A 57,671-nucleotide genomic window follows, 5' to 3' on the forward strand; every position below is an offset into this window, starting at 1 on the left:
AGCCTTCCCCTTCGCATCATATTAAGCACGCTCCTCAAACTGAGCGGAACATCCGAGAGCAGCTCCAGATAATCCGGGATGTCATCCACCCATTTGCGCGCGAGCCGACGCGGGTCCAGCTTCTCGATCACCAGCTTCCGGCCAAACGGCTCGGCGACGTCAAACACGCTGAAATCCGGGTCAAGCGCCGTCACTACGCCTTCCAGGGTGAGGAACGTTTTTCCCAGCAAGGTAAGCTCGGACGGAATTCGAATCCCATGGCGGAAAGCAAGCGCGAACAGCTCATTGACCGACTCCCCGATCTTTACCTGACTAAGGGGAACCTTGTAATATTTGTCCCTCATTTCGTCCACGTCAGCCCGGAGCGCCTTCCTGTCCGTAGCATCGGGGATAAAGCCCATCCCGTTAATTGCCCGGATAATCGTACTCGTGCTTTGATTGCGCAGGCCGATTACAAAGGTGGCGAAATGCTGCTTCATGTCCGGCGTAAGCCTTCCGACCATCCCGAAATCTAGAAAAGCCAGGTTCCCGTCAGGCAAAACCAGCACATTCCCCGGATGCGGATCCCCATGGAAAAAGCCGTCCACCAGCACCTGGTGAAAGATCGCTTTGGAATACCGCTCCGCTAGCTTTTTATGGTCATAGCCACCCTGCTCGAGTTGCTCGCGGTCCGACAGTTTAATCCCTTCCACGTAATCCATCGTCAGAACAAGCTTGCTCGTATACTCCCAATACACCGCCGGAATGATGATGCCGTCAAACCTGCTGCTCTGGGCGGCGAACCGCTCCGCATTGCGTGCTTCCAGCCCGTAATCAAGCTCGGCGCGAAGCGCTCTGGCAATTTCGTCGATCATGTCGCGAAGCCGGTAGCTGCGCGCCCATTCGAGACGATGCTCCGCAACCCGCGCCAGCTCCGACAAGATATCGAGATCGGTCTCGATGACCTTTTGTATAGAAGGCCGCTGTACTTTTACCGCTACCACCGTGCCGTCTATCAGCTTGGCCCGGTATACCTGCCCGATTGACGCGGAAGCCAGCGGCTCTTCGCTAAACTCTGCAAATAATTGCTCAAGCGGCGAACCCAGCTCGTCTTCAATAATATGTACGGCTTCCAAATACGAAAAAGGCTGAACATGATCCTGCAGCTGCTCCAGCTCCGCAATAATGCCGGCAGGAATCAGGTCAGGCCGTATGCTTGCCATTTGACCCAGCTTGACGAAGGTTGGACCAAGCTCCTCCAGAAACATGCGAAGCCGCTCTCCGACTCCCCGTTTGCGAATGCCCTGCCTTTCACCGCCACGCAGCGCCAGTCCCGTATCCGGCAGTCCCAAATCCTTCGCGATATACCCAAAGCCGTTGCGGACAAAAGCGACAGCGATCTCCCGATAACGCTGCAAATGACGGAATTTCGATCTTACGCTCATACATCCGCCTCAGATCAGTCCACAGGGGTTTCTTTATGCTCAAGCGCCGCCACACGCTGCTCCAGCTGCTCGTATTGCTCTCTGGTTACGTATTTCTCGCCAATGATGGATTGTACGCGTTCGCGAATCATTTCTTCAATTTTATTGCGTGTTTCTTCGCCTTTCTTGAGCAGCTCATCGACATAGACGGACGATTCCGCTTTGGTAATTTCGCCTTTTCGCACCCATTCCTCCGCCAGCTTCTCTACTTGCTCCTTGCTTGTCACCGCAAATCCAAGTCCAAACGATACGGCTCTTCCGAACAAATCCTTCATCTGTATCACATCTCCTACAGTATGGAATACATCCAGTTTATGCAACTTGACCGGATTACAGTCATTGCGCTTGTTTCAACCGACATTAAGGTAAAAAAAGGGTGAATTTACGGATAATTCTTGGCTGTATATCGCATATTAACGGTAATAAATGGTCGTCTAATTCGACTGTTTTTTAGGAGGCACTATCCATGGCTAACCGCAAATCATTATTAGTTCCGAATGCCCGCGCCGCGCTTGAACAGCTTAAGTTCGAAATCGCGCAAGAGCTTGGCATAGAGCTTCCCGCTGACGGCTACTACGGCCATATGACGACTCGCGATATGGGCTCTATCGGCGGGACGATTACCAAGCGCCTGATTCAGATGGCGGAGCAGCAAATCTCCCGCCGGTATTAGGCAAGCCGCACTATGCTTACACGACAGGGGCTAACCCAACAGCATTCGCTGTTTCAATGGGCTTAGCCCTGTTTTTTTATGATTTCCTTTGTGCGTGAACTTCCCTTTAGAGCTAAAAATCGGTAAAATGAGAAATGGCTTGTCTTATTGGACTGAACCTATAATTATGATTTTAATGAAGAAAGGATTTTACCATATGATCATTAAACCGAAATCCCGCGGCTTTATCTGCACAACCGCCCATCCGGTTGGATGCGCGGAGCAAGTGAACCGCCAAGTGGAATACGTACAGTCCCAACCGAAATTGAAAGGTCCGCGCAATGTGCTTGTTATCGGCGCATCTACGGGATACGGCCTTGCTTCCCGCATCGTTGCGGCGTTTGGCGCTGGCGCGAATACCGTTGGCGTATTTACGAGCAAAGGCGCGGAAGGCAACCGTACGGCGAAGCCGGGCTGGTACAACTCCGCTGCCTTCGAGAGGGCTGCTGCGGAATCCGGCCTGAAATCGTTCAGCCTCACCGGCGATGCATTCTCCGACGAGACCAAAGCTAGAACGATCGATCTGATCCGCACGGAGCTTGGCTCGGTTGATCTCGTCGTCTACAGCGTTGCCGCACCTCGCCGCGTTCATCCGAAGACAGGCGAAGTGTTCAACTCGGTGATCAAGCCGATTGGTCAATCCTATTCGAACAAAACCGTTAACTTCCATAACGGCGTTGTGTCCGAAGCTACGATTGAGCCGGCTACGGAAGAAGAAATCAGCCAGACGATTACCGTCATGGGCGGCGAAGACTGGCAAATGTGGATCGACGAGCTCCAAGCAGCCGGCGTGCTTGCAGAAGGCGCTACTACGATTGCTTACTCGTACATCGGTCCGGAAATTACGCATGCGGTTTACCGTGACGGCACAATCGGCCGCGCGAAAAACGATCTGGAGGCTACGGCGCATAACCTCACCGAGCAATTGTCCTCCACTGGCGGACGCGCTTATGTTGCGGTTGCCAAAGCGCTGGTTACGCAGTCCAGCTCCGCGATTCCTGTCGTGCCGCTGTACATCTCGGCGCTCTTCAAAGTAATGAAGGAAAAAGGCATTCATGAGGGCTGCATCGAGCAAATGTACCGCATGTTCGCTACCCGCCTGTATGTAGACGGCCCTACGCCGGTTGACGAAAAAGGCCTCATCCGCATGGATGACTGGGAAATGCGCGAAGACGTCCAAGCTGCGGTAGACAAGCTGTGGAGCGAAATTACCACGGAAAATGTTTACGAGCTGTCCGATCTTGAAGGCTATCGCCGCGAGTTCTTCCAGCTGTTCGGCTTCGAAACCGACGGTATCGACTACGAAGCAGACACGAATCCGGAAGTTGATATTCCAAACCTCCGCTAAGACGATAAGAGAAAACCGTAGCAGGCCAGCCTGCTACGGTTTTTTTGTTGGGTAGACTGTACTTCATTCATCCATCGCCACCGACACATATCTGCCCCTTCCCACTTCCCGCATCTTAACGATGCCGCGTATCGTTAAGCTACCGCCTGTAGCCCATTTTGGGCCAGTTTCACGCGTTCTCCCGCTTCTTAACAAATGCGTGTGCTGCATCGTTAAGCTCACCAGCATCACCCTTTTCGCCCGCCTTAACGATGCCGCGTATCGTTAAGCTTTCCGCCTGCAGCCCATTTTGGGCCGGTTTCACGCATATTCCCGCTCCCTAACGATGTGCCGCATCGTTAAGCTCACCCTCCTCGCCCTCTTCGCCCGCCTTAACGATGCCGCGTATCGTTAAGCTCACGCGTGTAGCCCATTTTGGGCCTGTTTCACCCATTCTCCCGCTCCTTAACGATGTGCCGAATCTTTAAGCTCACCTGCCCAGCCCTCTTCGCCCGCCTTAACGATACCGCGTATCGTTAAGCTAATCTCTACAAACGAAAAAGAGCAGCCCGAAGGCTGCTCCACCGCTACCGCTTATTCCTTGCTGCCGCTTAATCCGAGCTGGGCAATCAGCTCATAGGACTTCAACCGCTCCTGATGATCGTAGATCGCGCAGTTGATGATCACTTCATCCGCATCCGTCTGCTCGATGAACGCATTCAGCTTTGCTTCAACCGTCTGCGGACTGCCTTTGATCGCCGTACGAAGCTGGTTGCGCACGGCCGTCAGCTCATACGGATTCGCGAAGCCTTCGAGATCGGCCGGCGGCTGAATCTTTCTTGGCACGCCGCCTCGGATCAGATTGAGGAACTGCTGTTCCAGCGTTGTGCCAAGCCATTCCGCGTGCTCGTCCGTATCGGCTGCGATGGCGTTTACGCCAACCATCGCATACGGCTTATCCAGATAAGCCGACGGCTTGAAGCTGCTGCGGTAAATATCAAGCGCCGGCAGCGTAAAGTCCGGCGAGAAATGGCTCGCGAAGCCAAATGGCAAGCCCAGCTCACCAGCCAGCCTCGCGCTGAAATCGCTGGAGCCAAGCAGCCAGATCGGCACATTCAGGCCTTCGCCCGGCACCGCGCGTACCGCTTTCTCCGATTCCGGTCCGCGGAAGAAGCCGCGAAGCTCTTCCAGCATCGCCGGGAAATTCTCCCCGCCGTACAAATCGCGGCGCAGCGCCATCATCGTCTGGCGGTCGCTGCCCGGCGCTCGGCCAAGGCCAAGATCAATACGGCCGGGATACAACGATTCAAGCGTGCCGAATTGCTCCGCGATCACAAGCGGCGCATGGTTAGGCAGCATGATGCCGCCGGAGCCGACGCGAATGGTCGATGTACCGCCCGCAATATGGCCGATTACTAATGAAGTAGCCGAGCTTGCGATTCCCGGCATGCTATGATGCTCGGCTACCCAATAGCGGGTATAGCCCCATTTTTCCGCATGCTGGGCCAGGTCGAGACTGTTGCGCAGGGCGTCCGAGGCCGTCGAGCCTTCCACAATCGGCGCAAGATCTAATATAGACAGCTTGACGTTGCCAAGCTTTTTCGTTGTTGTCATGTCCAACTCTCCTTCTCATGAGACATCATGTCCATTATAACGAAGTTCTATCGCAACTGCTATACATTAGTAAGTGACCACTGTATCCATTCTGCCAGCTGCTTGCGCAAATAACCGTGAATTTCCGCCAATGACTGTCTGAATCTGCTTTACGAACCTCACATCTCGAGCTATAATAAAGACATAACGATTTTTGAAATAGAGTTTCACAGAATGAAACAACAAAATCGTCAACATCATTCAAGGAGGAATACCCGAACATGGCAAATCAAGACCACTATTCTGTACGGTCGAGCCTGGAAGTCGGCGGCAAATCCTATGCTTACTACAGCCTTCAAGGTCTGGAAAAACAAGGACTTGGCGACATTTCCAAACTTCCATTTTCGATTAAAGTATTGCTCGAAGGCGCTGTTCGTCAATTCGACGGCCGTGCTATCACAAAAGAGCATGTCAAACAACTCGCTGATTGGGCGGCTAACCGCGACGACAAAGAAATTCCTTTCATCCCTTCCCGTATCGTACTGCAGGACTTGACCGGCGTACCGGTTGTCGTTGACCTTGCGGCAATGCGCGAAACGGTTAAAAAAGCAGGCGGCGACCCTAAAAAAATCAACCCGCTTGTACCTGTCGATCTCGTAATCGACCACTCCGTAATGGTTGACGCATTTGGTTCCCCGGATGCGCTTGAAATCAACCAACGCATCGAGTTCGAACGGAATGCAGAGCGCTACCGTTTCTTCCGTTGGGCACAAACGGCATTCGATAACTTCCGTGCGGTTCCGCCGGATACGGGTATCGTTCACCAAGTCAACCTCGAGTACCTGGCATCCGTTGCAGCTACAAAAACCGTTGACGGCGAAACATTCGTATTCCCGGATTCCCTCGTAGGTACGGACTCCCATACAACTATGATCAACGGTCTTGGTATCGTTGGCTGGGGCGTTGGCGGTATCGAGGCTGAAGCTGGCATGCTTGGCCAACCTCTGTACTTCGTAACTCCGGAAGTTATCGGCTTCAAGCTGACTGGCAGCCTGGCAGAAGGCGCTACGGCGACTGACCTTGCCCTGACTATCACTCAAATGCTTCGTAAAAAAGGCGTTGTCGGCAAATTCGTCGAGTTCTTCGGTTCCGGCTTGTCCAACATCAGCCTTCCTGACCGTGCAACGGTTGCCAACATGGCTCCTGAGTACGGCGCAACAATCGGTTTCTTCCCGGTTGACGCGACTACACTCGACTTCCTGCGCCAAACGGGCCGCACGGAAGAGCAAATCGAGCTGGTTGAGGCTTACTACAAAGCGCAAGACATGTTCCGTACGGATGCTACTCCGGACCCTGTCTTCACGGAAGTGGTTGAACTCGACCTGTCGACGGTTGTTCCTTCCCTTGCCGGTCCTAAACGTCCGCAAGACCGTATCGAGCTGACTTCGATGAAGGACGCTTGGAACGAAATCGTTCGCAAGCCAGTCGACAAAGGCGGTTATGGCCTGACTGACGAGAAAACAGAAGAAGTCGTTACCGTTAACCACTCTAACGGCAAAGTAAGCGAAATGAAAGCTGGCGCAGTCGTTCTGGCCGCTATCACAAGCTGTACGAACACTTCCAACCCTAGCGTAATGGTAGGCGCAGGCCTTGTGGCGAAGAAAGCTGTCGCTCGCGGTCTCGTTAAGCCTGAATACGTGAAGAGCTCGCTGACTCCAGGTTCCCTGGTTGTTACCGACTACCTCGTAAAAGCTGGCCTGCTCGAGTCCCTCGAAGCACTTGGCTTCCACGTTGCTGGTTACGGCTGCGCAACATGTATCGGTAACTCCGGTCCATTGCCTGAAGACGTAAGCCAAGCAATCGCTGACAACGACATGACTGTTGCTGCCGTATTGTCCGGTAACCGTAACTTTGAAGGCCGCATCCACGCGCAAATCAAAGCGAACTACCTGGCATCGCCGCCGCTTGTTGTTGCTTACGCGCTGGCTGGTACAGTTAACATCGACTTTGCTAGCGAACCAATCGGCTTCGATCCGCAAGGCGAGCCTGTCTTCCTGAAAGACATCTGGCCAACGAACCAGGAAATCGCTGACGCGATGAGCGCTTCGCTGTCCCCGGAAATGTTCCGTGCGAAATACGAGAATGTATACACGCAAAACGAACGTTGGAACGCTATTCCGGTACCGGAAGGCGAATTGTACGAGTGGGATCCAAAATCCACTTACATCGCTAACCCGCCGTTCTTCGACAGCCTTGCTGACGGCATCCGCGACGTTGAAGACATCAAAGCAGCGAAAACTTTGCTTGCTCTCGGCGACTCGGTTACAACTGACCATATCTCGCCTGCAGGCAGTATCCGTCCAGATGCTCCAGGCGGTAAATATCTGATCGCTAACGGTGTTGAGAAGAAAGACTTCAACTCCTACGGCTCCCGCCGCGGTCATCACGAAGTTATGGTTCGCGGTACATTCGCGAACATCCGTATCCGTAACCACATGGCTCCTGGCACAGAAGGCGGCTTCTCGACTTACCAGCCTACCGGCGAAGTGACTTCCGTATACGATGCTTCGATGAAATACCAAGCGGACAAAACAAACCTGGTTGTACTCGGCGGTAAAGAGTACGGTACAGGCAGCTCCCGTGACTGGGCAGCTAAAGGTACGTTCCTCCTCGGCGTTAAAGCCGTTATTACGGAGAGCTTCGAGCGTATCCACCGTTCCAACCTGGTTGGCATGGGCGTTCTTCCGCTCCAGTTCCAAGCTGGCCAAGGCTGGCAGGCACTTGGTCTGACTGGCTTCGAAACCTTCGATATCGTTGGTCTGTCGAACGATGTTCAACCAGGAGACCTGGTTTCGGTTATCGCTACGAAAGAAGACGGTTCCCAAATCGAATTCAAAGTTATCGTACGCCTCGACTCCCTTGTGGACGTTGACTACTACCGTAACGGCGGTATCCTGCAAACGGTTCTGCGTCAAATGATTAAGAACTAATTTATTCGTTATAACAAAAAGGTGAGCCCTCGGGCTCACCTTTTTAATTTATCCCCTATTCCTTTGTGCCGGACTGATCGTGAGGCACGATAACTGTCACGGACTTCTCCGTTACGTTGCCCGCTTTGTCCGTTGCCATGTACTTGATCGTATACGTACGTCCATCCTTATTGCCGGACTTCTCCGCTCTCAGCTTAAAGTCTTGATCAAGCATACCGAATTCAGCCCCTTGAATATCCGCATTCGCTCCTTCCGCAAGCTTCTCATTGCTTGTAATGGAGCTTAATACGACCGAATCGACGCCTGACGCAAGGTCCGTGCTTTTCACAACGGCTTTTACGTCAACCAGCTTATGATTAGCCGGCCATAACTCGGTTTTATCCAGTACTACATTCAGCTCGGGCGCTGTCTTATCGATCTGAATCTTAACCGTATGCGGAGCTTCCGCATTCCCCTTATCATCTTTGCTCCAATAAATAAGGGTATGAACACCGTCCTCCGTTATTTGAACGGCAGTCCCTTTCTGCTCAGCTCCACCGTCCAACGTATAGTAGGTAGCGTTAACGCCGGAAATGCTATCGTTAGCCGTTAAGTTTACCGTCACATTATGATTAACCCAACCTGCCGGCGCATTATCGGTTGTAGCCGGAGCCGTGTTGTCGACGAGGTAAATGTTTGGAGCATCCGGCTTCTTCATTCCGTTGCCCAGGTAAAAGCTTGTATGCGGCGGCTGGTTATAGCCGGTGTTCTGCCAAGCTATGCCTAACCGGTATACCGGATCATGCATCAGCGTGCGGATCTTCTGATCCGTTACGTCCGTCGTTGTATAAATGCGAAGCGCACTGCTGTCTTCCGTTCTGACAACCACCTCTTCCCTCCAGTCACCAAGCAGATCGGCTTGCAGAGACGGGTTGCCTTTTGTTCCGTTATTGGAATACGTACCGGTAAACGTCTCTAACCGGACAAGCGAGCTATTCTCGTAGTCCCATTTGTCGATCTTCGGCACGCCATTGCCTGTTGCAGCGTTCCAATCATGATCAAGCAGCTCGCGGCTTAAATCGCCGTCCCACCAGATCGCAAAGTTGGAGGTAGGAATTTGGGTGGAAATTTTGGTGCCTTCCGCGTTAAACATAAAGCCGCTTGAGTTACTTTCCGTTGCGGCCGACTTCGTGGCGTCAATGGCCCAGGACTCTTCTCCCTCGTATCTTGGATCCACGTCCGCGGACAAGCCGCGGCCGGTATCCGCGCCAATCTGGGGCTGTCCGTATAACGGCTTCCCTGTCCGCGCGTCAATCATCGTTGCCGAATACGGAGCGCCTGTCTCCTCCTGCACCGTCCACAGCTCTAGACCGAGATGGGAAGGAATCAGATCGCCGAGATGCATGGCGTCGCCATGGCCCAGCTTCGTATTCCACAACAAAGTGCCGTCATCGTTAATAGCCGTATTGCCGGTTACGATCTCGTCCTTGCCGTCCGCATCGATATCGGCCACGCTCAGCTGATGGTTGCCTTGTCCGTAACCCGGATTCGGAGAGTCAAATTTCCACAGCTTGCTTAGTTCCCCGTCTCTCCAGTCGTACGCCACCAGTACCATCCGCGTGTAATAGCCGCGCTGCAGGATCAAGCTTGGATGCACACCGTCCAGATAAGCAATCGCTGCTCCAAAACGGTCAATCCGATTGCCGTACGTATCTCCCCAATCACCGATATTGCCTCTTGGCGGATCATAATCCTCCGTATCCAGTGCCTTGCCCGTTGCTCCTTCAAAGATCGTAAAAAACTCCGGCCCGTCAAGGACGTATCCGCTTGAATTTCGGTAATCAGCCGCTGCATCGCCAATTACGTTCCCCGTACCGTCAACCGTTCCGTCCGCGGTACGCGCGGCTACCTCTGCCTTGCCGTCTCCATCCAGGTCATACACCATCGGATGCAAATAATGGGCACCTGATCGGATATTTGGACCCATGTCGATTCTCCATAGTCGCGTACCGTCCATTTTGTACGCGTCCAGATACGTATTGCCGGTAATACCCGCTTGGGAGTTGTCCTTCGAGTTGCTTGGATCCCACTTCAATACGATTTCGTATTTGCCGTCTCCGTCCAGATCGCCTACGGATGCGTCATTCGCTCGATACGTGTAAGCTTCGCCAGCGCTAGTCACGCCATCGGCAGGCTTATCCAGCGGTACGTTCAAATAATTCGTATTCCAAGACCGTACCGACTCGGACGGCGCTTGTTCCGCACCGTTCACAACCGCCCGGATCGCATAAGACGAATCCGCCGTTCCAGACTCATCCACATAGTTTGTGCTGGATTGAACCGGAGCAGAGTTGATTTTAACCCCGTCGCGGTATACGTTAAAGCCGATATTATCCGGTTCCGTGCCAAGGAATCTCCATGAGAGGAAGACATGTCCATCCTGCTCTACGGCTACAAGTCCGCGATCCAAGTCTTCCATCTGCCGGGCCGGCAGCAGCTGCGGCTTGGCCTTCACGGTTACGGGAGCTGAATCTGTCAGCTCTTCTCCCTCATACGCGTAAACACCCTTGACGTTAAACGTATACTCCGTACCATTATCAAGGCCGTCAACAGTTGCGATATACGTTCCTTTTGGCACCGCAGCGACCAGTGTCTCCGTACCGTCTTCATTAACGATGTAGATATTGGCCTCTTTGTAATCCGGATCAATTGGAGCCTTCCAGCCTATTAGCACCTTGCCGTCATGGCCTTCCGCGGCCACATCCGTTACAACGGGAGCCTTGTCCAATTTTTTGACATTAATCGTGTAAGTACGGGCTACATCCGTATATTGCTTGGAAGCAACCGTAATGCTTACTGGCGAGGATGCACCGTTAATCGGCACGTCAATCGAGGAACCGCTTTCAACGGTTGAGCTGCCAACATTCAGTTGAACGCCTTCCGCATAGCTCGCCGTTGGCGTCACGGTCAGGACGCTTGCGGAATAAGGCACATCGATTGTGTAGTTGTTATTTGTCGGGTCAAAAGCAAAGGGAGGAGCATAATCGCCGGCTTTAAGCTGAACATTGGTCAAAGCCAGATCAAGCGCCGTGACTTTCATATTCGCCAGGTTGTACCGGCCTCCGCCCGCATTGGTGAAGAAGCCGAAGCTACTGATCCGTTCTCTGGCGCTGTAGAAATTTTCATTGGTGTTAACCGTATTGCCCGTATTTAAATCCTTGATCGATAAGGTATATTTTTTCTGCGGAATATTGTAAACGAAGGTAAACCTGTACCAATGCGTCGTGTCATACGTGACGAGGGTTGGTCCGTTCTGCATTTTGATCACGCCGCCATCCATCACCATACGGGTAACGGCTGCGTTTGTGGCGTTTACTTTCCCTTCCATCACCCAGAAGGTTCCGCCTTTGCTTGTAGGCATATTAAGGTCAAACTGCAGAATCATACCTCCTGTCTGAGGCGTAAAACGTTGACCGAAATAAGAGGAGCCGGTCAGATCATGGCTGATTGCAACGTATTGCTGATGGGTATCCGAATTGTTAACGACCTCAACAACCGGTGCCGTTCCTTCCTTCGTCCAATTGTTACCGCTTCCAATTATCAGCGCGCCAACAGGATAAGCAGAGAAATCTTCATCAACTACTGCCGTGTCTGCGGCAAGTACAGGAGTAACATGAAGCGGTATGAGCAGTGTAGAGAGTAAGCAGATAAGAAGAAGCTTTGCCAAAGGATGTCTGCGGCGTTTGGCCTGCATCATTTTCAACCTCCAATTCATAGTAACAATCATAGGTAAAGATGGGGAATCCGTCTGCTCCTCCTTTCTTATCCTCTCGACTAGTACCCGTTACCTGAATTTCACGGTATGCTTATCTTGTTGAAATTGAAATCCGAACCATGCCCATTGTAAGGGAACAACTAGGAAATCTCTATGCAATTATCAGGGATAAAGGTATAAAAATCAGTGTATTCTTCATTAAAAAAAAAAAAAAAAAACCGACATTAGAGCCTGTCCGCTCTAACGTCGGTTTTTCCGCTTTATTCGTGCGCGGCCTGAGGATGCTTCTTCTTCCATGCGTTCGTCCAAAGTCCCGCGCCGAGCACCGCAACAACCGCTATGGCGATCACGAGCCACTTGACGACCTGATTTTCTTCGAACCAAGCCTTCCACGCCGGCTCATGCGTAATCATCTTGGATGCCGTATAAGCCAGTACGGCCGAGCCAGCGTAAATGATCCATGGGAATTTGCTGAGCAGCTTGATAAACAAGGTGCTTCCCCATACCACGATCGGAATACTGATAATCAGACCTATAATGACTAACAGCGTATGTCCCTGAGCGGCGCCCGCAACGGCAATGACGTTATCGAGCCCCATTGCCGCATCCGCTATAATAATCGTCCATACGGAACCCCAAAGCGTACTCCCCGCCTTAATGTTCTCATGATCTTCTTCCTGTACAAGCAGCTTGTACGCGATCCAGAGAAGAATAACGCCGCCGGCTACAAGCAGCCAAGGGATATTAAGCAGATACACAACCAGCACGGTTGCAACGATCCGCAGCAGAATCGCCCCGCAGGTACCGTACAGGATAGCTTTCTTCTGCGTCTCCTTCGGAAGCCGCTTCGCCGCCATTCCGATCACGATCGCATTATCGCCAGCCAATATAAGATCAATAAATACAATGGACAGTAGTGTGGTCAGAAATTCAAACGGCGTCAAGTCCAATTCCCCTTCTTTCTTGCTTGATAAACCATAACATCCATCATTATAGTTTATTTTTTGCGAGGGATGTAATATTTATTGATAAAATAAAATTAATGTTAGTCATGCAAAGCCGTATGGCGTTTGTACAAATCCTCAAGCACCATGCAAGCCATCGCTTCCACTACCGGCACAACGCGCGGGCAGATGCACGGATCGTGACGTCCAAGCGTTTGAATGGTATGCTCGTTGCCTTCTTCGTCAACCGTTTGCTGCGGGAGCGAGATCGACGACGTTGGTTTAACCGCGATACGGAAAACAATATCCTGCCCCGTGCTGATACCGCCAACAATCCCGCCGGCATTATTGGTCAGGAAGCCGTTTGCGTCCATTTCATCGTTATGCTCGCTGCCGAACATCGTTGTTGCCGCAAATCCCGCGCCAAACTCGATGCCTTTAACCGCACCGATGGACAGCATCGCTTTCGCAAGCTCCGCGTCCAGCTTATCGAATGCCGGCTCGCCGATCCCCGGCTTCACGCCGCGGATAATGCATTCCACCACGCCGCCGCAGCTGTTGCCTTTAGCAGCCAGATCCTCCACGAGCGTTACCATTCTTTCCGCGGCGTTCAGATCGGCTGCGCGCATCGGATTTTTCTCGATAACGGATTCGTCAAACGTCTCGCATTTGATGCCGCCAGCTTCTTTCGTGTACGCAACGATGGATACGCCGCGGCGTTCCAGAAGCTTGCGCGCGATAGCGCCTGCAGCCACGCGGCCCGCCGTTTCGCGGCCCGATGCCCGGCCGCTTCCGCGGTGATCGCGGTGACCGTATTTTTGCACGTAAGTGAAATCGGCATGACCCGGACGGAACAGCTTGCGGTTCGCCTCGTAGTCCTTGGACTTCATGTCGGTATTGTTCAGCATAACGGCCAGCGGAGCGCCCGTTGTTTTGCCTTCGAACACGCCCGACAGGATGCGGATAATATCGTATTCTTTGCGCGGTGTCGTAACCGAGGACTGACCCGGCTTGCGTCGGTCCATCTGGACTTGAATATCCGCTTCCGTTAGCTCTACTCCCGGAGTAACGCCGTCAATAATAACGCCTACCGCCTCGCCGTGCGATTCGCCAAACGTGGTCATTTTGAAATGAGTGCCAAAGCTGCTTCCTGACATATGAAAAACCAACCTTTCTCTTTTGACTATATGGATTAATTTTATTATAATTTCAAATGTGCAATAAATGAAATCACAATTCAATAGCCTTGCAATAGAGAGGGTTTATGCCAAACAAATTAAATAACTTAGAAAGCTACCGGATTTTTTTGTACACGGCAAGGACGGGCAACTTTACGAAAGCAGCCGAAATTCTGCATGTCACCCAGCCATCGGTCAGCTATGCGATCAAGCAGCTGGAGGATTCCTTTGGCGTCAAATTATTCGACCGCGGCTCGAAAGGCGTCAAGCTTACCATTGAAGGCAAAGCGCTGCTGGACTATATCGAGCAATCCTTCCATCTTATCGAGCGCGGGGAACGCAAGCTGCTGGAGCTTGCCAACTTGCATGGAGGCGACCTTCGCATCGGAGCAAGCGGTCCGATTATCAAGCATATTCTGCTTCCTTATATAGATAAGTTTCATGCCGAGCATCCGAATGTGCGCATTCGTCTCCAACAAAGCAAGACTAACGAGATTTCCAAGCAGTTAAAGGAAGAGAATATCGATCTTGGCTTTGTCCATCTTCCGTTTGACGATCAAGAATTGGCTATTCAGCCGCTGATGTCCATTCAGGACTGTTTCCTTGTCGGCGAGGCTTATAAGGAACTGGCAGTCGATGCCGTCTCGGTCCGCGAGCTGCTTAAGCTTCCTTTATTATTGCCTACGGCAGGCAGCAGTACACGACTCTTTGTCGAGCAATGGCTGGCCGGACATGGCATCTATAAGGAACCGGACATTGAGCTGACCAGTACGGAGATGATTATCGAGTTCGCGCAGAGGGGTTACGGCACCGCGTTTCTTACCCGCCGGTTTGCCCAGCAGGAGCTGAATAACGGAACGCTGTTCGAGGTGAAATTGACGGAGGCTTTGCCTTCCCGCGCGATTGGCGTGGTTACCCGAAAAGACGCCACTTTGCCCGCCTGCTCGTCCATTTTCCTCAAAGAGGTAATGGACCAATAAATAGGCATGAAAGTTCAACAGAATGCCTTGGAATCGTTGTTGACTAAGTGATTTAAGAGTTTTAACATATAATGATAATCTTATATAATGGAGCGTTAGACATGAGCGAAAACAAACCTTACCGTATCCTTTTGTACTATAAATATGTTCACATCGACAACCCTGCCGAGCTTACCGCGGAGCATCTTCAATTCTGCAAGGATCTTGGCATTAAAGGCCGTATTCTGATCTCCGAGCAAGGCATCAACGGCACTTGCTCCGGCACGATTGAACAGACGGATGCCTACATCGAGCATATGCGCCAGAACCCGCTGTTTGCCGATATGGTGTATAAGATTGACGAGTCCGAGGGTCATGTATTCAAGAAGATCTTCGTTCGTCACAAGAAAGAGCTCGTTACCCTTCGTTACGACAAGAAGCTTGATCCAAACGTCCGCACGGGCAAGCATTTGTCGCCGAAGGAATTCCACGAGCAGCTGCAGCAAGATGACGTTATTATTATCGACGGCCGCAACGATTATGAATACGATATCGGACACTTCCGCGGCGCGATTCGCCCAACGGTAGAATCCTTCCGCGAGTTCCCCGAATGGATCCGCAAGAATCTGCCGGAAGACGCGAAGAACAAAAAGATTCTCACGTATTGCACGGGCGGAATCCGCTGCGAGACGCTGACCGGCGTTCTTCTCGAGGAAGGCTTCTCGGATGTTAATCAGCTGGAAGGCGGTATCATCACTTACGGCAAGGACGAAGAGGTAAAAGGTCATCTGTGGGATGGCAAATGTTACGTATTCGATGAGCGTATCTCCGTGCCAATCAACCGGACGGAAGAGGATATTATCGTCGGCAAATGCTATCACTGCGGCAAACCGGAAGATCGCTACATCAACTGCGCGGACGACCTCTGCCATCGCAAGCATATTTGCTGCCCCGAGTGTGAAGCGGAGCATGAGAGCTACTGCGCGCCTGAATGCAAAGTGAACGACGAAGCACGCAAATTGAAAGTTATTTCTGGTCGGTGATTAATTATGGGACTTGGGTTAGTTGTTGTTGAGGTATGTACCCGCAACGAAATGGCACTGCTGCCTCTTGAGGAGCTTGAGGAGAAATTTCCTGAAGCGGCGGTCATGCGCACGGATTGCCTCAATATGTGCAATCTATGCCGCGCAAGGCCTTATGCAATGGTGAATGAGAACCGGATTTACGCGGGCACCAAGGAAGAATGCCTCAAGCAGGTGGAAGAAGCCGTGCAAGAGGAAATCAAACAGTTTTTTGGAGAGTAAGCCAATGACCGAAAATACCGAAAATAAACCTTACCGCATACTGCTTTATTATAAATACGTGCATATCGAGAATCCCGAGCAGGTAACGGCCGAGCATCTCCGCTTCTGCAAAGAGCTTGGCATAAAGGGCCGCATTCTCATCTCCGATCAAGGCATTAACGGCACTTGCTCCGGCACGATCGAGCAGACCGATGCCTATGTGGCGTATATGAATGAACATCCATTATTTAAGGATATCACTTATAAGATCGACGAGTCCGAAGGACATGTGTTCAAAAAGCTTTTCGTCCGCCACAAGAACGAGCTTGTCACTTTGCGCTACAAGAAAAAGATGGATCCGAATGTCCTGACGGGCAAACGGCTGTCTCCGAAGGAATTTTACGAGCAGCTTCAGCAGGAAGATGTCATTATCATTGACGGCCGGAACGATTACGAATACGATATCGGCCACTTCCGCGGCGCAATCCGCCCAACGGTAGAATCGTTCCGCGAGTTTCCGGAATGGATTCGCAAGAACCTTCCGGAGGACGCGAAAAATAAGCCCATTCTGACCTACTGCACCGGCGGTATTCGCTGCGAGACGCTAACCGGCGTTCTAATGGAGGAGGGCTTTACGGACGTAGCCCAGCTGGAGGGCGGTATCGTCACTTACGGCAAGGATGAAGAAGTTAAAGGCCGATTATGGGACGGCAAATGCTACGTCTTTGATGACCGGATTTCCGTGCCGATCAATCGGACGGAAGAAGATGTCGTCATCGGCAAATGCCATCATTGCGGCAAACCGGAAGACCGCTACGTCAATTGCGCGAATGTGACCTGCGACAAGCGTCATATCTGCTGCGAGGAATGCGAAGCGGAGCATAATCGTCACTGCTCGGAAGAGTGCAAACCGCATTAATAAATGAGCGCCGCAGGATGATTCCTGCGGCGCTTCTTTCGTCTAATGCCTGATTAGATCCTCGCTGATTCCCCGGAATCAAACTTGCCTGCAATCCGCGGACCTTAACGATGCGAGGCATCGTTAAGCGCTCTGAAACTTAGATTTTCCAAGTCCTTAACGATACGCCGTATCGTTAAGCCATCATGTTACGTTACTAGCTCTTTCACCATATAAACCAGCAGCTCATCATCCACAAAGACGTCCGTGCCGGGTTTAACCTCGACATTATTGTAGGTCAGCCCGTTGCCATCCATGACGTATCCCCGTTTACCGTACAGTCGTTGGGCATTCCCGTAATCCTTATATAATCCGACGCCAAGCCCAATATACTTGAACGATTCCGATGTTTTGCGCTCCAGCTCGTCCAGCAGTTTGCTGGCGATCCCCTTTTTCCTGTACTCTTGAAATACGTTTAAATCATTTACTTCCGGTATATGCCGTTCGGCAAAATACGGGTATTTGGAATCGTAGATCAGATGACAGCAGCCCGCCAGCTCCTCACCGCAAAAGGCCATCAACGTTATTCTTTTCCCACCACGGTTCTCTTCCAAGCATCTGATATAATAATCGCCTTGCCGATACCATGGAAAATGTACGGCAAATTCCTTATTCAACATCTCGGCCTCGTCCAGGCTGGATAGCTGTCTCAGTGTAATCCTGTTAGTCATTTCAATACACCTCCGTGTAGAAATAAGACATATGGAGTATTTTACCATGAAGGTAAAAAGGCACAATAAATTCTTTTTTCAATTCGCTTGACTTAAACCAAGGTTTAAGTCGTATGATATTCCCGTCGACAACAAATTGGAGGACTCCAGATGAACTATTATTCCATTGGTGAAGCTGCTGCCAAATTAGATATACCGGAATCAACGATTCGTTACTATGAGAAAAAAGGACTTCTCCCGCTAATTGAGCGTGATCATGCGGGCAGAAGGTTATTTTCGGAAGATCAAATGACATTGCTTGGAACGGTCATGTGCTTAAAAAATACGAACATGCCCATCGATGAGATCAAGCAATATATCGATTGGGTCATTGAAGGCGCAAGCACGGTGACTCTTCGTCTTGACATGCTGAACAAGCATAAGCAGACGGTGCTGGCGCAAATGGCTTTAATGACGGAATCCCTTGAGGGAATCGAAGTGAAAATACAACGATATATCAAACAAACCCAGGAGGCGCTAATATGAAACTTACGGGAAATACGATACTCATCACAGGCGGAAGCACGGGGATTGGTCTAGCATTCGCGGAACGATTTATGAAAGCCGGAAATACGGTTATTGTTACAGGACGGCGCGAGCAAGTGCTTCAAGCCGCTCAAGACAAGCTGCCCGGCCTTATAACCAAAGCCAGCGATTTGAGCAATGAAGCCGAGCGGATCGCCCTGTATGATTGGGTGACTGCGAATTATCCGGCGACCAACGTGTTGGTTAACAATGCGGGGATTCAGCAGCGTTTCAACGTTCTAAAAGCGGATGTAAAGAACGACTGGGCGTATTTCAATAAAGAATTGACAACAAACATTGAAGCTCCCTTCCATCTTGCGATGCTGTTTGCTCCTTTTTTCGCGGAAAAAGAGGACGCGGCTATTATCAATGTGACATCCGGCCTGGCCTTTACGCCATTCGCCATTGCACCGATCTATTCGGCTACGAAGGCTGCTCTTCATTCCTTTACAATCAGCTTGAGACATCAGCTCTCGGCAACTTCCGTAGAAGTCATCGAGGTTGCCCCTCCGGCCGTTAATACCGATCTGGGCGGCGCGGGTCTCCATTTCCACGGCGAACCTCTCGATGCCTTCGCCGACGGTATCTTCCAAGGACTTGAGGAAGGCAAATCCGAGATCGGCTACGGCACCTCGGTAGACCGTCTCCGTATGTCACGCGACGATATCGATAAATACGCAGAGAATATGTATCACGCCACCAAAAACATGATCGAATAACCAACCAATCCTGCTACCCCTCAAAATCTAATTAACAAAACAAAGGAGCTGCCGCAACGGCCAGCTCCTTCTTTTTTATTCTTTTTTATTTTGAGCTACGACGGAGCTTTTGAATGATTCTGGAGAAGCTAAAAGCTTTCTGAAAGAAAGCTGCTTCGAAAGCATAGGCTTGAGTTCGCCTTTGCTCGGGGATTCCTACCTCAGAACATTACAACCAAGGAATCCCCGAGCAACAGCGATCGGAAGAACATTCAAAAGCGTAGTCGTACAGTCTCACAATTTCCTGTACTGGTTAGGCGACTGCCCCTCAAACTTCTTAAACACCTTGCTGAAATATTTATCGTCGTCATAACCGACCATCTCGGCGATCTGGGCGATCTTCAGATTCGGATTTTGCAGCAGCAGCTTCGCTTTCTCGACACGAATGCGGCCCAGGTAATCAAAAACATTCTCCCCCATCTCCTGCTTGAAGCGGCGGGAAATATATTCTCTGCTCAGATAGAATCTTTCGGAAATATCCTGAAGCGTAACCTCGCGATTATAATTCTGCTCCATGTATCTGGCAATGTCCCGCATAATGCTATGCTCTTTATTACCGCCGGCACCCGTAAGCGCAGCAAATGCAGTAAGCCCGTTAATCAACTCGCTGCGGCATAATTCCAAGGATAGTCTCCCATGCTCGTCCAGGAGTAAGAACAGCGGCAGACCAGGCTGCGGCGGTTCGGAACTTGCCGGCAATTCCTGCTTCGCGGCAAGCACCTGCCGCCATCGGCTCAGCATGGACTCGTATTCAAATCTCCACAGCTCGATCTGCTCCTGACTTATGGCTGGCAAAGCCTTGGCAGCCTCGAGGAAGCTCTCGACTGCGGTTTCAATATCCTTCTCCTTACCGCTCCATACCGCAAGCTTGAACCGCTCATCATAAGCCGAGATACTTAAAGAATTAACTCCTGCCTTGAAGCTTGGATCACTCTTATGAATGTAGCTGCTCTCCGCCAGCAAATTACGCTGTTTAAGCGCTGTACGCGCAGCTTGGTAAGATAAAGACAACCCGCTGGGAAAAGGCTGTGCCTGCCCCACTCCATAATGAAACCGCCCGTGAATCGACTTTACGATCCCTTCCGTTATGAGAGTCAGTAAAGCTTCCCATTCTGCCAGCCGGTCCCAGAGCAAAATGATAATCTCATGGTCGCTGTTCCAATACCGGAAGGCGAAGCCGCCATTTTTTTGCTTTAATATCTCGTTGCACACATTAATCAGGCAGAAAGTAAGCAGATCCCGGTTGCCGTCAAACTTCCGGGAGATCTGTGGTTCAAGCATTCCCGTGCTAAGAATAATGACTTGGCATTGCTCAACGTCTTCCAGCCCGAACTCATCTTTGAGCACGGCAGGTACATTCACTTGCCCGCCAGCCCCGGCTTCGCTGATCATCGTCGAGAACAGCTTATCCCGGTACACCGGCTTAATTTGGTTGATTTCGATGCTGCGCTGCTGATCAAGCCTGCGGGCCTGATCCTCCTGCTCCCAGCTCTGCTTCGCTTTCTGTAGAGCCTCCATCAGCTGCTCCGGGTCAATCGGCTTCAGCAAATAATCCTGACCGCCGTATTTCATCGAGCTGCGCACCAGATGGAAATCGTCGTAGCCGCTGATGACGATCGTTTTGCTTTTTCGCCCCTGCTCTTTCATCCAGGCCAGCAGCTCTACCCCATCCCGGTTCGGCATTCGCATATCGGTAATGACAATTTCCGGCTGGATATTCCCCAGCACTTCAATGGCGGAATCGCCGTTATCGGCTTCGTAAATTTCATTGATTCCGAGCTGCTCCCAATCAATCAGCAGCTTAACCGCTTCGCGCACATGCTGTTCATCGTCTACAATGAGTATTTTCATGCTCGTTCCTCCAGCTCTTGCACAGGTATTCGCAGGGTCACGGTAAATCCGCCCGCAGGCGAAGAGTCAATGCTCATTTCCGCTTCCTCGTTGTAATATAGCTTCAGCCTCATCCAGACGTTGCTGATGCCGATGCTCTTCTGCTCCTCGAGCAGCGCTCCGGTGGAACGGAATAACAGCTGTCGCAGCTCCCGCAGCTTATCCGGATCCATCCCGCTTCCGTTATCCTCAATCCGGATCGTCAGCCAGCTTCCGTCGTCGGTAACTTCCGAGAACAACCGAAGAACGCCGCTGCGCCCCGAGTTCTCATAGCCATGTTTGAAATAGTTCTCGACAAGCGGCTGCAGCAGCATTTTGGGCACCTGTACCGACAGAGAGGCCGGATCAATCTCGTAATGCACCGTCAGCTGTTCGTTGAATCTTTGCTGCTGCAGCTCAAGATACGCCTTCGCATGATTCAGCTCCATCGAGAAAGGCACAATGGACTCGCTCGTGTTCATGTTGTATCTCATCATTTTCGCAATCGAAGTGATAAGCGTGTATACCTTTGGCGCCCCGGCATGAAGAGCCAGCGTCCCGATCGACTGCAGGGCATTGTACAGAAAATGCGGATTGATCTGCGCCTGCATCGCTCTCAGCTGATTCGTCTTATTGGCAATTTCCAGCCGGTATTCGCTGTTGATCAAGTCCCGTATCGTCTGAATCATCGTATTGAATCGCCTTGCCAATATGCCGATCTCGTCCTTCCGGTCAACCGGCACCACAACGTTGAAATTCCCGGACTGCACTTGGTTGATATGCCCGATAAGCCGCTTGATCGGCTTCGTGAACTGGTAGCTGACAAGGAAGCTTGCGATAACCGCGAGCACCATAAAGATCGCGATAACCGACGTATTTATCGTCCGGATCGCCGTTGCGCTCTCGTACAAATACGAGTACGGAAGCTGCTTCACCACGACCCAGTCCATGTAATTGGTACTGAGTGTATCATAAATGACGATGCCGGAAAAAGACTGATCTTTCCATTTGATCACGCCGTTATCCTGCTTGGAAGCAAGAACCTGATTCGTCCATTTCAGCTGGTCCTGGTCTTCCTGCCCGTTCACCGAGCACACGAAATTGCGGCTCCGGTCGATAATATACAGCTGCTCTTCGGAAGACATCGTCAGTTGCCGGCAGATCTGGTTCAGCTCATCCGATTGAACGTCCATCGACAAATAACCGATCACTTCGTCGCTAGGAGTCCGGATAATCGGGCGCCGCAAAGTGAAAACGCTTTCCTCTTTGACGGCATGACTCCAATCCAAATTATAATGCGCGCTTGTATGCGTAGCCTCCACAAACGGCTTCGGATTCGAGCCATGCTCCGTTGGCCATTCCAGCGGTTGATTAATCCCTCTTCGGAAAAACCCGCGAGCCATCAGATACGTCAGCTTGCCATCCCCGATCTGCAGCTGGATTTGATGAATCCCGTTTGTAGACTGATAAATATTCAGCATATGGGCGTAAATCTGCAAATTATTTTTCTCGTCGAACATCGGTACGTTTACGTTTGGCGACTGCCCACGTTCGATCAAGGCATACAGCGAATTGGACTTGTTAATGTTCAAGTACACGTCAAGCGAGCTCTCGTTGATCTTGTCCATATAGCCCAGAATGTTGTTTTTGCCAAGCGCCAGCAGGTTCTGATTCTCGTGAATCGACTGCTGCGTCACCTTATCCTTGATGTAATAATTCGAGATAATCATCGATACCGTAATCGGAATAATCGTGACGGCGAGCAAGAGCGCCATCAGCTTCCGGTTAATACTCGTTGCGAACGCAAACATGACGTCCTACCTCCAGGTCAATATATTACACCTAACCCATCATATCTATCGGTGGTTCAAATTTCAATAACTGTTTATAGTCTAGCTATGCACCGATACTTAAAGCCGCATTACGAAGGGGGACTCCAATTGAACTTACGAAAAAGATCAAACGAATGGATACAGCAGCTTGTATTTGTCGGACCGGGCATGATCGTCTTCACGATTATCGTGCTTATTCCGTTCCTGCTTGGCTTCTACTTTTCCTTCACGGAGTGGAATGGCCTGGATCTAGACAAAGCGAAATGGATCGGCATGGATAATCTCCACCGCATCTTTACGAACGACGACAAATTTTGGGCATCCTTTAAATTTACGCTGAAGTTTACGGTCGTGACCGTAGTCGTGACCAATATTCTGGCTCTTATCCTGGGGCTTCTGTTAACCCGGCCCATGCGGGGACGCAATACGCTCCGTACGATTTTCTTCCTGCCTAACATGATTGGCGGTATTCTTCTCGGTTACATCTGGCAGTTTATTTTCACCAAAGGCTTCAAAACCATCGGCGAAATGACGGGCTGGCACTTCTTCGAGCTTCCATGGCTCGGCACGCCGGAGACCGGCTTCTGGGGACTCGTTATCGTCTTCGTCTGGCAGACAACCGGCTACATGATGGTTATTTACATCGCGGCGATCGTTGGGGTACCGAAGGACTTGATGGAAGCCGCAACGATTGACGGAGCGACCTACTTCCAAACCGTCCGCAAGGTGATCATGCCGCTTGTTATGCCGGCCATTACGGTCTGCTTGTTCCTGACGACATCCGGCGCGTTCAAAATGTTCGACCTGAACCTTTCGCTTACCAAAGGCGGTCCGGGTACTTCCACCCAATCGCTTGCTTATAACATTTATGCCGAGGCGCTGGTCAACAACCGTTACGGGCTAGGCACCGCCAAAGCCATGCTGTTCTTCTTTGCAGTCTCCATTATTGCCGTCACGCAAGTGTGGCTGACCAAACGGAAGGAGGTAGAAGCGTAAATGACAGCTTCCCGTTCCCGGCTTTGGGCCGTTGCAGCTGCAGCTACCCTGCTCGCTCTGCTTTTCATTGCTCCTTTTTACTTCGTCCTTGTCAATTCGGTAAAAGCGCTTGGCGAGATTATGGTGGACGCCGCCTCGTTCCCGGACAAGTACCTGTTCTCGAATTACTCGAAGGTATGGGATATTATTAAATTCCCGAAAGCTTTGCTGAACTCGGTCCTGATCACCGGCATCAGCGTGACTGGCATCGTAATCATCAGCGCCATGACGGGCTACCGGCTTGTCCGCAAGCCAACCGTCTTTAACAAAATCCTGTTCACGGCATTTATCTCGGCCATGATCATTCCGTTCCAGTCGGTTATGCTTCAGCTGGTACGCGTAACAAGCTTCCTGGAGCTTAGGGCCAACATGTTCGGCATTGTCGTCTGTTATCTCGGCTTTGGCTTATCGCTTTCGGTCTTCCTGTTCCACGGCTTTATCAAAAGCGTCCCGCTTGAGATCGAAGAAGCGGCGGTAGTGGACGGCTGCTCGCCGTATGGCGTGTTCTGGAAAATCGTGTTCCCGCTGCTTCGCCCGATTATCGTAACGGTTATTATCCTTAACGGCTTGTGGATCTGGAACGACTACCTGCTGCCGGTGCTGATCATCGGTTCGAACAAGGATCTCACGACAATCCCGCTTGCGATTACCCGCTTCTTCGGGCAATATACGAAGCAATGGGATCTGGCTCTTGCCGGTCTTACTATGGGGATTATGCCGATCATCGTCATGTTCCTGATGCTGCAAAAGCATATTATCGAGGGAATCTCTTCGGGATCGCTCAAAGGGTGAAATCAATATTTTGCACTTTTCACGACAAAAACGTCTGTGTTTCTTGGCTTTCAGCTTCCATATAATCAAACTTGTAAAGAGAACCGCTAAAGCTTGACAAACCATGGGGAGGTTAACGAAATGAAAAAGCTTTCTATTCTTCTCGCTGCAGCAATCCTGACATTGACCGCTGCCGGCTGCGGTAACAACAGCAACAATGGCAATAACTCGGGCTCAGAAGCAAGCAACAAGCCTTCTGAATCCGCCAATGCGACATCGGAGGCTTCTACGGCTCCTAAGAAAGACGTTAAAATCAAAGTATTCCAATTCAAAGTGGAAATTGCCGACGCGCTTAACCGCATGGCGGAAGAATATGAGAAAGAGACCGGCGTTAAAGTCGAAGTCGAAACGCATGGCGGCGGCGAAGACTACAATGCCCTGCTGAAGGCTGAAATCGCTTCCGGCTCCGAACCGGAGATCTTTAACTCCGAAGGTTATGCAGCGCTTGAAGCTTACTATGACCGTGCGACGGACTTGTCCGGCGAGCCTTGGGCGAAAGACGTCATCCCTGCTGCTGCAGGACCTGCTCAAGTAGACGGCAAGCTGCTCGGCATGCCGATGAACATCGAGGGCTACGGCATTTTCTATAACAAGGACTTGTTCGAAAAAGCCGGCATCACTACCCTTCCTAAGACATTGACTGAGCTTGAGGACGCAGCGAAAAAACTGCAAGCAGCAGGCATTACGCCGTTCTCGACAACAAACGAATGGTGGTCGATCGGTCATCACACCATCAACGTTGGTCTTGCCGAACAGCCGGATCCAATCGCCTTCATCAACGGAACAAAAGACGGCAGCGCAAACTTCAAAGACAATGATGTATTCAAGAAATGGATTAACTACGTTGACGTTGTGTTCAAATACAGCCAGAAAGACAAGCTGACAACCGACTATGCGACGCAGGTTGCGAACTTCGCATCCGGCAAAGCAGCAATGATTCAACAAGGTAACTGGATCCAAGGCGACGTGGACAAAGTAGCGAAGCTGAACGTTGGCCTGCTCCCTATTCCGATTGACGACAGCGGCAATGCTCATATCTACACGGGTCCCGCAAACTTCTGGATCGTAAACAGCAAATCCAAAAACGCCGAAGAAGCGAAAAAATTCCTGGACTGGATGGTTACTTCGGACACAGGCAAATCGTACCTGACAAAAGAATTCAAATTCATCCCCGCCCTCACTTCCATCAAGCCTACAGCGGATGAAATCGGTCAAATGGGCGTTGCCGTATCCGAGCAAGCAGCAACTGCCGGCGGCTGGCATTGGGGCCGTTACCCTGACGGCGTGCCGCAAGGCTGGGGCGCTGCCATGCAGGAGTACCAAGGCGGATCGATTGATAAAGACCAGCTCTTCGACAAGCTGGAAAAAGCGATTCAAGATATCGTAGCGAAGTAGGCGAAGAACAGGTGGTCTTGAGAAGTCCCAAGCGGACTTTTCGAGGCCGCTTTCTTTTTTGGGCCTACCGGAATTTTGAATTTGTTTGGGGAAAGGCTATAATGGGACTATCTGTATATCGAACGTAAGGAGACTAGCGGATGCAAAATGTAAAAATCTTTTCCGGTTCCTCGAACCGCCCGCTCGCGGAAGAGCTATGCCGAAAACTTGACGTTCCTCTTGGAGACATTGAAATCTCCAGACTGGCAAGCGGAGAAATCAGTCTGCGTTACATAGAGTCGATTCGCTCGGCCCATGTTTATATCATTCAATCCTTGTCTCATCCGGTGAATGAGCATCTTGTTGAACTTATGATTATGATTGATGCGGCCAAACGGGCCTCCGCAAAAACAATCAATATCATCATGCCTTATTACGGTTATGCCCGTCAGGAACGGAAATCCGCTCCGCGCGAGCCGATTTCCGCCAAGCTGGTTGCCGATGTCCTGACGACCGTTGGCGCCGACCGTCTCATTACGGTTGACCTGCATGCCGATCCGATTCAGGGCTTTTTCGAAATTCCGGTCGATCATATTACCGCCCTTGATTTGATCACCGATTATTTGAAGAGCAAAAACATTAAAAACCCTGTCGTTGTCTCGCCGGATGCCGGACGCGCAACGACCGCGGAGAAGCTTGCCAACTACATGGACTGTCCGTTCGCGATTATGATCAAGAACCGCCCTGCCCACAATACGTCGAAAATTACGCATATTATCGGCGAAGTCGAAGGCATGACGCCGATTATTATCGAGGATTTGATCGATACGGGCGGCACCATTATCAAGGTTGTGGAAGCCTTGAACAAACGCGGTGCCAACGATGCTTATATCTGCGCCACTCACGGCCTGTTCTCGGAGAACGCGCTCGAGAAGCTGACGCATCCTTTCATTAAAGAGGTCGTGATTACGGACACGATAGCGATTGACCCGAACCATTCGGAGAAGTTTGTTGTTCTGCCAATGGCGGATCTGCTGGCGAATGCTTTGCGTATCATTAATAATGGCGGATCGATAAACCGGTTGTTTAAGACGAAGCAGATGTGATATTAAAAGGCATGCTTCAGGATGGGGATTACGGAAAAGTATCGCCTTGCGGCTGCTGTTGGTCTCGTGGGATTCTGAATGAATTTGATTAGGTGTATTCCCACGAAACCAAAGGCAGACGCTCCGCTCCTCCAGGCGATACATTTCCTCCACCCCACCTTTCGCACGCACCTTTAACTTCACAAACGCTTCGTCACACCTGTTTATCGGGTGTGGGAGTGGGAATAAAACAAGAGCCCCGGAATTGGATCCGGGGCTCTTTGTTGCCTCACCAGGCTTACATAGCCCGATAGAGGCCGTACTTTTTAAGGCTGTCGCGGATTGGTTTGGTATCCTCGGCCAAGCCGCCGTCGCCGCCGTTAAGGGCGAGATCGACCTGCCAGGCGGTCAAGTCGGCAACGTTCATGGACTCCATTTCCTCTAGGCTGAAGAAGCCCGCGCCGTCTACCTCCACGCCGTCCGGACGAGGCTCGCCGTCGATGTATTCCATTTCGAATGTTATGTAGACGTCATGCACCGAATGCGGCCGGTCGCGAATGCCGATAATTTTGGACACGATCGCGCGGACGCCCGTTTCTTCCCATACCTCGCGGGCAACCGAACCTCTAATCTGCTCGAACTGTTCAATGTAGCCGCCCGGCGTTGTCCAATAGCCTTTTCCCGGTTCATGGGCACGGCGGACCAGAAGTACCTTGTTATCCTTCACGACGCATGCTCCTACGCCGATGCTGTAATTACCCCAGTGAACGAAGCTGCAGCTTGGGCAAGCCTTGCGATCCTCCCCGCCAATCTCCCTTACTTCCAGCTTATCTCCACAAGCCATGCAAAAATTAATATTTTCCATGTGGAATTTCCCCCTCCGGCAAAATGGCAAACAATATAGAGATCATTATACCTTAGCTTTGCGGACAATGGCCCTAATTTTTTATGTGAAACTAATGTACTTTTCAGCTTTGTTTAATCTTGGGAGAACATAATAACCATACTCCCTATTTGATATAGCTTGTCTCTTGGGCCCGTATCCCGAATGCGGGCCACTTTTTTATTCTAAGACAAAAAGGACCGGTACAGAACCGGTCCTTTTCTTCGTTTATTATTCAAATGGATAACGCAGTCCCCATTGCCCGCGGATTTCGTCCATGATCCGCATAAGCTGCAGGGTTTCGTCCAGCGAAATAACCTCGCTCTCAAGCTTGCCTTCACGGAGGTATTGTCCTGCCGCTTCGGCCTCATACACGTAACCGAGCGTCGTACGGTCATCCGAGAAGGTTTCTTCCGTACCGTCCGAGGCAACAAGCGTTGCGGACTTGGCATTAAAGAAGGAAGGAATCTTAATGGAGCCTTCCGTCCCCATTATGTAAGCATCGCTGCCCGAGTTCAGACGGATGGCCGAGCTCAGCAAAGCGGTCTGACCGCCTTCATAAGAGAGCAGGATGCTGTTCTCTTCGTCTACGCCAGTCTCGCCAAGATGAGCGGTGCTAAGAATCTGCTTCGGTTTTGCCCCAAATAACATGGAAGCGAAGGAGAGCGGATAAATGCCGACATCCAGCAGCGCGCCGCCAGCCAAAGCCGGTTTAAATAAACGTCCTTCCGGATTAACTCCGGTGCGGAAGCCAAAGTCTGCCTTAAGCAGCCGAACATCGCCGATACGGCCCTCTTCGATCCACTCACGGACCTTGCGGATGACGGGCAGGAACCGCGTCCACATCGCTTCCATCAAGAAGATGCGGTTTTCTCTTGCGTATTGCACAACTTCCTCTGCTTCTTTTACATTGACCGTAAAAGGCTTCTCGCATAATACCGCTTTGCCTGCGCGAAGACATTGCAGAACATGTTCCTTATGGGACGGGTGAGGAGTCGCGACATAAATAATGTCGATCTCGGCATCGTTCACCAGCTCCTCGTAGCTTCCATATGCGCGTTTCCCGCCGAATTTTCCGGCGAACTCAGCCGCCTTCTCAAGGGAGCGAGAGCCTACCGCTCTAAGCTCCGCATCCTGTGCAAAAGCCAAATCGCGGGCGAATTGGGATGCAATCCAGCCTGCGCCGAGAATGCCCCATTTGATCGTTCTATTCTCCATTATTTCCTACACCTCCAACCGCAGTATATCAGCAATCGACTCGATATGAAAGCGGTTTACGCAGATATGTCCGCGCTTAATTTTGCTGCCTGGAGATGAAAAATAAAGTAAACCAGATAAACACAAAACCTGTAATCTGCGCGCTAGTGATCACTTGGCCGAATACCGTCCAGTTCAGGAGAACGCCCACCATCGGGAAGCTCAGCTCGGCGATTGTCGCATATGAAGCTTTGATCTTGCTTAAACCTTTATAGTAGACAAGCAGGCTGACCAGCCCCGGAAGCAAAGCCTGAAGCAGCAGATTGACGATAACGGCTACCGGATCCGTTCCTTCCGCCAGCTTCCATGCTGCTCCCTCCGACCAAGTAATCACAAGCAGCAGCGGCAATGCCATCATAAATCGCAGGGAGGTAACCGTCTCGTATTTCATGCTGCCAAGCAGATAACGCCCCATAACCGTCGATCCGCCCCATAGGGCGGCCGCGCCCAGCGACAGCAGGCTGCCAACCTGGACAAATTCATGGACATGCCCAAAAGGAAGCGTAAAGCCAAAGGTCAGCAAATAGGTTCCGACAATGGCGAGACCGAGCAACGGTCCGATTTTTTTGGGCAGAAGCTCTTTCAATAGGATCCTAGCCATCACAATCGCAAAGAGAGGCTGCAGCTTCTGCAGCAGCAGAACCGCGTTAGGATTGCCGTGAACGAGGCCTTGCGTGAATAGAATCGTTGCCAGCGCCGAGCCGCCCCACGAGACAAACAGCAATGCGCCAAGCTGGCGGAGACGGACTCCGCGAAGATCCGCACGGAACTTCCATAACACCGGAGCTGCTGCGATGAACAAAATGATATGCTCCAGCAGCACAATTTGAGTAGAAGTTAATGTTTTCAGCAAAATAATGCGGAATACCGGATCCACGCCCCACAGCGCGGCTCCAAGGACAACCAGCCAAAACTCCGGACGAACGGGAGATTTGGTACGAATAAGTGGTGATGCGGTGACATTGTTCATAATAGGTACCCTTTCTGAATACAGGACGGAGCAAGCGTTACGGCTGCGCCTTCGGCTAGAAGAACGGCAGACGGTTACGCTATGCAATAAAAAGCCCCGATCCGCTTGGTTCCGCGAATCGGGGCCAACTCAAATAAACATGCGTTTGGGCGGTTTCCCGTCTACTGCAGGCTTACTTAAGCGATCTTCTATCATCCGGACTATACCGTCGGCCTTGGAGTTGCACCAAGTCAGTCCCCTTGCTGTTTGTCAGCTCAGGGAGTCGCGGGCTTTGCTATCCTCTGCCAAGCAGGGAATCACGTTTACCGCCGGTCAGGAGTTTCACCCTGCCCCGAAGATCCTTATTCCATTAAATTTTTTAAATGATTGGATTGAGTATAACGCTGTTTTTCCGAGTTGTCTAGTATGAATAGTAAGATTTATCAATCGTTTAACTACACTTTTACTTGCAGGGCTTCCCGGACAAGCGGCGCAACTTCCTTCGCCAGCAGTCGGATGGAAGACTCCACCTGGGGGGCAGGCATGCCGCCAATGTCCATCTGGGCCATAAAGCGGGAATATCCAAACAGCTTATGCTGGGCGATAATCTTCTCCGCAATCAGCTCCGGACTTCCGATCGCAAGCGCCCCCGCCAGCTTCTCGAAATCCTCCCGCGAGAGCGGCGTTCCGTTCTCCTTGCCGCCCATGAACTGGGAATAGTATACCGAATAACCGGCGTAAAATTCATCCAGCGCCTGCTCGGTAGTCTTCGCAACATAACAGTGACCGGTAATCGCCACCCTCAGCTCTTCTTCCCGGTAGCCTGCCGCGATGCCCGCTTCCTTGTAGCAGTCTACAAGATGCTTGTATTTCGACGGTTCTCCGCCGAGCAGCGCAAGTGCCATCCCTGCCCCCTGCCGACCGGCCAGAGCCGCGCTTTCCGCCGTACTGCCCACGCCGACCCAGAGCGGGATTGCCGGCTGCGCCGGACGCGGTGCAATTTCCGCATCCTCCAAAGGACTGCGAAGACGGCCGCTCCATGTAACCCGTTCCGACAGATTAAGCTGTCTCATTAATTCCAGCTTCTCGGCGAACAATTCTTTATAGTCATCCAGCTCAAAGCCAAAGAGCGGGAACGATTCGATATAAGCACCGCGGCCTGCGATAATTTCCGCACGGCCGTCAGAGATGAGGTCCAGCGTCGCAAAATCCTCGAATACCCGTACCGGGTCCGCAGTCCCTAGTACCGTAGTCGCGCTTGTAAGCCGAATGCGGGAGGTCGCCTGAGCAATTGCGGCAAGTACAACCGGTGGCGAGGATAAAGCAAAGTCCAAGCGGTGATGCTCGCCTACTCCAAATACGTCAATACCCGCTTCATCCGCAACTTTGGCTGCCCGGATAATCTCCTTCATTCGTTCTCCCGCGTTCTTGAGCCCGCCCGTACGGGGATCAACCGCAAGATCGCCTAATGTGTATATGCCAAACTCAAAATTCCCGTCATTCCCTGATGAACCCATCCGTATGTCCTCCTCAGCAATGCCATCGTGATCTAATAGTCTAATGATTGACATTGCTTCCATTCCTATTCATGTACGTAAAGTAAGTAGTATACGTATAGTAAGTGAAGTCTCTAGTAAGTAATTGTGCCTAATTCTAAAGCATACGTCAAGCTTCCCTGCAAAAAAAGAAGGTTTTCATTTATAACACGGCGATAGTACTGCTGCTAAGCTCGAACAGAATACCATTTTACAGTCTTTTTTAAACCCGTGGACAAAGAAATGGAAGGCTTCCACTGCACTTCATTTTGAAGCCTCGCAATATCAGCCCTTACGACAACCGGCTCTTCCGGCCGTTCATCGCCAAATCTAATATTTGCTTCGCTTCCGATAAGGCTGCCTATCATTCTGACCATCCGCTCCAGCTGAACGGGCTGTCCGCTAGCGATATTTACCGTTCCCTCACATCGGCTTTCGAATAAAGCCACCAATGCGTCCGCCGCATCTTGGATATATAAATAATCCCGGTACAGACTGCCTTGCCGGCAATAAGCTTCTTGCTTGTTCAACAAGGAAGTAATCATGGATGCCACCAATCTTTTACCGGGATCAGCTGGGCCGTACAAATGAAACAGTCTAGCCCATGCGCTGCTAAAGCCCGCTATTCGCGCATAGGATTCCAGCCAGATCCGCAAGCTGTTCTTGCAGGCTGCGTAAGCATGGGCATATGAATCGGGGGATTCCGTTTCCGACAATACCCCTTCTCCCCATACATACTCCGCGCCCGTTCCGGCTGCAACCACGCGCTTGCCGCCGCATTCGACAAACTGATGAATAAGCGCCATGCTGCATCTTGTCCATTCGTAATTGGTCAAGGACCTGTAACATTCCGGAGGAACGGCGTCCCAAGCAAGATGGAATAACGAATCTGGCTTTACCTTCAAGATAAAACGTGCCGCCTCATCTGCGTTCAGCAGATTAACCTGATGCCAATTCCCGCCTAACGCAAGCGGAGCTGTTCGGTAAGCGGCATGTACCTCGTATCCTTTTGCCAGCAGCGAAGCGATAACGTACCGGCCAATCCAGCCGGTTGCGCCGGTTACGGCTACCTTATGCGACAATCGTCAAACCTCCCCTCCAATCTGAAGCAAGCAACCTAAATCTAACGTAATCTCAACGACCTGAATTCCGGGATACGGCGCATATCCTCCGTTATAGCGGCAAGAGCTAAATAGTTGGTTTCTAGTTCATGCAGATTAAATAGATGATGGCTGCCCATGTTGCTCTTCAAAGCATCTTCCGGAATCGTGGGACCAATCTGCAATTTCCTTGCAATCATGGCATGATTCCAGGGACTGAACGAGAATTTCATAATAAAAGCCGGAATCAGAAGCACCTCGTAAGATTTAATCGTCCAATGCCTGCCTGCCGTGTATCCGCCGCTTCTGTATTTATGAATAAATCTTCCGTTATACAAGGCTTGAGGATCCGCCGGGAATAAGCCGTGATAGCGTTGTTTGACCAGCGGCTGCGCATAGATAGGATCCGTATAGTAACCTAGAGGATCAACCATCGTAATCGTCCTCACCGAATACATTTTACCGCCAAGCGAATCCAGGACCTGAAATAGTTGAATGCCGTATCGGCTGACGAGAAATTCCGTTATATTCAGCACGATTTTCCAGCCGGATACACCCTTCTCGATATCCATTACTTCCTTGTCGACTTTAACGGCATGAAAGTCCGGGACGCTGGAATCCCTTAACTCCCAGTGAGGAGCTAGCTTCCGAATAATGTCCGCGGATCTGTCCGTTGACCCTCGGTTAATCATAATGCCATAGTCAAATAAGGGAACATGATGCATCAGCCACCAGGGCAGCAAATATTCCTCATTGTAAAAGTGAGAAATAAGCGTCGCCATCCGTTTCACCCCCTTATTGACTCTTTAAATCTGTAAGGATACTTTATCTACTATTATATGAAAGACGGCTGGAAGGGTTCATGACAGGTAGGTCTCGAGAATCAGACCAAGTAATTTGAGGCATGAATATTTTTCGATTGACGTAAACGGTTGCATGAATTATAGTGAAAACGAGCCAAATATATAACAAGCCTTTTGGCATGTTACTAGTTCGACTAGGCATGAGCCAAGGAGAGTATCCGCCCGAATGACGGCGGTGTCTTTTCTTGGTTTTTTTGTGCTCATAATGGGGAATTTACTACCGAGAGGAGGGATTGACGTGGGACTTACGGGACAACTTCGGATCGACCGGATCGTTGGCAACAATGTCATCCTGACGATGGAGCCGAATTCATCGAGGGAATACGTGCTGTTTGGCAAGGGCATTGGCTTCTCATGCAAAGGCCAGAAGTTTATCGATGCCGAAGACCCACGAATCGAGAAGCGGTACCGGCTTGACGACCGGGATAAAGCTCTGCATTACCATTCACTCTTGGAGGAATTGGACCCGGAAGTGGTTCAAATCTCCGAGCAGATCATTGACGAGATTCGGGAACGGCTGGGAACGCCCGTCGATCCGAAAGTGTATTTCGCCTTACCGAGCCATATCCAGTTTGTCGTCTACCGGTTAAGAAACGGCATGGAAATCGTCAATCCTTTCCTGTACGAAACGAAGATGTGTTATCCCCAGGAGTTCAAGATCGCGGCCAAGGCAGCCAAGATGATCAGCGAGAAATTCGACGTCACTATCCCTGAAGATGAAGTCGGCTTTCTAACGTATCACGTGTATTCGGCAGCAGGGTCCGTTACCGCGGGACAGATGGTTCAGCTGACGGAGCTGATGAACGAGATCGTAGAGAGGATCGAAGGCTGGCGGGAAGCGCCAATGTCCAAGAAGAGCTCGGATTATGCCCGGCTGATTATGCATTTGCGTTATATGATGGAACGTATTTTGCAGAATAAGGAATCTGAAAATCCGTTCTCCGCAGAGATTAAAGACAAAATACCTACCGAGCATCGCAAGGCGGAGTTAATTGCGAAGATGATTGGAGAAAGACTAAACGTCAAGGTCTCCACCGACGAGATCGGTTATCTCGCGATGCATTTGTACCGGCTGTTCCGTTCGGTGGATACAGAATGAACATAAACAGACAACAACATGGATAGCAAGGAGTAGATCATATGAAATGGTTTGGCAAAAAATCGAATTCCGTTAGTGTAGCCGCACCTCTTAGCGGCAAGCTTGTTCCGCTTAGCGAAGTGCCGGATGAAGCGTTCGCGCAAGGCTTAATGGGAGAAGGAGTTGCAATCGAGCCGGTGGAAGGCCGCGTCATCGCGCCGTTTGACGGCGTCGTGAGCCATTTGATCGACACGCATCACGCCTTGATCATTGAGCATTCGTCCGGACTGCAGCTGCTTATTCACGTTGGCATCAATACCGTTGCCTTAAACGGCGAAGGCTTTAAGGCGCTTGTGAAGACAGGCGATTCCTTCAAAGCGGGTCAAACCCTTCTCGAATGCGATCTGGATAAAATCCGCGATGCCGGTTATCCGGTCATAACGCCGATTATCGTAGCGAACGAAGACGGCGCGGAGAAAGTGGAATGCACCTTCAAAACCGTTAATGCCGGAGAACCGGATGCGATTAAGGTTGTTCTGAAAACCTAAACTATTTGACATGGAGTGAGATAAGATGCTCGCATTTTTGCAAAAGATCGGTAAATCTCTAATGCTTCCCGTCGCAGCTTTGCCTGCGGCAGCCCTCTTATTGCGTTTCGGCAACATCGATTACGTAAAGGATTTCGGATTCGGCCAGTTCGGCGACTTCCTGAACCATTATATCGCTCCGTTCCTTGCAGCGGGCGGCTCCGCGATTTTTGACAACCTGCCTCTCATCTTTGCGATTGGCGTTGCGATCGGGATGGCCGGCGATGCGGTTGCAACGCTTGCCGCCGTTATCGCGTATCTTGTTCTTACGAACGTGCTGGGCAAAATCCCAACCGTATTCACGGGTCTCGTGGATAAAGACACAACGCTTAACATGGGTGTATTGGGCGGTATCATTGCGGGTCTTGTCGCTTCATACTTCTATAACAAGTACCATGACATCAAGCTTCCGGATTGGCTCGGCTTCTTTGGCGGCAAGCGATTCGTTCCGATTATCACTTCGTTTGCGATGGTTATCGTAGGTCTTATCTTTGGTCTTATCTGGGGACCTGTCCAATCGTGGCTCGATACGTTCGGCCGCTGGATTGTTGACCTTGGCGGCGTCGGCGCGTTTATCTTCATGACGGCCAACCGGCTTCTTATTCCGTTTGGTCTGCACCACGTCATTAACGCAATCGCTTGGTTCCAAATCGGCGACTACACGGATGCAGCCGGCAACGTCGTTCACGGCGACCTGCACCGCTTCTTCGCAGGCGACCCAACGGCAGGCATGTTCATGACAGGCTTCTTCCCGATCATGATGTTCGCCCTCCCGGCCGCTGCCTTTGCGATTATTCATACGGCAAAACCGGAAAAACGCAAGCTTGTCTCTTCCATCTTTATCGGTTCCGCTCTTGCTTCGTTCCTGACGGGTATTACGGAGCCGCTTGAATTCGCGTTTATGTTCGTGGCACCTGTGCTGTACGTGATTCACGCCGTATTGACCGGTATATCCGCATGGCTTGTCGTTGAGCTTGGCATTCATCATGGCTTTGGCTTCTCGGCCGGCTTCCTTGACTACGCGATCAACTATCCGCTCTCCACGAAGGGCTGGATGATTATCCCGATCGGTCTCGTATACGCCGTTGTGTACTATGTCCTGTTCCGCGTCGTAATCGTGAAGCTGAACCTGAAAACGCCTGGCCGCGAAGACGATGATTTGGTGGAAGATGGCGCCAAGGATGGAGCTCCGGCAGGGGCAGGCGACGATAAAGCGAGTCAGGTTCTTGCGGCGCTTGGCGGTTCCGGCAATATCGAGAGCATCGATGCTTGCATTACCCGCCTCCGTCTGATCGTGAAAGACGAGAAAGCGGTGAACGACGCCGAACTGAAGCGTCTTGGCGCGGCAGGCGTAATGCGCCTTGGCAAAGGCGCCGTGCAAGCGATTTTCGGTACGCAGTCGGAACGGTTGAAAGAACAAATCAAAAAACGCATGTAGTCAGATAATAGGATCGACATTAGCTCAAACTTACGAAGTAAGAATCACCACGAATGGCCAAAACGAGGCCATTTGTGCAGCAATTCTATTTAGGAGGATTTATGGTGGAGAAAGCATACGTAGTTATGAACCCGACGGGCGTCCACGCCCGTCCTGCTAAAAAAATCGTTGAAGCTGCTAAAATTTGCGAAGGCACGGTTTACATCGAGAAAGGCGGACGTAAGGTCAGCGCAAAAAGCCTGGTTAACGTGCTGTCAATCGGAGCCAAGCAAAACGATACGGTAACGGTCAGTGCCGAAGGAGAAAAAGCCGAAGCTGCGGTTGACGCTATTGGTGCGGTGCTGGCTTCTGTGGAAGCCTAGTAAGGAGGCACGCAAAATGATGGCAATCGAGATAAAAGGGGTCGCCGCATCGGAAGGTTACGCAATCGGCCGTGCGGTTATCCTCCGCGAAGAGGCTGTTCCTCAAGGAATAACTTACGTCGAAGCAGGAGAAGAAGCGGCTGAGCTCAGCCGCTTCGATTCTGCTGTGGCGGCAGCGCGTAGTGAGCTTGAAGAGCTTCATAACCGCATGATAACGGACGGGCGCGAGAAGGAAGCCGAAATTTTCGAAGCGCATTTGATGCTGCTTGAGGACGAAGAGTTGATTGGCGCGGCACAGGAACGGATCCGCGGACAACGTTACAAGGCGGAAGCGGCGATGAACGAATCCGGCGAAGAAGTAGCCGACATGCTCGCCTCCCTTGATGACGAGTATTTGCGGGAGCGCTCGGCGGATGTCCGCGATGTCAGCCGCCGCGTCATTCGTAAGCTTGGTCACGGCACGGACGCCGATTCCGTTCCGGCTTCAACAACAGCTACGCATTCAAAAGAAAAGTCTATCCTGTTCGCCTTCGATCTGACGCCTTCGGATACGGCTCAGCTTGATCCTTCTGTGATTGGCGGGTTCGTAACGGCTGTTGGTGGGCGCACCTCTCACTCCGCCATTATTGCCCGTTCGGTCGGCATCCCCGCGATTGTTGGCGCCGGAGATGAAGCGCTGCGTATTGAGGACGGTCAGCTCGTTATCGTAGACGGCGCAGCCGGAATTGTGCTGGTCGAGCCGGAAGACGAAGAGCTTGCCCGATATCAAGCGCTGCAAGAAACTGCCGCGGGACAACGCGCACTGCTTGAGCAATTCCGCGGCAAGCCTTCGGTTAGCGCGGACGGACATCAGGTTGAACTGGTCGCCAACATTGGCTCCGTGCAAGATGCGCGTCAGGCGCATGAACAAGGTGCAGAAGGTGTCGGCTTGTTCCGTACCGAGTTTCTGTACATGGGCCGCTCCGACCTGCCTACGGAGGATGAACAGTTCTCCGCTTATAAAGATGCGGCTGAGGCCTTTGGCCAAGGTGCTTCCATCGTCATCCGGACGATGGACATCGGCGGCGACAAGGAGCTGCCAAGTCTGCAGCTCGAGAAGGAAGACAATCCCTTCCTCGGCTACCGAGCGATCCGGATTTGTCTGGACCGGCCGGAGCTTTTCAAGACTCAGCTACGCGCCGTTCTGCGCGCAAGCGCCTACGGCAATCTGAAAATTATGTTCCCGATGATCGCTACGCTTGGCGAATGGCGGCAGGCCAAGGCTTTGCTCGAGCAAGCTAAGCAGGAGCTTAGAAGCGAAAATATCGCCTTTAACGAACGGATTGAAGCCGGTATTATGATCGAAATCCCTGCTGCCGCCCAAATGGCGGACCGGTTCGCACGGGAGGTCGACTTCTTCAGCATCGGCACCAATGACCTCGTGCAATATACGATGGCAGCCGACCGGATGAACCCGAAGCTTGGCTACTTATCCGATCCCCTCCATCCTCCCGTCCTCCGGTTGATCGATCAGATTATCCGGGCGGCCCATAAGGAGAACAAGTGGGTAGGCATGTGCGGGGAAATGGCGGGAACGCCAATCGCCATTCCGATTCTGCTTGGCATGGGGCTGGATGAATTCAGCATGAGCGCATCGGCCGTCCTTCCCGCCCGCGCGCTTCTCTCGCGTTTAGACCGCGAGAAACTGACTTCCCTCGCGGAAGCCGTGCTTGATCTGGACGATGCGGAAGCCGTGCGTTCCTACGTTGAGCAGCAGGTTCCGGAGCTTGCGAAATAAACATGAACGACAGCTTACAGCAGATAAAATGCTGAAGCTGTCTTTTTTTGCGGGCGTGGATACCTCTAAGTTGTGCTTAAACAGGAAAAGCTTGGGAAAGACTGAGGGCTATAACGTTTATGCGGGAGGAACCTTAGTGGAACAGATTTCTCGCTTCATCCAACAAGTCCAGAGCTATTCAAAGGAGCTCCAAACCCAAAGTATCAAGGCAACAGTTCCTCTTCGGATCTATTATATAAGTACAGTCATTGAGACAGAAAAAATAGACACCCTTTTGATTAAACCGATTTTCAACCTTCTGGAACCGGAGTTATATATTCAATCCGTTTGCATTTGCAAAACAGTCGCAACGGAGCAAGAGCTCTATTATGAGCTTATCAATGGCAATGCCCTGTTGATCACCCCAACAAACTATTACTTTTTCAAAGCAGAGAAAGCAATAAATGATACACCAGTCGATTCAGACATCGAAACAACGCTTCAAGGACCGCAGTCAGCGCTGTCCGAGAATATTACGACCAATCTGAATATCATCCGCCACCGTTATCAATCCAATGGATTTCAGATGGAACGTTATGAGCTTGGGACTATCTCAAAAACAACTGGCTATCTTATCTATGATGCTGAGCTTGCCGATCCATCCATTCTCGCAAAAGTGAAGGAAAAACTTTCTCAAATTGATGTAAAGATGCTGCAAGCGACAGGACAGCTGGAAAATATACTGAATGGCAAAAAAAAATCGTTATTTCCAACCATGATACTTACGAACCGACCAGACCGGATTGTGTTGAATTTATCGCAGGGCAAAATGGTCATCCTTCTTGAGGGAACTTCCTTTGTTCTTATTATTCCCTCCGTATTTTATGACTTTATGTCGTCCATGGATGATTTGTATTTACCGTATTGGGTTGCGAAAGGCCTAGTTGCCCTTCGTTATATTGCTTTACTCCTAACGATTAGCTTGCCTGCCCTGTATATAGCCGTCGTTTCCTTTAACCCTGAATTTTTCCGCGTGCAACTGGCGCTCTCGATAGCGGGAAGTCGCGGCGCCGTCCCTTATCCCTCCTATATCGAAGTGATTTTTATGTTATTTATGACAGAGGCATTGACGGAGGCAAGTATTCGATTACCCAAAGTAATTGGGGGCACGGCTACAACGGTTGGCGGTCTTATTCTTGGACAGGCTGCTCAGCAAGCCGGGCTTGTGAGCAGCATTATGATTATCGTCACTTCAGCGGTCGCTATCTCCAATTTTGTCATCCCGATTAATACCATGAGCTTCGCCGTAAGAGCCATCCGTTATCCTTTGATTTTTTTCGCAAGCTTGTTTGGTTTGATTGGCGTGATCGGCGGATTATTTGCTTTTGCTTGTTATTTGACAAACTTAAGAAGCTTTGACCAACCATTCCTGAAACTATTCGTTAACGAAAAGAATCAAAGCTATAAGTAAAGGAGCACGTCTCTTTGAAACGATATTACTATTATTCCATTATGATGTGCATGCTGATCAATACGATTCTGTATGTGCCCAGCATCTTAATCATGCGTCGGCATGACGCACCGGTCACAAGCATGTTAAGCGCAGTGCTGATCAGTACGATACTAACGGTTCTCTTCACCAAAGCGATGATGGCGTTCAAGAGCGAAGGTCTGCCAGAGATTTTCTCTCGCCGGCTCCCCTTTTTTCTAGGTATTCCGATCTTGTTATATGTCGCGTTAATGTGGTTTATATCCGGAATGGTCGTCGTCACCTCGTATGCCATTATTATGACGCGGTATATGCTCCCAGAGCTGTCGCCTGTCTGGTTAGCGGCTTTTTTTTTGCTTATTATCTGCTGGTGTGCCTCCCAATCAACCAAGACCGTACTTTATCTAATGGAGATCGTGCTTCTTGTCAGCGTGCCATTAGTCTTAATCATTCTGTTTAAGGCCGTGACAAGCGAATATATGAATTGGTATGCCGTTTGGAACATTGCAACCGACTCTATGTTTAAGCTGCCGAACATCCAATCCATTAGCGCGGCTTCCTACGTTTTTACCGGTTATATTAACATTGTCATTTTTAATCGGGAGCTAACCTCTAAGCTTAGTCTTCGGCACTTGTGGTTTATCCCGATTCTGGGCATCGGGGTACTCGCTGTCACTTTTTTTATTCCAATCGGCATTCACGGAACAGAAGGGGTCGAGAGATACGTTTATGTCTGGGTATCGACTGCCGATGCATTCCATATGGAGTACGGTTTTGTCGAAAGAATGGTTTATGTCTATCTATTGCTTTTTTTAAATTTGTCCCTGTTGTTCACAACCGTTGTGTGGCACATCGGCTATCAGCTTATCAAAGGATTCGTTCCCAAAAAAATTAAGCTGCGTCCTGATATTCATCCCATTATCGTGTTTGGTATTATTGGGATCGTTACCGAAGTGCTCTTTCAATTAATGGACGAGAAGACGATTACCTATGCTGCATGGTCTTGGCTAAATGTTCGTTTATGGAGTGAAATCTGTCTCGTCTTGCTTGTGTACGTTTTATCTCTGAAAGGAAAACCGCTGTGATACGAATACTGTTGATTGCCTCTATGTTTGTCATGCTAACTACGGGGTGCGTATCCACCTCCTTCAAGGATATCGATAAACGCTTTTTTGTGCTGGCGATAGGGCTGGATAAAGAGGAAGTTGACGGAAAGGATAAATACCTCGTTTCACTCAAACTAGCTATCCCATCAGCCAAATTTGAGGTGGGAGATATGAAGTCTCAGATCATCAGCCAGACATCTGATACGATTCCGGAAGCCCTGCGGATGATTAGATAAGGAGCTGGACTTTGGCCACACCAAAATACTCGTCATTGGCGAATCTTTAGCAAAGATGGGGATCAGCGAAGCCGTTGACTTTTTTACGCGAAAAAGAGACATTCAAGGGATAGCCTACATGATGATTGGCTCCCCTTCGGCCACCGATATTCTAAATACGACGACAAGTTCTGAACGAATGCCCACCAATGCGCTTACGCTTAGCTTCGGCAAAGTCGGGACGGAATCCGCATATATAATGACTGCCCAATTGTTTGATTTTTATCGGAGAATGAATGAAAAGGGTATGGATCCCTTCTTGCCGATCGTCAAGTCGCAAGGTAAAACCTTTATGATCAATCAAGTTTGCTTATTCAACAAAGAGAAAATGAAATTGGCTCTAAATCCAGAGGAAACAAGGCTTCTTAATGAATTAATGTACCACTATCAGTACTTCGAGATTATTACAATTACCAAAGAGATAGAGTATACGCTAGCGACGGAGCGATTCAAACGGTCGTTCAAATTTAGCCCCAAAAATAAGGAGAGAGTGAAAATAAAGGTCTGGTTTGGTGGTATCGTTGAGCAGTCTAGCCAGCGAATGTTTGAGAATGACTGGGGAGAGTACGAAGAAGCGACAGAAGAAGCCTCAACCAAACGCTTTCTTGCCCTGCTTCATAAAATGCAAAAGGTGCAGTTAGATCCGATCGGGCTCGGCATGATGTATACAGCCGCTCACTATAATGGGCAGAAGGACTGGGATGAATGGCAGAGAATATACCCTCGTTTAGTCTTTGATCTGCAAGTGAAAGTAAAAATATATGGCACTGGGGTAACAAAGTAGCCACAACAATGATGACAGCCGCACAACATGTGTGATGTCATCATTGTTGAGATTCTGGTATAACGACTTGTGCCACGCCGACGTCTTTACACCGTATTTAAAAGATCGTTAAGAGCTTCGGACATGGAAGGATGCGTAAAAATGGTATCCCGTAGCTCCGTATAGGGCTGCCCGGTGTTCATTCCGGAGCTGCACGTTTAAATCAGAGCAAAAAAAATCGCCCCCCTCTATTCATAAAGTTGGGCGATTTTTTACTATTCTTCCTCTACAATGATCGTTACCGAGGCACTTGCTTGCCTAGTAGGACCGTTGTCGGATACGAGCGTTGCCGGACTTACAAGGACGGTATCTTCCTCTACCTCAGGAAGCACAAACAGGATCCGAAGCGTCTCGCATGCTCCCGCTTCGAATTCCACAATACGTACCTCGATGCCAAGCAGCGGTGCGTTCAACCTTACGTTAAACAGAGGAACGTTCCCTGTGTTGCAGAACTTAATGGTGAAGATCACCGTCTCGCCCGGTTTTCCGATTGACGGATCAACCGACTCGGTTAAGGATGCGTCAGGGATGGACTGCACCTCGATATCAACCTCTTCCTGCTGCTGAGGCGTCTGGTCGGAGAAAATAGTGACAATGTTTCTGAAGCGGGTACCGCCCCGTGTTCCAGGCGCGATTGGCAGCTGAAGGGTGAACACCCGTCTCTCTCCAGGCGCGAGCGACGGTATGGTCGTCTGGAAACGAAGCAGCGTATCGAAGACGCGAACATTGGTCAGTGTGTTATTGGTGACGTTCGTGACGGTAATGGTTTTGGTTACCGTCTCCCCGGGCTTCGGCAATTCCGGCGTTGCTTCGACTTCCAATTCCGGCAGCTCTACGGGATCAGCCACTATAACTCTTTGTTCATCCTCGACAGGCAAGGAACCAGGAGGTTTTTCCGTCCAGGTAACGGTTACGCGATTCGCGATTACCGTTCCTTGCGTTGTTCCCGGCGGCACCGCGAACTCGAAATTCACCCTCTCCGTCCCGCCCGGCGCAATAACCGGAATGGTGAACGATTGACCGGTTAACGAATCAATTACGACAACGTTGGTAGCCGGTATTACACCGGTGTTGGTCACTTCGATTGTATATCGAATCGTGTCGCCGGGTAATGCGGAGCTCCTGTCGGACCGTTTGCGAACGATAAGCGTCGTTTCCGGTCCAGGCGAAGACTCGACTTGCACCTCGGCAATGGTCTCAAGCTCCGGCGATTGATCCGACGATACGATAAACGTATTCCGGACGACACTTCCAACGGCGGCGTCCAAAGGTACGGTGAACGGCAGCGTCAGAGTAATTACACCGTTCGCCGGCAGGGTTGGAATCGTCTCCTCGAGTCCAAGCAAGACATCGGTCAACACGACATTCGTCTGCGGAACGTTCAGCAGATTTGTAACCGTTAGCGTATACGTGATCATATCGCCCGGCACAGCTGTATTTCGGTCGGCAACCTTTTGAATTTGCAGCGTCTGACCCGGTGGTTCTTGAACTGTAACTTCCGCAACCGTCTCCGCTTCCGGCGATTGATCCGAAGAAGCTATGAACGTATTGCGGATAGTGCTGCCAATTACGGCATCCAAAGGAACGGTAAACGTCAACGTTAAGCTGATTGATCCATCGGCAATGAGTAACGGAATCGTCTCGCTAAGCCCCAGCAATACATCCGTCAACACGACATTGGTTTGAGGTGTAGCGAGCAGATTTGTAACGGTCAATGTATAGGTGATCGTCTCGCCCGGCGAGGCCGTATTGCGGTCGGCAACCTTGCGAATGAATAGAGCGGGTCCCGGCGGATTTTGCACGATGACCTCGGCAACCGTCTCTGTCTCCGGAGATTGATCCGAAGCGGCTACAACGGTATTGCGAAGAATAGTGCCGGGTACCGCGCTTAAAGGAACCGTAAACGTAAAGGTTAGTGTTACCGTTCCGTTCGGCGAAAGCAGCGGGATCGTCTCGTTTACACCTAGAAAAGGATCGTTTAATCGGACGTTAGTCTGAGGGACATTAAGCAGGTTCGTAACCGAAACGGTATAGGTAATCGTCTCGCCCGGCGCAGCCGTATTGCGGTCGGCAACCTTTTGAACAAGCAGCAATGGGCCTGGAAACGCTTCTACAATAACCTCGGCTGCCGTCTCCTGTTCAGCCGATTGATCCGAAGAAACCCTGAATGTATTGCGGATAATGCTGCCGATTGCCGCATCGACAGGAACGGTGAACGTCAACGTTAACGTAACGGTGTCATTTGCGGGAAGTAATGATATCGTCTCATTCAGCCCCAGCAGTTCGTCGACAAGCAAGACATTCGTCTGTGCAATATTAAACAGATTCGTTACCGTTAACGTATAGGTGATCGTCTCGCCCGGATGCACCGTATTGCGGTCAGGAAGCTTTTGAATTAATAATGCCGGCCCAGGTGGCAGTACAACGACAACATCGGCATTCGTCTCCTGCTGAGGCGATTGATCCGATTCAACGATGAAGGTATTGCGGATAACACTCCCTTCCAATGCATCGGCAGGAACAGAGAACGTCAGAGTGCGTGTAATGGTTTCGTTCGGTTGGAGGACAGGGATCGATTCGCTTAACCCGAGCAGCGAATCGCTTAATAGAACATTCGTCTGCGGTGTGTTTAACAAATTCGTAACCGTAAGAGTATAAGTGATCAGATCGCCCGGAAGGGCAATCGATCGATCAGGCTCCTTCAGCAGCGATAGACCTACCCCCGTTACCGAAATAACGGATTCCGCTTCTTGAGGAACGGTCTCGGACGTTTCAATGGTCAGGACGTTCACGATATCCGATCCGATCGAAGCTTCCCGAGGAACAATAAATGGGAAGACATGTTGTCGAATCTCGCCTACTGCCAGATCGGGCACAAACTCATCAATGCCAAGGAGCGGATCGATAATGCGAATTCCGGTAAGCGGCACATTCCCGATATTCTCCAGGACTACCGTATAAAGAATCGTTTGCCCCGGCGCAACGCTTGACGTCTCCGGAATTTTGACAATGCCAAGCCTCGCATCCGCAAGAACATTCACCTCTGCACTATCGATGACGGGTTCCCCTGTTTGATCGCTAGTAGCTGAAGCCGTGTTGATATAGAGTTGAGGAGGCATTTCAAGCGGAATGTCAAAGACGATATCGATCGTTCTGCTCTCCCCGGCAAAAAGCACCGGAATGAAGAATTCCGATCCGGTAATATCATCGAATATCCGAATGTTCGTAAGCTCCACATTGCCTGAGTTGATAACGGTGATGAAAAAACGAACGCTTTCTCCAGGAAACGCGATATTCCGGTCTGCTTCCTTAATAATCTCCAGCCTAGGAACAGGCAGCACTTCGACTACCGTTCCTACTTCCTCCGGCTGAGGCAAATTATCCGAGGTGATCGTCATGAAATTCGCAATGGACAGTCCAGCCTGCGCGTCGGGAGGAATAATAAACGGCCAATCTATAATATAGACCCCGCCCGGCGGAATATCGCCGATAAATTGATCCAATCCAAGCAGCGGATCCACAATATGGACGTTAAACAAATCAATATCGCCGTGATTTTCGAGAATAAGGGTGAAAATAACCGTATCTCCCGGAAAGGCCGCGGGCGGATTTACCTTTTTGCTGGCGACGAGAAGCGGAGTTCCGGTTACAAGAATTTCCGACTCGGCCGTAAGGGGCGGTTCCGAGAACTGATCTGAGGTTACAAACACCGTATTGGTGATCGGCCCCAACGGATGGTCAAAAGGTACGATAAAGACAAATTGGACGATATGATTGGAGAATGGCGGAATGACCGGAATGACTTCGAATAGGCCAAGGAAAGGGTCTTGAACAACCACATTTGTGAGTGTTGCCGCACTTGGATTTTGAATATCGATTGTGTAGACGACTTGCTCTCCTCTAGCCACTTCGAACCGGTCCGGAAACTTTTTGATAACTGTTCCAAGGCTCAAGCAGAATCGCAGCACGAAGGCATCGCTGCCGCCACGCAAGAACGGTTGATACGCTCCCGGCGTGACCGGAAAATTGAAAGAGGAAGTTTGACCGGTCAAGAAGATACAATCCGAATTGTCGACAGCGACAGCATTGCCGACATCGCTTGCGTTGCCGCCCAGGTAAGTGGAGAAAACAAGTTCGTTGCCCATAATATTCAGCTGCGCAAGGAACGCGTCTCCCCCGTCCGCTCGGAATGGCTGGAACGCATCGGGAGTGATCGGAAAATTAAACGATCCCGTACTTCCCGTCACATAAGCAAAGCCCGATCGAACCGCTATGCCATTGCCTGCATCGGACTCGCTTCCCCCGAGAAAAGTCGAATAGACCAAATAATTGCCGTCTGGACTTAACTTCGTTACAAAAGCGTCAGAAGCTCCGCCGCCGTAGAAGGGTTGAAAGGAATTAGGGGTAATCGGAAAATCATGCGAAGTTGTGCTCCCCGTAACGTAGGCCTGACCAAAGTCATCTACCGCAACGCCATTCCCCTCGTCATCTCCCCCGCCGGTCAGATAGGTAGAGTATAATAGCGATCCATTGTTGTTAAATTTGGAGACGAAAGCGGCAATTACCCCGGTTAATGAAATCTGAAAGGCTCCCGGCGTCGTTGGAAAATCAACCGAAGTCGTAGATCCTGTCACGTACGCGCTGCCGGCTCCGTCAACCGCAACGCTATGCGCCTCATCAAGCCCGTGTCCGCTAAGTAAAGCGGAATACTCAATGGCGCTGCCGGTCGTATTTATTTTCGTAACAAACGCATTCTCACTTGCAATAAATGGTTCAACCACACTCGTATTCGGAAAATTGGACGACGAAGTTCCTCCGGCAATATAGGCGTTGCCTATGCCGTCCACGGCAATACCCAACCCGGTATCTACTCCCTCTCCGCCAATATAAGTAGAATAGACTAAAGAGCCCCCGTCCGGACTTAGCTTGGTAACGAATGCATCTTGGCCGCCGCTCAGAAAAGGCTGCAGTACCCCCGGCGTTATGGGGAAATCCGGGGAAAGAGTTTGCCCTGTAACATAGGCTTGACCGGATGCATCAACGGCAATGCCGCGTCCCTGATCCGCGCTGCTGCCGCCAAGGAAGGTTGAGTATATAAGCGCGGAGCCTTCCGGATTTATTTTAGTGACAAATACGCTCGAAGAGCCGTCTTTAAAGGGCTGAAATACTCCCGGCGTGACCGGAAAATCCAGCGATAACGTTTGACCGGTCACATAGGCATTGTCCTGACCATCTACCACGATGCTATAACCGATATCCGTATCGCTTCCGCCGAGGTAAGTCGAATAAGCAAGCGCCGGATCAATGATTAGTTCATAATCCGGCCGATATTCTTCACCCACCTCAAAGCCATAGACAGCAGCATCCTCCTGTAGAACGAATCGGCCTGCCACTTGCACTTTCCGACCATCAATGAATTGGTGGCAAACGGGCCTCTCTTCTGTCAGAAGGCCAAGCGAGGTGCGAATGTGAAGATTTCCTTCCTCACTTAGCATGAGTCCTTCCGATCCTTGGTACTCAAACCGAATATCGCTGATTCTAGCACCGGGCTTTACCACAACATCATACTTGAAATTCCCTTTATCTTCATAGAAGACCAAGTCGATCCCAGGCCACAGTTCACGATACATAATTTCCTTGTAAGCCGAAAGGCCGGTATGCCACTTTCCAGGGTCGTTTCCGATAAGATAATGAACCTTCTCTGAAGTTTGATGAAGACCATCAAGGAGTACATCCTTGTTCGCATCAAGAAATCGGAGAGATAGCGCCATGCCTACCTGTTGTTCTTGCATGTTACCGGTGAAAACAAAAAGCACCTGATCAGGGGAGAACGCAATCTGGCTTCCTGACTTATTGGAATAATAACAAATGTCACCACGGGTTTGTCCTTCGTTCCGCACAAAGGTCCGTGGAGCGTTCCAGTGGCTCATAACGGCTTTACGCTTCGTTTCGATGGGTATCAACCTCTTCCCTCCTGTAATAGCAATCTTATAAAACACTCAGTCATAACTGTATGCGCCTAACCTTTCTATATTGCTTTTCCAAATTGTTAAAAATATACAGCTGTCTAACAAGAAGCGCCCCATTGAAAAAAGCAAAGCCGTCCTGAAATGGACGGCTATATGAACCTTATGCGCTCTCACTCGAAAATTCCCGGTGGCAGCAAAGTAAAAAGGGGCTGTCCCCATAAGGCATTAATATGCCACAAATGGAACAGCCCCTTCATGTTTGCACAATGGTTTAGATTGTATTCAACAGATCTTTCAGAATTTCGGACATGGAAGGATGCGTAAAAATCGTATCACGAAGCACCGTATAAGGCTGCCCGGTGTTCATAAAGGTAGAAACCGTATTAACGACCTCGCTTGATTCCACAGCAAACATTGTAAATCCAAGCAGAGCATTGGTCTCCACGTCGATTACGGCTTTCAACAAGCCTTCCGTCTGTTTCAGCTGACGGGCTCTTGGCGAGGCTGCTGCCGCAAGCTTTGCCACTTTTACAGAATATCCCCTTCTTAACGCTTCCTCCTCCGTTAATCCGACATGCGATAACGGAGGATCAATAAAGACGGAATACGGAATGTTTTTACGATCCTCCGTCGTACGGAGATCCTTTCCATACAGCCCGCGGTTGGTAACTTCCACGCCTGCAGCTTGGAGGTCTAATCCTTCGATATTGGCGGAACGTCCCGTTGCTGTCAGAATGGCTTCCGCCTCCAGTTCTCCCACTGTTCCATCGGCAGACTTCAAAACTAGCTTCGCCGTCTGTCCCGTATCTACGATCTCGCTTACTTCTGTCTCTAACAAGACTTGGACGCCTTTGTTTTCGAGAGTGCGCTGCACTTCTTTGGCTATGTCCGGATCCTCTTTGGGCATGAAGCGATTTCCTCTTACAAGGAGCGTAACTTTCGAACCAAAGCTCGCATAAATCGAGGCAAATTCCACTCCAATGTAGCCGCCGCCAATGATGGCCAAGCGAGCAGGCAATTGATTTAAATCCAATAGCTCCGCACTTGTATAGACAAGATCGCTCGTAATGCCAGGAATGCCCGGTACGTCCGGCTTAGCCCCGCTGTTAATAAAAATTCGGTCCGCTTCTACAATGATTGTTCCTTCAGTCGTATCGACTTGCACTTCATTAGGCGACAAAAAAAAAGCCGTTCCGGTTATTACCGTTACACCTGGCTGTTCGTTTACATTGTTGAAGTTCTTTGTGCGCAGGAGGAAAACAAGAGCATCTTTCTCCTTAATCGCTTTGGCATATTTACTCTTCTTTTCTTCCAGAGTATGTTCTTCGTTCAGTGAGATTAGATGGGCTTCATGTGCCAACGCCTTAGTCGGAATGCAGCCCACATTAATGCAAGTTCCTCCATACATCATCGGAGATTTCTCTACGAGAGTTACCTTTAATCCTTGCGAAGCCAGAAATGGCGCCAGCGTTTTTCCGCCCTTGCCAAATCCGATAATCAAAGCATCGGCCTTATCTCTTTGAGTATCCATAAACAGGTCACCTCATTTCACATTTGCAAAACAATCTTCCCAACCGTACGGCCTGTTTCCAATAAAGCGTGCGCCTTGCGCAGGTTCGTCGCATTGATCGGAGACAGGATTTCGTTAGTGGTCGTCCGGATGATACCTTGATCGATGAGTGCCGCTACATCGTTAAGCAGATTGTGCTGCTCAATCATATCAGGCGTCTGGTACGTCGAACGGGTAAACATAAACTCCCATACAAAGGTTGCACTTTTATTTTTAAGCAATGTTAAATTCAGCAGTTCCTCCGTTTCTACGATCGAGCAAATCTTGCCTTGGGGAGCAATGGCTTCAGCCATCTCTTTCCAGTGTTTCTCCGTGCTGTTCAAGCAGAGGATGTAATCAACATTCTCGTACCCTGCTGCTTTCAATTGAGGAACGAAGGGTTCAAAATGGTTAATCACTTTGTCCGCACCGAGATTTTTGACCCATTGGATGGATTCAGGTCGGGAAGCGGTTCCGATAACCGTAAGACCCGCATGCTTCGCTAACTGTGTTGCAATCGATCCTACACCGCCAGCGGCTCCGATAATCAGAATCGTCTTCCCGCTGTTATTGCCAGGGACAGTAGAAATCCCCAGACGGTGGTATAAGCTTTCCCAAGCCGTAATCGAGGTCAGCGGAAGAGCTGCAGCTTCGGCAAAATTCAAGCTGGACGGCTTCCATCCAACAATTCGTTCGTCTACGAGATGAAATTCACTGTTGCCGCCAGCCCTCGTGATGCTTCCGGCATAATACACTTCATCTCCAGGTTGAAACAGCGCAACCTCCGGTCCTACCTCTTCAACGACACCGGATACATCCCAGCCAAGCACGCGAGGAACGCTTTCCGTACGCTCCTTGGGGGCCCGAACCTTATAGTCGACCGGATTTACCGAAATCGCCTTGACCCGCACAAGCAGATCCTTACCCGTAGGTTTAGGTTTTTCCAATTCAATGTCAATTAAACTTTCTGGATCATCAATCGGCAAATAGTTGTAGAGTCCTACTGCTTTCATTTTTTCAGTCATTTCCGTCTCTCCTTAGGATTAGTAAATTATACTTAGTCATAATAATTAACTAACTGATAAAAAATGGATCTGCAAACTTACGATTATTACCATCTCTAAAGTCACTTTATCATACCGAGTTAATTTTTACAACTCACTATTCGTAAAAATTGCCGGGTTTAAACTAGCCCGACTCATTTACTATATCAAGTGCAGCTGCCGGCAATTCGCTCGACTGATATATGATCCACCAAGCTTTCGCATTTGGGACAATAATAACGCATCTCGATTTCGTGGCCACAGTCTGCATGCTTCATCACTTTATAGCTTTTGTCCAAATGTTTTCTCCCCCACAGAAGGTAAGCATTTAATACCATCTCCAAGTCACGTCCGCTTTCCGTTAATTCATATTCATAACGGGGGGGGTGCGCGGAATATAGATTGGAGGCAATAAGTCCGTCCTCCTCCAATTGCTTTAACCGTTCGGATAGAACGTTCGCCGAAATCGTCTTAAGTGCTTGCTTGATTTCGTTAAAGGTCTTCTTTCCCGTCATAATTTCATGAATCACCAGCAGGGTCCATCGGTCCCCTATAATATTGAGGGTCTGTGCTATGTTACAGTCCAGTTGATAAATGCTCTTGGACATCGTTCTCCTCCTTAAGACTTCGCTTCATTAGTTACATTGTAACAATATCGACTAAAATAAATCAATTACACTAGAAGCCGCACCGCGGCTGCCTGGATCGTATTTTGCTAAAAACTAAATAACCGATGGCTATTCTGTATAATACTCAATTTTTTAAGTAGTCATGATATACCACGACTATATCAAAATTTAACAACTATAGGGGATATTTTTGAGTAATAGAATCATGATAGACAACACCCGGTATTTCGTTACATCTGGATCATGATCTGACAAACGCTGCAGCTGAAATTTTGTATTCCATTTATTGTTGCGAGGTTTTACAGGTTAGTTTCGAGGCATTAGAGGTCGAGTACTTTGGTTTACGATTACGTTAAATATCCCGATCGGCTGATCGGGATCTAACGGAACATTTCAAGTTTTTTATATGACGTTTAAAAACTCGCTGCGCCTCGTAATTTCCGCGGATAAACTCACCGGCATTCTAGAGCCTATGCAAATAAACCGAACATCCGAATTGATATTTAGATATCTTAACAGCTCGAATATCTCAGAGATATTCGTGCTCGTTTCAAATTGTTGAATATTATCGAAGACAAAATGAGAAATCTTCTTTTTTGCCAGTTCCGAACACAACAAGTGAATTAAATAATCATTTTGATATTGTTTGACAAAAGGAACTTCTATCGAATGCAGCATTTGAAGGATCAACGATTTAGTAGATCTAGCAGACATTAAATTCATATAAGCTGCATGAACGTTATCCTTGCAGTATCTCTTAAGCACGAAAGAATTCCCGCTTGTATGATCTGCTGTCAGAAAACAAAACACTTTATCATTGCTTTCGTTCAAAAAGCTAGATATTAAAAGATGAGTTTTATCATAACTCAGTTGTTGACTCATAGAAATAACCTCCAAATATACTAGATATTTAGAAGTATCGTCGCTAAATTTAACTTTTATACAGCAATAGACTAGTTAGGAAATCTTAGATGGGTCAAACGATCTTCCAAAATCAAACGCAGCTCTGCTGGAATACGCTCAAACACGACCCCTTTCCCCAAAAATAACAGCCAATCCGCGTAGTAAGCCAGTTCCTCAGCATCCGTCACATCGAGCTGAACATTAAAAATCCCGCTCGACTGAAACATTCCGGTAAAGGACAAAATAATCCCCGGCGGGTGCATGCGTTTAAAACGCTGAATCCCAGCCGCGTCAAGCTTCACAACTAGATTGGACTGACGCGCACCGATCCGTTTTTTGCTTAAAATCTCTTGCTCGGAGTGTTTCATCTCATCCTCGGAAATGGCGGAATCCCGCAGCAAATCAACCGGCAAATAACGAAATTCATCCGTATCAAAATCGTAAACCTCGACTAGCCACTGGGCATTCGAGTTGAAAATATGCAGCAAAAAAACATCCAGCAACTGCGGCCAGCCGGGACTCGGTTCATACGTCATGCGCAAATGCTTATCTCGCACAGCAAGCGAAATCAACTGATTTAACTCCGCGGGCGCTGCATCGTCGAGCTCCAACAGATTCGGATTTGCAGGATTCGTATTTTCAAAAAGCAAAATATGATTCAGCTCGATTAGCTCGTCCTGCTGCGTTTGCGATGCGATGCCGATAAGTTTTTCCGTGATCGAGCGGCGATTTTGCAGATAGGGCAGCTGTGAGTTTTTCGAGGCTATAAAACTGATAAAAATCGCCTTCAGCTCATCCGGCGTGAAACGTGCAGCGGGCAAATACTGATTTTGCAGGACATTGTAGCCACCACCCCGCCCCAGCTCGGTTGTCAGCGGAAAACCCATCGCCTGGATCTCGTTAATGTCGCGAATCGCCGTCGCGCGGGAAATTTTGAACTCCCGCTGAATCTCGGCAATCGTAAAATGCGCGCGGTTATTGATATAGCGCATGATTAGGTTTACTCGTTCTGTTTTCTTCATGTGTTTATTGTATCAAAAAAGTATCATTTTTTGATACATTCGGCAAATAGAATCAATCTTGTCAAAGTAAACACACAAAGGAGATAATAAAAATGTCTAACTACTCCATCAAAACGATCTCGGAAAATTACAAAATGACGGCTTTCGGTGTTTCATTCGAGGACTTCAACGACTGGGCAGGCAACGCAGCAAAAACGGCAGCGAAAAAGGCTGAAATCACCGAAAACGGTAAGCTTGCTGAGCTTCTCGCGCTGGCTGACGGGCAAGAATATCAAATCAATTACGTGCTCGATGGCAAGGCTTGGCGCGGCTTCGGCGTGATGGGTGATTTCAAGGTGGAAGACGCGATCGTCCTCGATTTCCTCGCCGGCGACTACCTCGTTGTGCCTGGCACAGGCTCTAACAAAGACAGCCTTGCTGATGAAATCACAGGCAAAGTTTTCGGCGGCCTGCTGCAAGAAGTTACTGACTACAAATACGTAGGACCTGGCAACTCAACATTCGTCAAAGCAGCCGAAAACGGTGAATTCTACGGCGAAATGTGGCTTCGCGCAAAAAAAGTCGACGCCTAATCTTTGCGAAATTCGAAAGGAGCTCTTATGGCAGCAGAATATACAATCGAGCACAAAAAATCGTTCACATTAACCGCATACGGTTTTTCAATCCAGTCCAATTTCCAGGACATGACAGCTTTGCAAAAGGAAAAAGCCGAATTCTGGGGCAAACTCAAGGCTGACGGGCGATTTGCTAAGCTCAAAGACGCTGCAAAAGATGACCGTGAATGGTCCGTGAACGAGGTATATCAAGGCAAGCCGTGGAATTATTTTGCTGTGGAAGCTGGAAAATCAGTGGCTGACGCTACCCGCATGATCGAGTTTCCGGAGAGCGAGTACATCGTTGTCGCGGGAACGGGTGACAAGGAGACTCTGTTTGATCAGTTGACTTACCTTGCTTTTGGCGAAGTCTTGTCCCAAATCACTGATTATGCTTACATCGGCGGACCAAATGCGACCTATCGCGAGGATAACGGAGAGGGCAACTTTTACGGCGAGTTCTGGGTACCTGTGGTAAAAAAATAACTTGCACCGCAATGAAGCTGCCGACAATATCGGCAGCTTCATCCTCGTTGCGTAACGGTATGGCTATTTCTCCAACTCATAACGGGTCGCAATAATACCCGACTTGAACGTTCGGCTGGATAACAGCTTGAGCTTAACTTTCTCGCTGCCTTCGAATACCGATTTACCGCTGCCCAAGACGACCGGACAAATCGTCAGCAAGAATTCGTCGATCAGGCCAAGCTCAAGCAGTGTTTTCGCCGCTCCCGGGCTGCCGAAGATGACGAGATTTTTCCCTGGCTGCTCTTTAAGCTCCTTGATTTGCTCTGCGATATTCTCCTTAATCAGTATCGTATTGTCCCATTCCGCCTTGTCCATCGTTCCGGAAATGACGATTTTCTGAACATCCTGCAGCCATCTGGCATGCTCCATCTCATGGACTGACGCATCAGGATTGTCCAACATCGTGGGCCAGTAGCCCTCCATCATCCGATACGTCGTACGCCCATAGACGGGAGCTTCGACCTCGGCAACGACCTCCTCGGCGTATTTCTCTAGTTCCTCGTTATACGGAATCCAATCGAGTCCTCCGTTCAAATCCGACGCATACCCATCCAGCGATACATGCATAAACAATACGAGCTTTCTCATGTCCGTTACTCCTTCGATTTCGAATTTATTCATGTTCATCATAAATCATTACGTAACGTCAGGTTCAAGCAGAATTTCATCTGAAAACAACAAAGTTCATAATACCACATATTGGGATTAAACTGCCCTTACATAAACAACAGCCGCAACCGATCATTCGATCTGCTGCAGCTTTATGTGTTGAACTATATATTAGTATGAATAAAACATCTAAGATTTCTTATCATCTTATACAAATTCTAAATATCTATGATTCCACATCTTTTCATAAAAATTAATAGTCACTTCTGCAGACATAAAAGAATTATTTAATGTGGAGGTTGCGTTTTTCACCATAAAGTTTTTGTACCCCAGTCCATGAGCAAACTTAATAGTAGCATCCATACAGTATTCTGTTTGGGCACCGCAAAATTCTATACTGTGTACATTTAATTGATTTAAAATCTCCTTTAAGTTCGTTCTATAAAAAGAATTTGCATGTATCTTTTTTATCAAAAAATCTTGTTCTTGGACATCAAGTTTAGCATCAATAGCCCAAAGTTCCTCTCCGGGTATGAGCTCCTCATCACAATGTTGAACAAAAATAATTTGTTTATTCAACTTTCTGTATAACGAAATTCTTTCATTTACTTTATTTAGTAATCCCTCTAATCCAAACAAATGTTCTTTGTTGTAACACACACCATTTTGTAAATCGATAATTATTAAAACATCAGCACTAGTTTCCATAATTTCCACCTCTTTATTTATCTAAAACTTAATAATTTTAATTATATCATTCTTTAATTAACTGTAATTCACCTTTATAAAAATCTATAACCTTCATCAATATAGTAAGGTTTTCATCTATATTTCCGGACTCTAATCCATGATTTGCATTTGGAATTTCAAAAACTCTTTGTTTGCTTTCAATTTCAATTGCATTTTCCCTTGTAAAGTACGGATCGTTCCCACCATAAATGACAATTCCTTCTGATGCATTAATGAATGGAATCGTTTCAACTAAAGGGGTTAAGTAAATATGCTTTGCTTTTATTTGCAATCTTTTGTGAACCTCACCTGCCACAATAGTCCCCATACTCTTGCTAATAAAAATAATTTCATTATAGCTCTCTACTTTGCTCTTAATGGAGTCATAACATTCATCTATTACTCTAGTTAAATCATTCATGTCAAAACCGGTTCGTGCAGCTTGATATCCGTATTCCAATATAAATAAATCATAATTGTGTTGAAGCGCGACATTCCCCGCATAGTAAAGAAGCGGAAGTTCACAAGAGTAATTTCTCCCCGGAAACAGCACAACAAGTTTATTATTTCGTTCTTGAACTGAAATAAGCTTTTGCTTTAAATCAGTTCCCCAAAATGAAGGAACTGAAACAATTTCAAATTTCATTTCTCCTCATCCCTTCAGGCTATAAAATAGATTGATCTCATAACTCATCTGCTCCACTGTAACCAGATGTGACCATCCAGAGCCTTCATTTCATAGATTTTTTGGAGAATATGGACACACTTCGTCTTCTCATCATCTGCCACCGTATGGAGATACTGCTCCACAAGCCTGTATCCAAATACAAGAAGGATTATTTCGTAGACACAATGATTGGTAATAAGGGATACATCCACATACTCCGAAAAGCCTTTATAGTACGCAGGGATGCATCGCTGGTAGTGTTCTACCATGTGATCGATATCTGCTTCATCCGCAATCAGGCTTGCGAGATCCTCGCCGAGGTAGCCCCATCCGCTGGTATCCCAGTCGATGAGCGCGAATTTCCCGTCAACATATATCAGGTTGGTTACCCAGAAGTCCCGGTGGCATAGCACGAGGGGCAATTTTTCGATACGGGCGAATATCTGGTCTGCTTGCTCATCGATGTCTATAAGCATTTGTCGCACGTGTAGCGGAAATTGGCAGTCTTCCGATCGTATATAATCGTAGACGACCGGCCATGACCGATAATGCAAGTAAGTATTCTTCATGAAATCCTTATGACTCAGGTTGGTCAGGCTCTGTAGCACGGCGGGCTGTTCCGCATACAATTTGCCTTGAAAGCGCCCTAACTCTAGCGCAGCTTTTTCATACATGTCACTGGTCAAGTCTAAACCGGTTAAGCCATCGATATATTCCAGCCAAAGCTGGTATTCATTCTCTTCCGCATT

At 49.5% G+C, this 57,671-nt stretch carries 50 protein-coding genes and 1 riboswitch (2 of these 51 cut by a window edge); of the genes, 24 read left to right on the plus strand and 26 right to left on the minus strand.

The genetic code is table 11. From position 1 onward, the window contains the following. Together CFI03_RS16325 and CFI03_RS16330 are read right to left on the minus strand one after the other, a co-directional pair. On the minus strand, positions 1-1,424 hold the 5' portion of the coding sequence (locus CFI03_RS16325) for an ABC1 kinase family protein (RefSeq protein ID WP_248758035.1). 244 nt of this gene lie to the left of the window's left edge; 1,424 of the gene's 1,668 nt are visible here — the first part of the coding sequence; the start codon lies at positions 1,422-1,424; the stop codon falls past the left edge of the window. 14 nt (positions 1,425-1,438) lie between these two features. Beyond that, positions 1,439-1,738: a phasin family protein gene (locus CFI03_RS16330; RefSeq protein WP_127496966.1), complete on the minus strand. Its 300-nt coding sequence runs from the start codon at positions 1,736-1,738 to the stop codon at positions 1,439-1,441. Between the two features lie 191 nt (positions 1,739-1,929). Between CFI03_RS16330 and CFI03_RS16335 the strand changes: the two genes are divergently transcribed. Together CFI03_RS16335 and fabV are read left to right on the plus strand one after the other, a co-directional pair. Continuing rightward, positions 1,930-2,136: an alpha/beta-type small acid-soluble spore protein gene (locus CFI03_RS16335; protein ID WP_248758036.1), complete on the plus strand. Its 207-nt coding sequence runs from the start codon at positions 1,930-1,932 to the stop codon at positions 2,134-2,136. A gap of 196 nt (positions 2,137-2,332) precedes the next feature. Next, positions 2,333-3,523 (plus strand): enoyl-ACP reductase FabV, encoded by a 1,191-nt coding sequence (gene fabV / locus CFI03_RS16340; RefSeq protein WP_248758037.1) that lies wholly within the window; start codon positions 2,333-2,335, stop codon positions 3,521-3,523. Positions 3,524-3,692: 169 nt separating this feature from the next. Here the strand turns inward: fabV and CFI03_RS31100 are convergent, their stop codons facing one another. Both CFI03_RS31100 and CFI03_RS16345 read right to left on the minus strand, forming a co-directional pair. After that, on the minus strand, positions 3,693-3,827 hold the full coding sequence (locus CFI03_RS31100; RefSeq protein WP_283094570.1) for a hypothetical protein: 135 nt from the start codon (positions 3,825-3,827) through the stop codon (positions 3,693-3,695). 269 nt (positions 3,828-4,096) lie between these two features. Next, positions 4,097-5,116, minus strand: a complete 1,020-nt coding sequence (locus tag CFI03_RS16345) for an LLM class flavin-dependent oxidoreductase (protein ID WP_248758038.1) — start codon at positions 5,114-5,116, stop codon at positions 4,097-4,099. Between the two features lie 260 nt (positions 5,117-5,376). On the opposite strand from CFI03_RS16345, the gene acnA reads away from it, so the two are divergent. After that, positions 5,377-8,085, plus strand: a complete 2,709-nt coding sequence (gene acnA / locus CFI03_RS16350; RefSeq protein WP_248758039.1) for an aconitate hydratase AcnA — start codon at positions 5,377-5,379, stop codon at positions 8,083-8,085. Between the two features lie 55 nt (positions 8,086-8,140). On the opposite strand, the gene CFI03_RS31105 is transcribed toward acnA, so the two are convergent. The 3 genes from CFI03_RS31105 to aroC form a co-directional block, all read right to left on the minus strand. Further along, complete coding sequence (locus CFI03_RS31105; protein ID WP_283094571.1) at positions 8,141-11,821, minus strand: rhamnogalacturonan lyase family protein; 3,681 nt, start codon at positions 11,819-11,821, stop codon at positions 8,141-8,143. Between the two features lie 278 nt (positions 11,822-12,099). Continuing rightward, positions 12,100-12,783 carry a TerC family protein gene (locus CFI03_RS16365; RefSeq protein WP_248758040.1) on the minus strand — a complete coding sequence of 228 codons (684 nt, stop codon included), beginning with the start codon at positions 12,781-12,783 and terminating at the stop codon, positions 12,100-12,102. 101 nt (positions 12,784-12,884) lie between these two features. Further along, positions 12,885-13,940 carry a chorismate synthase gene (gene aroC / locus CFI03_RS16370; RefSeq protein WP_201004899.1) on the minus strand — a complete coding sequence of 352 codons (1,056 nt, stop codon included), beginning with the start codon at positions 13,938-13,940 and terminating at the stop codon, positions 12,885-12,887. A 107-nt stretch (positions 13,941-14,047) separates the two neighbouring features. Between aroC and CFI03_RS16375 the strand changes: the two genes are divergently transcribed. The 4 genes from CFI03_RS16375 to trhO (CFI03_RS16390) all read left to right on the plus strand — a co-directional run bounded on the left by CFI03_RS16375 (position 14,048) and on the right by trhO (CFI03_RS16390) (position 17,122). After that, positions 14,048-14,941 carry a LysR family transcriptional regulator gene (locus tag CFI03_RS16375; RefSeq protein ID WP_248758041.1) on the plus strand — a complete coding sequence of 298 codons (894 nt, stop codon included), beginning with the start codon at positions 14,048-14,050 and terminating at the stop codon, positions 14,939-14,941. Between the two features lie 101 nt (positions 14,942-15,042). After that, positions 15,043-15,963 (plus strand): oxygen-dependent tRNA uridine(34) hydroxylase TrhO, encoded by a 921-nt coding sequence (gene trhO / locus CFI03_RS16380; RefSeq protein WP_248758042.1) that lies wholly within the window; start codon positions 15,043-15,045, stop codon positions 15,961-15,963. 6 nt (positions 15,964-15,969) lie between these two features. Next, the gene (locus CFI03_RS16385) at positions 15,970-16,224 is read left to right on the plus strand and encodes a DUF1450 domain-containing protein (RefSeq protein ID WP_015843630.1); all 255 of its coding nucleotides are present in this window, start codon (positions 15,970-15,972) and stop codon (positions 16,222-16,224) included. A gap of 4 nt (positions 16,225-16,228) precedes the next feature. Then, positions 16,229-17,122 carry an oxygen-dependent tRNA uridine(34) hydroxylase TrhO gene (trhO, locus tag CFI03_RS16390; RefSeq protein WP_248758043.1) on the plus strand — a complete coding sequence of 298 codons (894 nt, stop codon included), beginning with the start codon at positions 16,229-16,231 and terminating at the stop codon, positions 17,120-17,122. Positions 17,123-17,310: 188 nt separating this feature from the next. On the opposite strand, the gene CFI03_RS16395 is transcribed toward trhO (CFI03_RS16390), so the two are convergent. Then, positions 17,311-17,832 carry a GNAT family N-acetyltransferase gene (locus tag CFI03_RS16395; RefSeq protein ID WP_248758044.1) on the minus strand — a complete coding sequence of 174 codons (522 nt, stop codon included), beginning with the start codon at positions 17,830-17,832 and terminating at the stop codon, positions 17,311-17,313. 150 nt (positions 17,833-17,982) lie between these two features. Between CFI03_RS16395 and CFI03_RS16400 the strand changes: the two genes are divergently transcribed. Together CFI03_RS16400 and CFI03_RS16405 are read left to right on the plus strand one after the other, a co-directional pair. After that, the gene (locus tag CFI03_RS16400; protein ID WP_127493970.1) at positions 17,983-18,357 is read left to right on the plus strand and encodes a MerR family transcriptional regulator; all 375 of its coding nucleotides are present in this window, start codon (positions 17,983-17,985) and stop codon (positions 18,355-18,357) included. Next, on the plus strand, positions 18,354-19,115 hold the full coding sequence (locus CFI03_RS16405; RefSeq protein ID WP_248758045.1) for an SDR family oxidoreductase: 762 nt from the start codon (positions 18,354-18,356) through the stop codon (positions 19,113-19,115). Before CFI03_RS16400 ends, CFI03_RS16405 begins: the two co-directional genes overlap by 4 nt. 273 nt (positions 19,116-19,388) lie before the next feature. Here CFI03_RS16405 and CFI03_RS16410 read toward each other — a convergent pair whose 3' ends face one another. Both CFI03_RS16410 and CFI03_RS16415 read right to left on the minus strand, forming a co-directional pair. After that, complete coding sequence (locus tag CFI03_RS16410; RefSeq protein ID WP_248758046.1) at positions 19,389-21,005, minus strand: response regulator; 1,617 nt, start codon at positions 21,003-21,005, stop codon at positions 19,389-19,391. After that, positions 21,002-22,834 carry a cache domain-containing sensor histidine kinase gene (locus tag CFI03_RS16415; RefSeq protein WP_248758047.1) on the minus strand — a complete coding sequence of 611 codons (1,833 nt, stop codon included), beginning with the start codon at positions 22,832-22,834 and terminating at the stop codon, positions 21,002-21,004. Before CFI03_RS16415 ends, CFI03_RS16410 begins: the two co-directional genes overlap by 4 nt. A 129-nt stretch (positions 22,835-22,963) precedes the next feature. Between CFI03_RS16415 and CFI03_RS16420 the strand changes: the two genes are divergently transcribed. From CFI03_RS16420 to CFI03_RS16435, 4 genes are all read left to right on the plus strand, one after another. Next, positions 22,964-23,851, plus strand: coding sequence for a carbohydrate ABC transporter permease (locus CFI03_RS16420; protein WP_127493959.1), 888 nt, complete (start codon positions 22,964-22,966; stop codon positions 23,849-23,851). Further along, positions 23,852-24,682, plus strand: a complete 831-nt coding sequence (locus tag CFI03_RS16425) for a carbohydrate ABC transporter permease (RefSeq protein ID WP_248758048.1) — start codon at positions 23,852-23,854, stop codon at positions 24,680-24,682. A gap of 120 nt (positions 24,683-24,802) precedes the next feature. Beyond that, the gene (locus CFI03_RS16430; RefSeq protein WP_248758049.1) at positions 24,803-26,116 is read left to right on the plus strand and encodes an ABC transporter substrate-binding protein; all 1,314 of its coding nucleotides are present in this window, start codon (positions 24,803-24,805) and stop codon (positions 26,114-26,116) included. A 140-nt stretch (positions 26,117-26,256) separates the two neighbouring features. Next, positions 26,257-27,201, plus strand: coding sequence for a ribose-phosphate diphosphokinase (locus CFI03_RS16435; RefSeq protein ID WP_248758050.1), 945 nt, complete (start codon positions 26,257-26,259; stop codon positions 27,199-27,201). Positions 27,202-27,478: 277 nt separating this feature from the next. On the opposite strand, the gene CFI03_RS16440 is transcribed toward CFI03_RS16435, so the two are convergent. From CFI03_RS16440 to CFI03_RS16465, 6 genes are all read right to left on the minus strand, one after another. Beyond that, on the minus strand, positions 27,479-28,045 hold the full coding sequence (locus CFI03_RS16440) for an NUDIX domain-containing protein (protein ID WP_248758051.1): 567 nt from the start codon (positions 28,043-28,045) through the stop codon (positions 27,479-27,481). Positions 28,046-28,294: 249 nt separating this feature from the next. Next, complete coding sequence (locus CFI03_RS16445) at positions 28,295-29,281, minus strand: Gfo/Idh/MocA family protein (protein WP_248758052.1); 987 nt, start codon at positions 29,279-29,281, stop codon at positions 28,295-28,297. Between the two features lie 76 nt (positions 29,282-29,357). Next, on the minus strand, positions 29,358-30,290 hold the full coding sequence (locus CFI03_RS16450; RefSeq protein WP_248758053.1) for a DMT family transporter: 933 nt from the start codon (positions 30,288-30,290) through the stop codon (positions 29,358-29,360). A gap of 179 nt (positions 30,291-30,469) precedes the next feature. Further along, a riboswitch (FMN riboswitch) is annotated at positions 30,470-30,633 on the minus strand. A gap of 91 nt (positions 30,634-30,724) precedes the next feature. Next, a complete protein-coding gene (locus tag CFI03_RS16455) occupies positions 30,725-31,786 on the minus strand; it encodes an LLM class flavin-dependent oxidoreductase (protein WP_248758054.1) in 1,062 nt (353 codons plus the stop codon). 206 nt (positions 31,787-31,992) lie between these two features. Beyond that, positions 31,993-32,886 carry an NAD-dependent epimerase/dehydratase family protein gene (locus tag CFI03_RS16460; RefSeq protein ID WP_248758055.1) on the minus strand — a complete coding sequence of 298 codons (894 nt, stop codon included), beginning with the start codon at positions 32,884-32,886 and terminating at the stop codon, positions 31,993-31,995. A 41-nt stretch (positions 32,887-32,927) separates the two neighbouring features. Then, the gene (locus CFI03_RS16465; RefSeq protein ID WP_248758056.1) at positions 32,928-33,686 is read right to left on the minus strand and encodes a glycosyltransferase family 2 protein; all 759 of its coding nucleotides are present in this window, start codon (positions 33,684-33,686) and stop codon (positions 32,928-32,930) included. A gap of 319 nt (positions 33,687-34,005) precedes the next feature. Between CFI03_RS16465 and CFI03_RS16470 the strand changes: the two genes are divergently transcribed. The 9 genes from CFI03_RS16470 (at position 34,006) to CFI03_RS16510 (ending at position 42,642) form a co-directional block, all read left to right on the plus strand. After that, positions 34,006-34,866, plus strand: coding sequence for a PRD domain-containing protein (locus CFI03_RS16470; protein ID WP_174806541.1), 861 nt, complete (start codon positions 34,006-34,008; stop codon positions 34,864-34,866). Between the two features lie 41 nt (positions 34,867-34,907). Next, positions 34,908-35,393: a PTS sugar transporter subunit IIA gene (locus CFI03_RS16475; RefSeq protein WP_248758057.1), complete on the plus strand. Its 486-nt coding sequence runs from the start codon at positions 34,908-34,910 to the stop codon at positions 35,391-35,393. A 25-nt stretch (positions 35,394-35,418) separates the two neighbouring features. Then, on the plus strand, positions 35,419-36,870 hold the full coding sequence (gene nagE / locus CFI03_RS16480) for an N-acetylglucosamine-specific PTS transporter subunit IIBC (RefSeq protein ID WP_201004853.1): 1,452 nt from the start codon (positions 35,419-35,421) through the stop codon (positions 36,868-36,870). 101 nt (positions 36,871-36,971) lie between these two features. Then, positions 36,972-37,232 carry an HPr family phosphocarrier protein gene (locus tag CFI03_RS16485; RefSeq protein WP_174806540.1) on the plus strand — a complete coding sequence of 87 codons (261 nt, stop codon included), beginning with the start codon at positions 36,972-36,974 and terminating at the stop codon, positions 37,230-37,232. Positions 37,233-37,248: 16 nt separating this feature from the next. Beyond that, on the plus strand, positions 37,249-39,009 hold the full coding sequence (gene ptsP, locus CFI03_RS16490) for a phosphoenolpyruvate--protein phosphotransferase (protein ID WP_248758058.1): 1,761 nt from the start codon (positions 37,249-37,251) through the stop codon (positions 39,007-39,009). Then, entirely contained in the window at positions 38,999-40,459 is a 1,461-nt protein-coding gene (locus tag CFI03_RS16495; RefSeq protein WP_248758059.1) for a spore germination protein, read from the plus strand. The genes ptsP and CFI03_RS16495 overlap by 11 nt, the downstream gene beginning before the upstream one ends. Positions 40,460-40,473: 14 nt before the next feature. Continuing rightward, positions 40,474-41,562 carry a GerAB/ArcD/ProY family transporter gene (locus CFI03_RS16500; protein WP_248758060.1) on the plus strand — a complete coding sequence of 363 codons (1,089 nt, stop codon included), beginning with the start codon at positions 40,474-40,476 and terminating at the stop codon, positions 41,560-41,562. Then, positions 41,559-41,819, plus strand: coding sequence for a Ger(x)C family spore germination protein (locus CFI03_RS16505; RefSeq protein WP_248758061.1), 261 nt, complete (start codon positions 41,559-41,561; stop codon positions 41,817-41,819). The genes CFI03_RS16500 and CFI03_RS16505 overlap by 4 nt, the downstream gene beginning before the upstream one ends. Positions 41,820-41,874: 55 nt before the next feature. Then, positions 41,875-42,642 (plus strand): Ger(x)C family spore germination C-terminal domain-containing protein, encoded by a 768-nt coding sequence (locus CFI03_RS16510; RefSeq protein WP_248758062.1) that lies wholly within the window; start codon positions 41,875-41,877, stop codon positions 42,640-42,642. 254 nt (positions 42,643-42,896) lie between these two features. Here CFI03_RS16510 and CFI03_RS16515 read toward each other — a convergent pair whose 3' ends face one another. From CFI03_RS16515 to CFI03_RS16540, 6 genes are all read right to left on the minus strand, one after another. Beyond that, on the minus strand, positions 42,897-48,644 hold the full coding sequence (locus tag CFI03_RS16515; protein WP_248758063.1) for a DUF7507 domain-containing protein: 5,748 nt from the start codon (positions 48,642-48,644) through the stop codon (positions 42,897-42,899). Positions 48,645-48,921: 277 nt separating this feature from the next. Beyond that, entirely contained in the window at positions 48,922-50,181 is a 1,260-nt protein-coding gene (locus CFI03_RS16520) for an FAD-dependent oxidoreductase (RefSeq protein WP_248758064.1), read from the minus strand. A 17-nt stretch (positions 50,182-50,198) separates the two neighbouring features. After that, on the minus strand, positions 50,199-51,224 hold the full coding sequence (locus CFI03_RS16525; RefSeq protein ID WP_248758065.1) for a zinc-binding alcohol dehydrogenase family protein: 1,026 nt from the start codon (positions 51,222-51,224) through the stop codon (positions 50,199-50,201). 185 nt (positions 51,225-51,409) lie between these two features. Continuing rightward, positions 51,410-51,850 (minus strand): winged helix-turn-helix transcriptional regulator, encoded by a 441-nt coding sequence (locus CFI03_RS16530; RefSeq protein WP_248758066.1) that lies wholly within the window; start codon positions 51,848-51,850, stop codon positions 51,410-51,412. Positions 51,851-52,273: 423 nt separating this feature from the next. Further along, the gene (locus CFI03_RS16535; RefSeq protein ID WP_248758067.1) at positions 52,274-52,753 is read right to left on the minus strand and encodes an AAA family ATPase; all 480 of its coding nucleotides are present in this window, start codon (positions 52,751-52,753) and stop codon (positions 52,274-52,276) included. 71 nt (positions 52,754-52,824) lie between these two features. Beyond that, positions 52,825-53,796, minus strand: coding sequence for a helix-turn-helix transcriptional regulator (locus CFI03_RS16540; protein WP_283094572.1), 972 nt, complete (start codon positions 53,794-53,796; stop codon positions 52,825-52,827). 92 nt (positions 53,797-53,888) lie between these two features. On the opposite strand from CFI03_RS16540, the gene CFI03_RS16545 reads away from it, so the two are divergent. Both CFI03_RS16545 and CFI03_RS16550 read left to right on the plus strand, forming a co-directional pair. Beyond that, entirely contained in the window at positions 53,889-54,368 is a 480-nt protein-coding gene (locus CFI03_RS16545; RefSeq protein WP_127493926.1) for a hypothetical protein, read from the plus strand. A 27-nt stretch (positions 54,369-54,395) separates the two neighbouring features. Next, positions 54,396-54,875, plus strand: coding sequence for a GyrI-like domain-containing protein (locus tag CFI03_RS16550; RefSeq protein WP_248758069.1), 480 nt, complete (start codon positions 54,396-54,398; stop codon positions 54,873-54,875). Between the two features lie 63 nt (positions 54,876-54,938). On the opposite strand, the gene CFI03_RS16555 is transcribed toward CFI03_RS16550, so the two are convergent. The 4 genes from CFI03_RS16555 to CFI03_RS16570 all read right to left on the minus strand — a co-directional run. After that, positions 54,939-55,505, minus strand: coding sequence for a dihydrofolate reductase family protein (locus CFI03_RS16555; protein WP_248758070.1), 567 nt, complete (start codon positions 55,503-55,505; stop codon positions 54,939-54,941). A 228-nt stretch (positions 55,506-55,733) separates the two neighbouring features. Continuing rightward, positions 55,734-56,234, minus strand: a complete 501-nt coding sequence (locus CFI03_RS16560; RefSeq protein ID WP_248758071.1) for a cysteine hydrolase family protein — start codon at positions 56,232-56,234, stop codon at positions 55,734-55,736. A 46-nt stretch (positions 56,235-56,280) separates the two neighbouring features. Further along, complete coding sequence (locus CFI03_RS16565; protein WP_248758072.1) at positions 56,281-56,901, minus strand: alpha/beta hydrolase; 621 nt, start codon at positions 56,899-56,901, stop codon at positions 56,281-56,283. 44 nt (positions 56,902-56,945) lie between these two features. Beyond that, a protein-coding gene (locus CFI03_RS16570) for a phosphotransferase (RefSeq protein WP_248758073.1) crosses the window boundary here: on the minus strand, positions 56,946-57,671 show its 3' portion. 309 nt of this gene lie beyond the right edge of the window; only the last 726 of its 1,035 coding nucleotides appear in the window; its start codon lies beyond the right edge, outside the window; it ends in the stop codon at positions 56,946-56,948.

Source organism: Paenibacillus sp. ATY16 (assembly GCF_003399985.2).
GTDB classification, from domain to species: Bacteria; Bacillota; Bacilli; order Paenibacillales; family Paenibacillaceae; genus Pristimantibacillus; species Pristimantibacillus glycanilyticus.

Bases quoted from the DNA above. Each gene is read 5' to 3' on its own strand.
- CFI03_RS16520 (WP_248758064.1), bottom strand. From the start codon at position 50,181: ATGGATACTCAAAGAGATAAGGCCGATGCTTTGATTATCGGATTTGGC.
- CFI03_RS16530 (WP_248758066.1), bottom strand. From the start codon at position 51,850: ATGTCCAAGAGCATTTATCAACTGGACTGTAACATAGCACAGACCCTC.
- CFI03_RS16465 (WP_248758056.1), bottom strand. From the start codon at position 33,686: ATGGCGACGCTTATTTCTCACTTTTACAATGAGGAATATTTGCTGCCC.
- CFI03_RS16450 (WP_248758053.1), bottom strand. From the start codon at position 30,290: ATGAACAATGTCACCGCATCACCACTTATTCGTACCAAATCTCCCGTT.
- CFI03_RS16425 (WP_248758048.1), top strand. From the start codon at position 23,852: ATGACAGCTTCCCGTTCCCGGCTTTGGGCCGTTGCAGCTGCAGCTACC.
- CFI03_RS16525 (WP_248758065.1), bottom strand. From the start codon at position 51,224: ATGACTGAAAAAATGAAAGCAGTAGGACTCTACAACTATTTGCCGATT.
- CFI03_RS16545 (WP_127493926.1), top strand. From the start codon at position 53,889: ATGTCTAACTACTCCATCAAAACGATCTCGGAAAATTACAAAATGACG.
- CFI03_RS16400 (WP_127493970.1), top strand. From the start codon at position 17,983: ATGAACTATTATTCCATTGGTGAAGCTGCTGCCAAATTAGATATACCG.
- CFI03_RS16395 (WP_248758044.1), bottom strand. From the start codon at position 17,832: ATGACTAACAGGATTACACTGAGACAGCTATCCAGCCTGGACGAGGCC.
- CFI03_RS16345 (WP_248758038.1), bottom strand. From the start codon at position 5,116: ATGACAACAACGAAAAAGCTTGGCAACGTCAAGCTGTCTATATTAGAT.
- CFI03_RS16410 (WP_248758046.1), bottom strand. From the start codon at position 21,005: ATGAAAATACTCATTGTAGACGATGAACAGCATGTGCGCGAAGCGGTT.
- CFI03_RS16485 (WP_174806540.1), top strand. From the start codon at position 36,972: ATGGTGGAGAAAGCATACGTAGTTATGAACCCGACGGGCGTCCACGCC.
- aroC (WP_201004899.1), bottom strand. From the start codon at position 13,940: ATGTCAGGAAGCAGCTTTGGCACTCATTTCAAAATGACCACGTTTGGC.
- trhO (WP_248758043.1), top strand. From the start codon at position 16,229: ATGACCGAAAATACCGAAAATAAACCTTACCGCATACTGCTTTATTAT.
- CFI03_RS16475 (WP_248758057.1), top strand. From the start codon at position 34,908: ATGAAATGGTTTGGCAAAAAATCGAATTCCGTTAGTGTAGCCGCACCT.
- CFI03_RS16375 (WP_248758041.1), top strand. From the start codon at position 14,048: ATGCCAAACAAATTAAATAACTTAGAAAGCTACCGGATTTTTTTGTAC.
- nagE (WP_201004853.1), top strand. From the start codon at position 35,419: ATGCTCGCATTTTTGCAAAAGATCGGTAAATCTCTAATGCTTCCCGTC.
- trhO (WP_248758042.1), top strand. From the start codon at position 15,043: ATGAGCGAAAACAAACCTTACCGTATCCTTTTGTACTATAAATATGTT.
- CFI03_RS16455 (WP_248758054.1), bottom strand. From the start codon at position 31,786: ATGGGTTCATCAGGGAATGACGGGAATTTTGAGTTTGGCATATACACA.
- CFI03_RS16510 (WP_248758062.1), top strand. From the start codon at position 41,875: ATGGGGATCAGCGAAGCCGTTGACTTTTTTACGCGAAAAAGAGACATT.
- CFI03_RS16430 (WP_248758049.1), top strand. From the start codon at position 24,803: ATGAAAAAGCTTTCTATTCTTCTCGCTGCAGCAATCCTGACATTGACC.
- CFI03_RS16435 (WP_248758050.1), top strand. From the start codon at position 26,257: ATGCAAAATGTAAAAATCTTTTCCGGTTCCTCGAACCGCCCGCTCGCG.
- CFI03_RS16330 (WP_127496966.1), bottom strand. From the start codon at position 1,738: ATGAAGGATTTGTTCGGAAGAGCCGTATCGTTTGGACTTGGATTTGCG.
- CFI03_RS16535 (WP_248758067.1), bottom strand. From the start codon at position 52,753: ATGAGTCAACAACTGAGTTATGATAAAACTCATCTTTTAATATCTAGC.
- CFI03_RS16445 (WP_248758052.1), bottom strand. From the start codon at position 29,281: ATGGAGAATAGAACGATCAAATGGGGCATTCTCGGCGCAGGCTGGATT.
- acnA (WP_248758039.1), top strand. From the start codon at position 5,377: ATGGCAAATCAAGACCACTATTCTGTACGGTCGAGCCTGGAAGTCGGC.
- ptsP (WP_248758058.1), top strand. From the start codon at position 37,249: ATGATGGCAATCGAGATAAAAGGGGTCGCCGCATCGGAAGGTTACGCA.
- CFI03_RS16550 (WP_248758069.1), top strand. From the start codon at position 54,396: ATGGCAGCAGAATATACAATCGAGCACAAAAAATCGTTCACATTAACC.
- CFI03_RS31105 (WP_283094571.1), bottom strand. From the start codon at position 11,821: ATGATGCAGGCCAAACGCCGCAGACATCCTTTGGCAAAGCTTCTTCTT.
- CFI03_RS16385 (WP_015843630.1), top strand. From the start codon at position 15,970: ATGGGACTTGGGTTAGTTGTTGTTGAGGTATGTACCCGCAACGAAATG.
- CFI03_RS16440 (WP_248758051.1), bottom strand. From the start codon at position 28,045: ATGGAAAATATTAATTTTTGCATGGCTTGTGGAGATAAGCTGGAAGTA.
- CFI03_RS16565 (WP_248758072.1), bottom strand. From the start codon at position 56,901: ATGAAATTTGAAATTGTTTCAGTTCCTTCATTTTGGGGAACTGATTTA.
- CFI03_RS16555 (WP_248758070.1), bottom strand. From the start codon at position 55,505: ATGAGAAAGCTCGTATTGTTTATGCATGTATCGCTGGATGGGTATGCG.
- CFI03_RS16540 (WP_283094572.1), bottom strand. From the start codon at position 53,796: ATGAAGAAAACAGAACGAGTAAACCTAATCATGCGCTATATCAATAAC.
- CFI03_RS16415 (WP_248758047.1), bottom strand. From the start codon at position 22,834: ATGTTTGCGTTCGCAACGAGTATTAACCGGAAGCTGATGGCGCTCTTG.
- fabV (WP_248758037.1), top strand. From the start codon at position 2,333: ATGATCATTAAACCGAAATCCCGCGGCTTTATCTGCACAACCGCCCAT.
- CFI03_RS16335 (WP_248758036.1), top strand. From the start codon at position 1,930: ATGGCTAACCGCAAATCATTATTAGTTCCGAATGCCCGCGCCGCGCTT.
- CFI03_RS16405 (WP_248758045.1), top strand. From the start codon at position 18,354: ATGAAACTTACGGGAAATACGATACTCATCACAGGCGGAAGCACGGGG.
- CFI03_RS16560 (WP_248758071.1), bottom strand. From the start codon at position 56,234: ATGGAAACTAGTGCTGATGTTTTAATAATTATCGATTTACAAAATGGT.